59 protein-coding genes and 1 other annotated feature (2 of these 60 only partly in view) are annotated in these 57671 nt (G+C 46.7%); of the genes, 34 read left to right on the forward strand and 25 right to left on the reverse strand.

Features of this window, described 5'->3' with window-relative positions:
- On the reverse strand, positions 1 to 342 hold the start of the coding sequence (argS, locus tag U719_RS15275; RefSeq protein ID WP_023469677.1) for an arginine--tRNA ligase. The gene continues 1341 nt to the left of window position 1, outside the view; only the first 342 of its 1683 coding nucleotides appear in the window; it begins with the start codon at positions 340 to 342; its stop codon lies beyond the left edge, outside the window.
- A gap of 60 nt (positions 343 to 402) precedes the next feature.
- Positions 403 to 620, reverse strand: a binding site (T-box leader).
- 129 nt (positions 621 to 749) lie between these two features.
- Between argS and U719_RS15280 the strand changes: the two genes are divergently transcribed.
- On the forward strand, positions 750 to 2426 hold the full coding sequence (locus U719_RS15280; protein ID WP_023469678.1) for a GGDEF domain-containing protein: 1677 nt from the start codon (positions 750 to 752) through the stop codon (positions 2424 to 2426).
- Between the two features lie 36 nt (positions 2427 to 2462).
- Complete coding sequence (locus tag U719_RS15285) at positions 2463 to 3224, forward strand: alpha/beta hydrolase (protein ID WP_235147605.1); 762 nt, start codon at positions 2463 to 2465, stop codon at positions 3222 to 3224.
- A gap of 58 nt (positions 3225 to 3282) precedes the next feature.
- Here U719_RS15285 and U719_RS15290 read toward each other — a convergent pair whose 3' ends face one another.
- A complete protein-coding gene (locus tag U719_RS15290) occupies positions 3283 to 4197 on the reverse strand; it encodes a rhodanese-related sulfurtransferase (protein ID WP_023469680.1) in 915 nt (304 codons plus the stop codon).
- A gap of 238 nt (positions 4198 to 4435) precedes the next feature.
- Here U719_RS15290 and U719_RS15295 point away from each other — a divergent pair, with 238 nt between their 5' ends.
- The 4 genes from U719_RS15295 to U719_RS15310 all read left to right on the forward strand — a co-directional run bounded on the left by U719_RS15295 (position 4436) and on the right by U719_RS15310 (position 8198).
- The gene (locus U719_RS15295) at positions 4436 to 5083 is read left to right on the forward strand and encodes a TVP38/TMEM64 family protein (RefSeq protein WP_023469681.1); all 648 of its coding nucleotides are present in this window, start codon (positions 4436 to 4438) and stop codon (positions 5081 to 5083) included.
- A gap of 263 nt (positions 5084 to 5346) precedes the next feature.
- Positions 5347 to 5673: a DUF485 domain-containing protein gene (locus U719_RS15300; protein ID WP_023469682.1), complete on the forward strand. Its 327-nt coding sequence runs from the start codon at positions 5347 to 5349 to the stop codon at positions 5671 to 5673.
- Positions 5670 to 7226: a cation acetate symporter gene (locus tag U719_RS15305; RefSeq protein WP_023469683.1), complete on the forward strand. Its 1557-nt coding sequence runs from the start codon at positions 5670 to 5672 to the stop codon at positions 7224 to 7226. Before U719_RS15300 ends, U719_RS15305 begins: the two co-directional genes overlap by 4 nt.
- Before the next feature lie 114 nt (positions 7227 to 7340).
- Positions 7341 to 8198 carry a sulfite exporter TauE/SafE family protein gene (locus U719_RS15310; RefSeq protein WP_023469684.1) on the forward strand — a complete coding sequence of 286 codons (858 nt, stop codon included), beginning with the start codon at positions 7341 to 7343 and terminating at the stop codon, positions 8196 to 8198.
- Between the two features lie 55 nt (positions 8199 to 8253).
- On the opposite strand, the gene U719_RS15315 is transcribed toward U719_RS15310, so the two are convergent.
- The gene (locus U719_RS15315; protein WP_023469685.1) at positions 8254 to 9630 is read right to left on the reverse strand and encodes a sodium:alanine symporter family protein; all 1377 of its coding nucleotides are present in this window, start codon (positions 9628 to 9630) and stop codon (positions 8254 to 8256) included.
- A gap of 144 nt (positions 9631 to 9774) precedes the next feature.
- On the opposite strand from U719_RS15315, the gene U719_RS15320 reads away from it, so the two are divergent.
- The 3 genes from U719_RS15320 (at position 9775) to U719_RS15330 (ending at position 13272) form a co-directional block, all read left to right on the forward strand.
- Entirely contained in the window at positions 9775 to 10992 is a 1218-nt protein-coding gene (locus tag U719_RS15320; RefSeq protein WP_023469686.1) for a CdaR family transcriptional regulator, read from the forward strand.
- A 121-nt stretch (positions 10993 to 11113) separates the two neighbouring features.
- Positions 11114 to 12238 (forward strand): alanine dehydrogenase, encoded by a 1125-nt coding sequence (gene ald, locus U719_RS15325; protein ID WP_023469687.1) that lies wholly within the window; start codon positions 11114 to 11116, stop codon positions 12236 to 12238.
- Between the two features lie 173 nt (positions 12239 to 12411).
- The gene (locus tag U719_RS15330) at positions 12412 to 13272 is read left to right on the forward strand and encodes a M48 family metallopeptidase (protein WP_023469688.1); all 861 of its coding nucleotides are present in this window, start codon (positions 12412 to 12414) and stop codon (positions 13270 to 13272) included.
- Between the two features lie 3 nt (positions 13273 to 13275).
- On the opposite strand, the gene U719_RS15335 is transcribed toward U719_RS15330, so the two are convergent.
- On the reverse strand, positions 13276 to 13923 hold the full coding sequence (locus U719_RS15335; protein WP_023469689.1) for a diacylglycerol/polyprenol kinase family protein: 648 nt from the start codon (positions 13921 to 13923) through the stop codon (positions 13276 to 13278).
- Positions 13924 to 14039: 116 nt separating this feature from the next.
- Between U719_RS15335 and U719_RS15340 the strand changes: the two genes are divergently transcribed.
- Positions 14040 to 14663, forward strand: a complete 624-nt coding sequence (locus U719_RS15340) for a DUF1836 domain-containing protein (RefSeq protein ID WP_023469690.1) — start codon at positions 14040 to 14042, stop codon at positions 14661 to 14663.
- A 46-nt stretch (positions 14664 to 14709) separates the two neighbouring features.
- Here U719_RS15340 and U719_RS15345 read toward each other — a convergent pair whose 3' ends face one another.
- Both U719_RS15345 and U719_RS15350 read right to left on the reverse strand, forming a co-directional pair.
- Entirely contained in the window at positions 14710 to 15186 is a 477-nt protein-coding gene (locus U719_RS15345) for a hypothetical protein (protein WP_023469691.1), read from the reverse strand.
- A 171-nt stretch (positions 15187 to 15357) separates the two neighbouring features.
- Positions 15358 to 15702: a restriction endonuclease gene (locus tag U719_RS15350; protein WP_235147606.1), complete on the reverse strand. Its 345-nt coding sequence runs from the start codon at positions 15700 to 15702 to the stop codon at positions 15358 to 15360.
- Positions 15703 to 16044: 342 nt separating this feature from the next.
- On the opposite strand from U719_RS15350, the gene U719_RS15355 reads away from it, so the two are divergent.
- Positions 16045 to 18180 carry an ATP-binding protein gene (locus tag U719_RS15355; protein WP_023469694.1) on the forward strand — a complete coding sequence of 712 codons (2136 nt, stop codon included), beginning with the start codon at positions 16045 to 16047 and terminating at the stop codon, positions 18178 to 18180.
- A 14-nt stretch (positions 18181 to 18194) separates the two neighbouring features.
- Positions 18195 to 19244, forward strand: coding sequence for an SDR family oxidoreductase (locus U719_RS15360; protein WP_235147607.1), 1050 nt, complete (start codon positions 18195 to 18197; stop codon positions 19242 to 19244).
- Positions 19245 to 19295: 51 nt separating this feature from the next.
- Here the strand turns inward: U719_RS15360 and U719_RS15365 are convergent, their stop codons facing one another.
- The gene (locus U719_RS15365; RefSeq protein WP_023469696.1) at positions 19296 to 20687 is read right to left on the reverse strand and encodes a TrkH family potassium uptake protein; all 1392 of its coding nucleotides are present in this window, start codon (positions 20685 to 20687) and stop codon (positions 19296 to 19298) included.
- Between the two features lie 160 nt (positions 20688 to 20847).
- On the opposite strand from U719_RS15365, the gene U719_RS15370 reads away from it, so the two are divergent.
- From U719_RS15370 to motB, 3 genes are all read left to right on the forward strand, one after another.
- Positions 20848 to 21087, forward strand: coding sequence for a hypothetical protein (locus tag U719_RS15370; protein ID WP_023469697.1), 240 nt, complete (start codon positions 20848 to 20850; stop codon positions 21085 to 21087).
- Positions 21088 to 21185: 98 nt separating this feature from the next.
- Positions 21186 to 21971 carry a flagellar motor stator protein MotA gene (motA, locus tag U719_RS15375; protein ID WP_023469698.1) on the forward strand — a complete coding sequence of 262 codons (786 nt, stop codon included), beginning with the start codon at positions 21186 to 21188 and terminating at the stop codon, positions 21969 to 21971.
- A complete protein-coding gene (gene motB / locus U719_RS15380; protein WP_023469699.1) occupies positions 21946 to 22713 on the forward strand; it encodes a flagellar motor protein MotB in 768 nt (255 codons plus the stop codon). Before motA ends, motB begins: the two co-directional genes overlap by 26 nt.
- A 43-nt stretch (positions 22714 to 22756) precedes the next feature.
- Here the strand turns inward: motB and U719_RS15385 are convergent, their stop codons facing one another.
- From U719_RS15385 to U719_RS15410, 6 genes are all read right to left on the reverse strand, one after another.
- Positions 22757 to 23290 carry a DUF420 domain-containing protein gene (locus tag U719_RS15385; RefSeq protein WP_023469700.1) on the reverse strand — a complete coding sequence of 178 codons (534 nt, stop codon included), beginning with the start codon at positions 23288 to 23290 and terminating at the stop codon, positions 22757 to 22759.
- 3 nt (positions 23291 to 23293) lie between these two features.
- Positions 23294 to 24721, reverse strand: a complete 1428-nt coding sequence (locus tag U719_RS15390) for an NAD(P)/FAD-dependent oxidoreductase (protein WP_023469701.1) — start codon at positions 24719 to 24721, stop codon at positions 23294 to 23296.
- The gene (locus U719_RS15395; RefSeq protein ID WP_023469702.1) at positions 24718 to 25095 is read right to left on the reverse strand and encodes a DUF1499 domain-containing protein; all 378 of its coding nucleotides are present in this window, start codon (positions 25093 to 25095) and stop codon (positions 24718 to 24720) included. Before U719_RS15395 ends, U719_RS15390 begins: the two co-directional genes overlap by 4 nt.
- Positions 25096 to 25188: 93 nt before the next feature.
- Entirely contained in the window at positions 25189 to 26547 is a 1359-nt protein-coding gene (locus U719_RS15400) for a cell wall metabolism sensor histidine kinase WalK (protein ID WP_235147608.1), read from the reverse strand.
- Between the two features lie 23 nt (positions 26548 to 26570).
- A complete protein-coding gene (locus tag U719_RS15405; RefSeq protein ID WP_023469704.1) occupies positions 26571 to 27263 on the reverse strand; it encodes a response regulator transcription factor in 693 nt (230 codons plus the stop codon).
- Between the two features lie 20 nt (positions 27264 to 27283).
- Positions 27284 to 28528: a hypothetical protein gene (locus U719_RS15410; RefSeq protein WP_235147609.1), complete on the reverse strand. Its 1245-nt coding sequence runs from the start codon at positions 28526 to 28528 to the stop codon at positions 27284 to 27286.
- A gap of 139 nt (positions 28529 to 28667) precedes the next feature.
- On the opposite strand from U719_RS15410, the gene U719_RS15415 reads away from it, so the two are divergent.
- Positions 28668 to 29498: a Cof-type HAD-IIB family hydrolase gene (locus U719_RS15415; RefSeq protein WP_023469706.1), complete on the forward strand. Its 831-nt coding sequence runs from the start codon at positions 28668 to 28670 to the stop codon at positions 29496 to 29498.
- A gap of 50 nt (positions 29499 to 29548) precedes the next feature.
- Here U719_RS15415 and ung read toward each other — a convergent pair whose 3' ends face one another.
- On the reverse strand, positions 29549 to 30208 hold the full coding sequence (ung, locus tag U719_RS15420; RefSeq protein ID WP_023469707.1) for a uracil-DNA glycosylase: 660 nt from the start codon (positions 30206 to 30208) through the stop codon (positions 29549 to 29551).
- An 80-nt stretch (positions 30209 to 30288) separates the two neighbouring features.
- On the opposite strand from ung, the gene U719_RS15425 reads away from it, so the two are divergent.
- Entirely contained in the window at positions 30289 to 31014 is a 726-nt protein-coding gene (locus U719_RS15425; RefSeq protein WP_023469708.1) for a WecB/TagA/CpsF family glycosyltransferase, read from the forward strand.
- Between the two features lie 403 nt (positions 31015 to 31417).
- Here U719_RS15425 and U719_RS15430 read toward each other — a convergent pair whose 3' ends face one another.
- On the reverse strand, positions 31418 to 32050 hold the full coding sequence (locus U719_RS15430) for an NAD(P)H-dependent oxidoreductase (protein ID WP_023469709.1): 633 nt from the start codon (positions 32048 to 32050) through the stop codon (positions 31418 to 31420).
- Positions 32051 to 32195: 145 nt separating this feature from the next.
- Positions 32196 to 32654, reverse strand: coding sequence for a MarR family winged helix-turn-helix transcriptional regulator (locus U719_RS15435; RefSeq protein WP_023469710.1), 459 nt, complete (start codon positions 32652 to 32654; stop codon positions 32196 to 32198).
- A 171-nt stretch (positions 32655 to 32825) separates the two neighbouring features.
- Between U719_RS15435 and U719_RS15440 the strand changes: the two genes are divergently transcribed.
- Positions 32826 to 33086 carry a hypothetical protein gene (locus tag U719_RS15440; RefSeq protein WP_023469711.1) on the forward strand — a complete coding sequence of 87 codons (261 nt, stop codon included), beginning with the start codon at positions 32826 to 32828 and terminating at the stop codon, positions 33084 to 33086.
- Positions 33087 to 33103: 17 nt separating this feature from the next.
- Positions 33104 to 34057 carry a LacI family DNA-binding transcriptional regulator gene (locus tag U719_RS15445; RefSeq protein ID WP_023469712.1) on the forward strand — a complete coding sequence of 318 codons (954 nt, stop codon included), beginning with the start codon at positions 33104 to 33106 and terminating at the stop codon, positions 34055 to 34057.
- Between the two features lie 54 nt (positions 34058 to 34111).
- Here the strand turns inward: U719_RS15445 and U719_RS15450 are convergent, their stop codons facing one another.
- The 5 genes from U719_RS15450 to cbpA form a co-directional block, all read right to left on the reverse strand.
- A complete protein-coding gene (locus tag U719_RS15450; RefSeq protein ID WP_023469713.1) occupies positions 34112 to 34765 on the reverse strand; it encodes a C40 family peptidase in 654 nt (217 codons plus the stop codon).
- Between the two features lie 219 nt (positions 34766 to 34984).
- Positions 34985 to 38200 carry an efflux RND transporter permease subunit gene (locus U719_RS15455; protein ID WP_023469714.1) on the reverse strand — a complete coding sequence of 1072 codons (3216 nt, stop codon included), beginning with the start codon at positions 38198 to 38200 and terminating at the stop codon, positions 34985 to 34987.
- 14 nt (positions 38201 to 38214) lie between these two features.
- Positions 38215 to 38772, reverse strand: a complete 558-nt coding sequence (locus tag U719_RS15460; protein WP_023469715.1) for a TetR/AcrR family transcriptional regulator — start codon at positions 38770 to 38772, stop codon at positions 38215 to 38217.
- Between the two features lie 212 nt (positions 38773 to 38984).
- Entirely contained in the window at positions 38985 to 39755 is a 771-nt protein-coding gene (locus tag U719_RS15465) for a pyrroline-5-carboxylate reductase (protein WP_023469716.1), read from the reverse strand.
- A 60-nt stretch (positions 39756 to 39815) separates the two neighbouring features.
- Positions 39816 to 40454, reverse strand: a complete 639-nt coding sequence (gene cbpA / locus U719_RS15470) for a cyclic di-AMP binding protein CbpA (protein ID WP_023469717.1) — start codon at positions 40452 to 40454, stop codon at positions 39816 to 39818.
- 341 nt (positions 40455 to 40795) lie between these two features.
- Here cbpA and U719_RS15475 point away from each other — a divergent pair, with 341 nt between their 5' ends.
- The 9 genes from U719_RS15475 to queF all read left to right on the forward strand — a co-directional run bounded on the left by U719_RS15475 (position 40796) and on the right by queF (position 46953).
- Positions 40796 to 41413 (forward strand): DUF47 domain-containing protein, encoded by a 618-nt coding sequence (locus U719_RS15475; RefSeq protein ID WP_023469718.1) that lies wholly within the window; start codon positions 40796 to 40798, stop codon positions 41411 to 41413.
- Between the two features lie 16 nt (positions 41414 to 41429).
- Positions 41430 to 42434 (forward strand): inorganic phosphate transporter, encoded by a 1005-nt coding sequence (locus U719_RS15480; RefSeq protein ID WP_023469719.1) that lies wholly within the window; start codon positions 41430 to 41432, stop codon positions 42432 to 42434.
- A 131-nt stretch (positions 42435 to 42565) separates the two neighbouring features.
- A complete protein-coding gene (pdxK, locus tag U719_RS15485) occupies positions 42566 to 43381 on the forward strand; it encodes a pyridoxine/pyridoxal/pyridoxamine kinase (protein WP_023469720.1) in 816 nt (271 codons plus the stop codon).
- 61 nt (positions 43382 to 43442) lie between these two features.
- Complete coding sequence (locus tag U719_RS15490) at positions 43443 to 43811, forward strand: YojF family protein (protein ID WP_023469721.1); 369 nt, start codon at positions 43443 to 43445, stop codon at positions 43809 to 43811.
- Positions 43808 to 44458, forward strand: coding sequence for a bacillithiol biosynthesis deacetylase BshB2 (gene bshB2 / locus U719_RS15495; RefSeq protein WP_023469722.1), 651 nt, complete (start codon positions 43808 to 43810; stop codon positions 44456 to 44458). Before U719_RS15490 ends, bshB2 begins: the two co-directional genes overlap by 4 nt.
- Before the next feature lie 171 nt (positions 44459 to 44629).
- Positions 44630 to 45286 carry a 7-cyano-7-deazaguanine synthase QueC gene (queC, locus tag U719_RS15500; protein WP_023469723.1) on the forward strand — a complete coding sequence of 219 codons (657 nt, stop codon included), beginning with the start codon at positions 44630 to 44632 and terminating at the stop codon, positions 45284 to 45286.
- Positions 45283 to 45738: a 6-carboxytetrahydropterin synthase QueD gene (queD, locus tag U719_RS15505; RefSeq protein WP_023469724.1), complete on the forward strand. Its 456-nt coding sequence runs from the start codon at positions 45283 to 45285 to the stop codon at positions 45736 to 45738. The genes queC and queD overlap by 4 nt, the downstream gene beginning before the upstream one ends.
- The gene (queE, locus tag U719_RS15510) at positions 45735 to 46451 is read left to right on the forward strand and encodes a 7-carboxy-7-deazaguanine synthase QueE (protein ID WP_023469725.1); all 717 of its coding nucleotides are present in this window, start codon (positions 45735 to 45737) and stop codon (positions 46449 to 46451) included. Before queD ends, queE begins: the two co-directional genes overlap by 4 nt.
- A 13-nt stretch (positions 46452 to 46464) precedes the next feature.
- Positions 46465 to 46953: a preQ(1) synthase gene (gene queF / locus U719_RS15515; protein WP_023469726.1), complete on the forward strand. Its 489-nt coding sequence runs from the start codon at positions 46465 to 46467 to the stop codon at positions 46951 to 46953.
- A 55-nt stretch (positions 46954 to 47008) separates the two neighbouring features.
- On the opposite strand, the gene U719_RS15520 is transcribed toward queF, so the two are convergent.
- Positions 47009 to 47290, reverse strand: a complete 282-nt coding sequence (locus U719_RS15520; protein WP_023469727.1) for a helix-turn-helix domain-containing protein — start codon at positions 47288 to 47290, stop codon at positions 47009 to 47011.
- Between the two features lie 257 nt (positions 47291 to 47547).
- On the opposite strand from U719_RS15520, the gene U719_RS15525 reads away from it, so the two are divergent.
- The 5 genes from U719_RS15525 to U719_RS15545 all read left to right on the forward strand — a co-directional run bounded on the left by U719_RS15525 (position 47548) and on the right by U719_RS15545 (position 53579).
- Positions 47548 to 49215 (forward strand): PTS transporter subunit IIBC, encoded by a 1668-nt coding sequence (locus U719_RS15525; protein WP_023469728.1) that lies wholly within the window; start codon positions 47548 to 47550, stop codon positions 49213 to 49215.
- Positions 49216 to 49301: 86 nt separating this feature from the next.
- Entirely contained in the window at positions 49302 to 50105 is an 804-nt protein-coding gene (locus tag U719_RS15530) for an endonuclease/exonuclease/phosphatase family protein (protein WP_023469729.1), read from the forward strand.
- 169 nt (positions 50106 to 50274) lie between these two features.
- On the forward strand, positions 50275 to 51687 hold the full coding sequence (locus tag U719_RS15535; RefSeq protein WP_023469730.1) for a sucrose-specific PTS transporter subunit IIBC: 1413 nt from the start codon (positions 50275 to 50277) through the stop codon (positions 51685 to 51687).
- A 127-nt stretch (positions 51688 to 51814) separates the two neighbouring features.
- Positions 51815 to 52657, forward strand: coding sequence for a PRD domain-containing protein (locus tag U719_RS15540; protein WP_235147701.1), 843 nt, complete (start codon positions 51815 to 51817; stop codon positions 52655 to 52657).
- Entirely contained in the window at positions 52644 to 53579 is a 936-nt protein-coding gene (locus U719_RS15545; RefSeq protein WP_023469732.1) for a carbohydrate kinase, read from the forward strand. The genes U719_RS15540 and U719_RS15545 overlap by 14 nt, the downstream gene beginning before the upstream one ends.
- 107 nt (positions 53580 to 53686) lie before the next feature.
- Here the strand turns inward: U719_RS15545 and U719_RS15550 are convergent, their stop codons facing one another.
- The gene (locus U719_RS15550; protein WP_023469733.1) at positions 53687 to 54382 is read right to left on the reverse strand and encodes an alpha/beta hydrolase; all 696 of its coding nucleotides are present in this window, start codon (positions 54380 to 54382) and stop codon (positions 53687 to 53689) included.
- Positions 54383 to 54555: 173 nt separating this feature from the next.
- Between U719_RS15550 and U719_RS15555 the strand changes: the two genes are divergently transcribed.
- Complete coding sequence (locus U719_RS15555) at positions 54556 to 55812, forward strand: purine/pyrimidine permease (protein ID WP_231681714.1); 1257 nt, start codon at positions 54556 to 54558, stop codon at positions 55810 to 55812.
- 44 nt (positions 55813 to 55856) lie between these two features.
- Here the strand turns inward: U719_RS15555 and U719_RS15560 are convergent, their stop codons facing one another.
- Entirely contained in the window at positions 55857 to 57350 is a 1494-nt protein-coding gene (locus tag U719_RS15560) for a peptide MFS transporter (RefSeq protein ID WP_023469735.1), read from the reverse strand.
- 239 nt (positions 57351 to 57589) lie between these two features.
- On the reverse strand, positions 57590 to 57671 hold the 3' portion of the coding sequence (locus tag U719_RS15565) for an NAD(P)H-binding protein (RefSeq protein WP_023469736.1). 554 nt of this gene lie beyond the right edge of the window; 82 of the gene's 636 nt are visible here — the last part of the coding sequence; its start codon lies beyond the right edge, outside the window; its stop codon occupies positions 57590 to 57592.

The raw sequence follows: 57671 nt of genomic DNA on the forward strand, positions 1-57671 counted from the left end.
GATCGTTTTTCCATTCGCTTCACTTGATCCGAACGCCTCTTGCTCCGTCAGGACTTGGTTGACGATTTCTTGCGAGACGACTTCCCGGTTCAAGAAGACGTTGATGTAAGGACCAACAGCTTGAACGTTCGAGAACAACGGCGCGTCAATTTTTTCTGCGAGCTCCGAAGCAATCATGTTCGGTGCTTTACGGAATGCTTTAGCGAGCATGAAACATGGGAATGCCAGATCTCCATGATCTTCATGTTTCGGTTGCTCGATCAGTTGTTCGATTTGTTCAACCGATAAGGCACCTTCCATGACGTGATGTAATACTTCTGCATACTGCGCTTTATAACTCATCTTTATTTCCTCCTGCTTTACTGATTTTTTGGCAATAAAAAACGCCCCTTGCGCCACGCGCAAAGAGACGGAATGACCGCGGTACCACTCTTCTTGGTGTCACTCGACACCCACCTTGTTCGGGGATAACGGGGTTCCCCCGGCTACGCCTTTTCCATCAGGAATCGGGCAGCGTCTCAGAAGTGCGTTTCACGACCGGTTCGTCCTCAGGCTTCCACCATTCCCTGATTCGCTAGTTGACGAATATCAACCGTTACTCTCTTCATCATCGACTGTATTCGATATCTTTCACATTATACGCAATTCTTTCTTTTCTCTCAACCTTATTTTTTTGGTAAATGGCTCATCAAAATTTCCACAATTCGGGTATAGGAATAAAAGATACTTCTCAGGGGGAGGGATGTTTCATGCGCTACTACCAACATGTAGCCCGGACGAGCTGGATCGTCTTCGGTCTCGTCGCCTTGACATTATTAGTGATCGGCATCGTTCATCCACCAACCTTCCATCCTTCTGTCTCCATCATCAACACTCTTTATTTATTCGGACTCGTTCTCCTGTTTCAGTTCGATAATGTCCGTCGTGGTGGCATTTACTATACATTCCAAGAAGGCATCATCTTATTTTTATTCCTCAATTACGGTTTAACGTACGCCTTGATTTTAAGCCAAGTCGGTATTCTCGTCTTTCAATTCATGTCTCACCGAAAAGCGATTCGTTGGAAACGTTTCGTTTATCTCTACCCGATCAACGCCTTGTTCGATTTAGTCTACATCTCGCTTCCGGCCTTTGCGTATTATGCGCTCGGCGGACCAATCGGCTCAAACTTTACGTATACGAAAGCCTTACTCCCTTTCATCGGCTTTTTGATCACCGTCTTCCTTGTCTCTTACTTCCAATGTCTATTCGTCAATCGCTTCCTCTACTTGAAATACGACTGGCAACGTCTCGTAAAGCTTCAGTCCCTCGTCTACGGGATTAGCATGTTAAGTGCTCTACTTGGAATCTGGTTCTACGATGAAAGTCCGCTCGTCGCGGCTACAGTTTCCGTCTTGATTCTCTTTTTGTTCAAACGTCTGTTGCAAGAGCGTGGTGACTCCCTTGAAGCAAACGATAATGCTAAGCGATTTGATGATGCGAAGGAACACTTGTTGATTTCCCGCTTCGAGCGCGAGACGATCGATTCGTTGCTCCTCGATTTACCGCATCTATTGCCGTTTTCTGAAGGTTGGATCTCGATTCAACAACAGCGGAAACAAGTCATCTATAACATCCGGACGAAACAACCGATCGACGTGTTACCACTGTTTCATTCCTTGTCAGCCGACGATTTGCATACCCCAATCATCTATGGTCTTCGTTGTGACTGGGGAAACGATATTCAGATCGGATTGCCTGTCGATCGTCACTCGATGCTAGCGATTCCTTCGATTACGAGCGGAGAGGTCGATGTTTCGATCATCCTATTCCATCAAGTCGCAGACGCCTATGATGCGACAAATGCCGACGAATTATCTCGTTTGCTCCGTATCTTTTGTCGCGTCTTAGAACGCTCACGTGAAACGGTCCAACTCTATACGGAAAGTCGGACCGATGCCTTGACCGAATTACCGAATAGTCGTGCTTTTTATGAACACGGTCGGCAGGAATTTGCGGCTGACTGCTATCCGCTCTCCGTGATCCTGTTCGATATCGATCATTTCAAACGTGTCAATGATACGTACGGTCATAAAGTGGGCGATCTCGTCCTTCGTGAACTCGGTCGACGTATCCAGGCGATCCAATTGCAATATGATGATGTCTTTGCTGCTCGTTATGGTGGGGAGGAATTCGTACTTCTGTTGCGAAATGGTAGTCAAGAGGCTGCTATCCAGATTGCCGAGACAGTCCGCCATGCGGTCATGGATCGTCCCTTCCTCGTCGATGGTCACCGACTTTCCTTAACCGTCAGCCTCGGAATTGATACAGTGGAGGAAAGATATCAACGGACGTTCGAAGAATCGTTACGTCAAGCCGACCATGCACTCTATGTCGGCGGAAAACACAATGGACGCAATTGTACCGCGCATTATGCAAACCTTTGAAAGGTCGTGACTCTATTGTCGATTACGGAAATTGAAATGACGCTACCGACATCACAAACTCACCGGACGATTCGGATTCATCGTCCGCCCCATTTGGATCCTTCTGAAGCGTTACCAGTGATTTATATGCACGATGGACAAAACGTCTTCAGTGGAGAAACCGCCTCGTTCGGAAAAGGCTGGGAGATTCATCTTGCGCTACAACAGACACAGATTCCGGCAATGGTCGTCGCGATCGACAGTCCAGAAGACGGAATGGATCGTTACGATGACTACGCTCCTTGGAGTGATGAAGCTTTATTGATGCGGACTGCTTATCCTTCGTACCGGAAATCAATCGGGGGAAACGGTAAGGTCTACATGGACTGGATCATCCGCGAGTTAAAACCATACATTGATGCCAACTACGCGACACGCCCTGACGATACGACGATGATCGGCAGCTCGATGGGTGGCATCATCTCGCTTTATGGATTATTCGCATATCCGGAAGTCATCACGCGCGTCGCTGCCCTGTCGACGGCCGGATGGGCAAACTTCTCCTCACTCCTTGAATTCATCGAGCGCAGTCCGTCGCTGTCTACTGCCCATCGCTGTTATATGGATGTCGGGACAAAAGAAGTGAGTGGTCCGATGACCGAAACGGATTATTTACACACAAATGATGTCTTAGCGCGAGCGGTCGAACAGAAACTTACTCAAAGTCGCTATACGATCATCCCGGAAGCGATTCATCATGAAACCGCTTGGGCGAAACGTTTACCGGATGTTTTGCGTTTCTTGTTTCCTTCCTCGTGAATACACAAAAAGCCGGGCGATTTCTACTAAAGAAATCCTCCGGCTTTTTACGCGTGCCTTATACTAATTCTTCTTGTTGCTCTTTTTCATAACGGTTGCGCGGATGCTCCCGGCATTCATCGGAACACGAACGCATGACTTTTGGTTCGCATTCTTCACAGCAGAAGTGCTGTCGATTACATTCCGGGTTTGCACAATTAACGTAGCGTGTCTCCGGTTTTCCACAGTAGTAACATTCTGAGACGACAGAAGGATTGACGGCATTGACAGGAACTTGTACACGTTCATCAAAGACGTATAGTTCGCCTTCCCAGTCTTCTCCTTGCGTCTGTTCATCTTTTCCGTACATGACGACTCCGCCTTTAAGGTGGAAGATATCATCACTCTGTTGCCGTTTACGGAAGTACGCCGTGAATTTTTCACAACGAACGCCACCCGTACAGTATGTGAGAACCTTTTTCCCTTCAAACAAATGCTCGTTCTCGTCAAGCCACTCTGGGAATTCCCGTGAAGCATCGACATCCACTTTTACAGCATTCTTGAAGTGTCCGAGGTCGTATTCATAGTTGTTGCGTACATCGAGAATGACGACGTCATCTTGTTTCATCATTTCTTTCCACTCTGCTGGTTCAAGATACGCAGCGTGTTCTTCTGGTACGTTGAATTCATCCTCAAAACGCCATGTGACGAGTTCTTTTTTGTAACGGACGAACGTCTTTTTGAAGGCGTGCTCTTCGACTTCATCGATTTTGAATTCGATGTCAGCGAATCGTGGATCCGCCGTCAAGTCCTTCATGTATTGTTCCGTTTGTTCGACCGTTCCAGAGAGTGTGCCGTTGATTCCTTCTGGTGCGATCAAAATCCGACCTTTGATACCGAGCTCTTTACAGTAAGCAAGATGCTCTTTCGTTAGCTGTTCCGCATTTTCGATCGGAACATACTTATAAAATAATAGTACGCGATAAGGTTTCATATTCCTCATTAGCCCCCATGTCAGTTTTTTGCAGTAAAACGAACGTTGGCAAACGAAGCGTCTAGCTATTGACTAGCTGGGAACGCCTGCAAAACGCACCCATTTAAGTATAATACCAACTCCCTTTCGAATGTACAATCTACAATTCCTGAATCCCTTTCAAGGAATTTCATTCCCTTTCTCAATCAGAAAGAGGTAAAATAAAACACAGTAGTACATCTCGCAAGGAGGATTCCGAATGCTCCATACACTTCGTGACTGGATCGAGCAGATGATTTTCTTTCTCCAAGACTTACCTGGAGGAGCTGCCACCGGTTTGATTGCCCCGTTTCTTGAGTCTCTATTTCCTTTCCTGCCACTCGTCCTGATCATTTCCGCGAATGCGGCAACCTATGGTTTTGGTATGGGTGTTCTCGTATCATGGGTCGGGAGCATGCTTGGATCACTCGTTGTCTTCGCTTGTATTCGATATCTATTTCGTCGTCCGGTCACGCGTTGGCTTGAAAAACACCATGCCGCGCAACAGTGGATCGAACGTGTTCGTCACATGAGTCCCATCTCACTCGGATTCTTTTTCTCGCTTCCGTTCATGCCTGCGTTCATCATCACGTCCATTTCCGCCATGATTCAACTATCGCTGCGGACGTATTTGATTGCTGCTGGTGCCGGTCGTCTGATCGTCGTCATCATCTTCTCGCTGATCGGAAAGGAATGGTCCACGTTCCTTGAACGTCCGATGCGTCTTGTCCTTCTATTTTTGATTTTACTCGCCATCTGGGGAGTCAGTCGCGGGACGGAAGAATGGTTGAAGCGTCGTGCGCTCTCAAAACGTGCGGATCATTTACGGGAAATCGAAGATAAGATCGAACGTCCATCTGAAAAATGACTCAAGCCTGTCTATGATTCCATAGACAGGCTTTTTAAGCTGTTCTCATTTTTCAGTGACTAGGTCTTTTGAATCATTTTCCAATGTAATTAATATATAAAAATAACGTTCAAACAATGTTCAATATTGCAAACGCTTACATTAAATTGGTATGACCAATATTAATATAATAATGAGCTTTTCCTTATAAAAATTAGGATAGCTTTTCCAGAAACGACATCCTTATAATGAATTTACATTCATTCCTTAAAGGAGGCGGCCTCATGCATCAAGTGTCCGAAGTTCAAAAAAATGAAGCGACTCAATCCGCTCCAGCAATCGTCGAGAGTGCTACCTTTCAACAATTGATGCGTCAAAAGAATGGCTTCATTCTTCCAGCCATCAGTTTCTGTCTTATTTTTTATTTTACGCTTCCGATTTTGACAAGCTACTTTACGATTTTAAATCAGCCGGTATTCGGTGATATTACGGGTGCTTGGATCTTCGCTTTTGCTCAGTTCATCATGACGTGGACGTTCTGCATGATGTATAGCAAAAAAGCACGTGCCTTTGATCGACTCGTCGAACAAATCAAGGAGGAGTCGAAATGAATTATACTGCCGTTGCTTTATTTGCGGCGATCGTCGGTTTGACGCTCGTCATTACATACTTTGCTGCCCGTAAAACAAAAACAGCTAACGATTTTTATACAGCGGATGGCGGTCTCACTGGTGCGCAAAACGGGATGGCGATTGCCGGCGACTATATGTCCGCTGCCTCGTTCCTCGGAATTGCCGGGATGATTGCCTTAGCTGGATTCGACGGATTCTTCTACTCGATCGGCTTCCTCGTTGCCTATCTCGTTGTCTTGTATCTCGTTGCCGAACCACTTCGGAACCTCGGGAAATACACGATGGCGGATATGATCGCTGCTCGTTTTAACGCATCAAAAGTTCGTGGAGTTGCTGCCATGAACTCAATCGCGATCTCGATTTTCTATATGATTGCCCAACTCGTTGGTGCGGGTGCCTTGATTGAATTGTTATTAGGAATTCCTTACACGACAAGTGTCATCATCGTTGGTATCTTGATGACCGTCTACGTCGTCTTCGGTGGTATGACAGCGACCTCATGGGTCCAAATCATCAAAGCGATCCTCTTGATGGCAGGAACAGCTGTCATTTCGTTCATGGTATTCGCCAAGTTCGATTTTTCGATCTTCAAGATGTTTGCAGAAGTCAAACAAGCGACACCGCTCGGTGATTCATTCTTGAATCCCGGAAACAAGTTCAAATTACCGCTCGATACGATTTCATTGAATCTCGCACTCGTTCTCGGAACGGCTGGATTACCACATATCTTGATTCGTTTCTTTACTGTTAAGGATGCTCCGACTGCTCGTAAATCCGTCGTATATGCGACGTGGATCATCGGTGCCTTTTATATCTTGACGATCTTCCTCGGCTTTGGTGCCGCTGCTTTCGTCGGTTCTGAAGATATCATTGCTGCCAATGCTGCTGGTAACATGGCGGCACCACTTCTCGCCCAAGCGCTCGGTGGTGATTTACTCTTTGCGTTCGTCGCTGCAGTCGCCTTTGCGACGATCCTCGCCGTTGTTGCAGGACTCGTCTTATCCGCAGCATCCGCCTTTGCCCATGACTTCTACAGTCATATTCTACGTAAAGGACAAGCAACGGAAAAAGAACAGATGACGGCAGCACGACTCGCGTCCATCGCCGTCGCTTTGATTTCGATGGTACTGGCATTGTTCGCACAAACGATGAACGTCGCATTTCTCGTTTCGCTTGCCTTTGCTGTCGCGGCAAGTGCCAACTTGCCAGTCATTCTCTTGACGATTTTCTGGCGCCGTTTCAATACTGGCGGAGCTGTCACAGGTATGGTCGTCGGGTTATTCTCTTCACTGATTCTCGTCGCACTCAGTCCAAATCTTTGGGCAGTCGACGGTTCAGCCTTGTTCGTCGGGGAAGCCCTCTTCCCGCTGACGAATCCAGGAATCGTCTCTATCCCACTTGGCTTCCTCGGAGCCATCGTCGGGACATTGTTGACGAAATCGAACGAAGTTGCCGGTAACTTCGAACGTATCTTAGTCAAGGCCAATACCGGTATCGATGCTGCTGCAGAAGTCGCCGCGTCAAAAGAATAAGTTCCCCTTAACGGCTCCTTCAACCCCCTTGAAGGAGCCGTCCCCTTTTACATTCTTCTCGTTCATTGCCATACTAAGTGAAGAATAGAGAAGAAAAAGAAAGGAAGACTGTACATGGATCTCGCTTTTTATTATTTCTTAATCCTCGGATTTTTCATTGGAATCATCTCCGGCTTTTTCGGAATCGGTGGCGGTATCATCTTGACGCCTCTACTACTCATTTTAGGATATGCTCCAAGCGTTGCGATCGCGACCAGTCTCATGTTGACTCTCGGATCAACGGTTTCAGGTACGATCTCTCACTTACGCCTTAAAAATGTCGTCTGGCGCGATAGTCTTGTCGTCGGGGGCGTTGGAATCATCGGTTCGACGATCGCGACACCACTCGTCCTTCGTTTAGAGGAAGTCAACGGTGCCCATCTCGTCATCTCAATCGTTTATATCGGACTCTTACTCTACTTCGCGAATAAGTTCTTACGTCCAAAAGCAACGACCGGTGAACAGACGGGTTGGAAAAATCGATATCTTGCTCTTGCCTTCACTGGTCTGTTCGCTGGATTCATCTCTTCGCTTCTCGGTGTCAGCGGTGGATTCATCATCACACCGTTACTCGTCGGGATCGTTGGCTATGAGTTGAAACGTGCAGTCGGAACGAGTATTGCTTCTGCGTTACTGATCGTCCTATCGGGTCTCGTCAACTATACGGTCGCGAGCACGAATATCGATATCCTCGTCGGGATCATGCTGATTGTCGGCGCCTTGCTCGGAGCACCGATTGGCGCGAAGCAGTTGACGCATTTCGAAAGTCCGTTCGTCAAAAAGTACCTCGGTATCTTCTATTTGACGGTTGCGGTCAGTGTGTTACTCGAGATCATCGGCTGGAACGTCGCTTCACTCTCCGTTCTCGTTGCGCTTAGTTTGATTTTCTTACTGACACTCCTCATCTACAGCCGTCGTCGAACGAATGGATGAATCGTCTCATCAGAAAAGCGGTGATGCCCCTATCAGGCATCACCGCTTTTTTCCGTTAAGCCACTCGTTTGTGACCGGCTCGTTCATAGTCTCTCGTTTGTTCAATGACTAAGTGCGACAAGAACAACATTCCAACCAAGTTCGGAATCATCATCAGCCCGTTCGCGATATCTGCGACAAGCCACAACGGTTCTAATTGCGCGACCGCACCATAACAGGCTGCGAGCGCAAAGAAAACACGATATCCTTCGTTGAAACGTGTCGTGCCGCTCAAGTACTCCAAGCACTTCTCTCCATAGACATACCAACCGATGATCGTTGAATAACCGAAGAAGAAGACGGAGAAGGCGACAGTCCATTCTCCAAATGATCCAAGGACACTCGCAAAGGCGGTTGCTGTCAGTGCTGCCCCGGAAAGATTCGCATCATGCGTCATACCTGAATGTAGCCCGCCTGACGGATCCCAAAAGCCTGTCGTCAGAAGGACGAGTGCCGTCATCGTACAAACGATCAAGGTCACGATGAAGGTACTCGTCATCGAAATCAATCCCTGTTCGACCGGACGCTCACTTTTCGCAGATCCGGCAATCAAGGCTGCTGTCCCAAGTCCTGCTTCGTTCGTGAAAATACCACGTGCTACACCGACTTGCATCGCCATCATGATCGATACACCGGTGAAGGCTCCTGCAGGCGCAAGCGGCTGGAAGGCGTACTCAAAGATTAAACCAAAGGCTGGTAGAATCTGATCCGCCTTCAATATTAAAAGGACACAAGCGGCACCGATATAAAGTAAGCTCATGATCGGAACAAAGATCGTCGAGATCGCACTGACGCGTTCAAGTCCACCACGAATCGATACATAGACCGCAATCGCGAGCAGAATGCCGAACAATAGCAGCGGCACACGGAACGATTGCTCAAGCACCGTTGCCATCGCATTCGCTTGAACCGTGTTCCCGACACCAAACGATGCGATCAAACCAAATACTGCAAACAGGATGGCGAGTAGTTTAAATTTAGGTCCTAGTCCCTTCTCGATATAATACATCGGTCCACTGACGGCTTCGCCGCGTTCATTTCGACTTCTAAAGAGAATGGCAAGGAGGCTTTCTGCATATTTCGTCGCCATTCCAATTAAACCGATGACCCACATCCAAAAAACTGCGCCCGGTCCGCCCATCGTCAAGGCGACTGCGATCCCTGCGATGTTTCCGTTTCCGATCGTCGCCGCGAGGGACGTCATCAACATCTGAAAGCTACTGATTTCACCTTCACCTTGCCCTGATTTTTGAACAGATAATTGAAACGCTTGTTTTAAACGTCGAAACTGAAGACCACGTAATCGGATCGTAAAGTATACTCCTGTTCCTACCAACAACATCATACTCGGAATCCCCCAGACCCAAGCCGATATCAGACGTAATACTTCCATGCTATTTCATCCTCTCTCTCTTTTCCGAGGCTTACCGTAGCATGTAGTTGTGTTTTCTTACAATACAAAAGAATACTTTTTGTGATTTTACACAACAGAAGATATACTAAAACTATCGAGCGAAAGAGAAAGAAGGGAAATCCCATGTTAGAAGCTTCATATCATTCCTTAGACGACTTAGCAGAAGCGATCGGTATTGCCTTGAATGCCCCGATTACGATTGAAGATCGCAATCACCGCCTTCTTGCGTATAGTACGCATACGGCTGATACAGACCCTGCCCGTGTCGCAACGATCATTGGTCGCCGGGTACCGGAATCGGTCATCGACCAACTCTGGAAAGACGAAGTCATCCAGAGCCTTGCTACACAAGATGATCCACTCATTATTTCCGCACGCACGGATGTCGGATTGAACGATCGTGTCGCCATTGCAATCAAGCAAGATTCAGAAATTCTCGGCTATATTTGGTCGATTGCTCGAAGCACTCCTTTTACTCCATCGGAACTAGCGGATTTAAAGAAAGGAGCATTGCTTGCCCAACGTCAGTTACTGGCGATCGACATGCAGAAAAAACGGAAGGAAGAGCAAACGGAACAGTTTTTCTTCGAGTTATTACATGAAGAATTATCCGAATCGGAGATTCTGAAGATGTTCTCTAAGCTCCATGTCGCACCACCCGGTATTAGCCGTTTGACGGTCATTCGTTTTTCGGAAGCAATCACACCGCGTCTCGCCGATCGCCTGCGCTATTTATTGACGATTCAGCAGACGGTTCGTCCGTTACTTTATGCGTATGATGAGACGGATTTCATCTTGTGGATCAGCACAAACGACCGCGACGCAGAACAAGAACGTCTGCAGTTCGACGCCTTCATCCAGTCGTTTCGACAATTACTCGCGGAGCGGTTCGATTATACGGACTTCGTCGCAGCAAGTAGTGAAGTCTTCACGGGCGTCCAAGCGATTCCGGAGCGCTATGAAGAAGCTGGCATCGTCTTACGTTTAAAGGACGCCTTTCCATTTGAGCTGAAGAACGTCACTCGTTACGAACGCCTCGGCTTATTCCAGCTCTTACCGATTTTCTCGGAGCGTCTGCGACGGCGGACGGTTCGCTTGGAAGAAATCGAACGTCTGCGTGCTTACGATTTGAAACATGCCTCCTCCTTATGTGAGACGCTAGAGTGGTTTCTTCATTATGATGGGAACGTCAAACAAGTCGCTTCCCATCTCCATGTTCATCCGAATACGATCCTTTATCGGATGCGACGGATCGAGGAGGAAGCGGGCATTCGAATGGAATCTTTACCTGAACGCTCCTTACTTTATTTGTACCTAAAAGCAGACCGATATCCTTTGTGATTTTACACAAAGGATATCGGTTATTTTTGAAAACGCCGATAAAGTAGAACGCTTTCATTTCTCGTATACTGAAGAAGAAGAGAAATTGATTTGTTTATTTGCGAAAGGGGATCGCGTTCACATGATCATTGGAGTATTAAAGGAAATCAAAAACAACGAAAACCGTGTTGCATTAACACCTGCCGGGGTAGCAGCGTTACATGCACAAGGACATCGTGTCATCATTGAATCGATGGCAGGTATGGGGAGTGGCTTCACGAACGAAGAGTACGTCAAAGCCGGTGCTGAAATCATCGCGACTGCTGCTGAAGTCTGGGCAACAGCCGAACTTGCTTTGAAAGTCAAAGAGCCGATCGCTTCAGAGTACCAATACTTCCGTCCAGATTTGACATTGTTCACGTATCTTCACCTAGCGGCTGAGCCAGAATTGACACGTGCGCTTGTTGATTCGAACATCACAGCAATCGCTTATGAAACGGTTGAAAAGAACCGCACACTTCCATTGTTAACACCAATGAGTGAAGTCGCAGGACGCATGGCATCACAAATCGGTGCACAGTTCTTAGAAAAACCACACGGTGGTATGGGCATCCTGCTTGCTGGTGTTCCTGGGGTTCGTCGTGGAAAAGTCACAGTCATCGGCGGCGGTGTCGTCGGAACGAATGCTGCGAAACTCGCGGTTGGTCTCGGTGCGGATGTCACGATCATCGATGTCAGCCCAGAACGCCTTCGTCAGCTCGATGATATCTTCGGTAACTCGATCAACACATTGATCTCAAACCCGTACACGATTGCTGAAGCTGTCGCTGAAAGTGATCTCGTCATCGGTGCTGTCTTGATTCCAGGTGCAAAAGCACCGAAACTCGTCACTGCCGACATGGTCAAACGCATGAAGCCGGGCGCTGTCATCGTTGACGTTGCCATCGACCAAGGTGGTATCTTCGAAACGGTCGATCGTATCTCGACGCATGATGACCCAACATATGAAAAATTCGGTGTCGTTCATTACGCAGTCGCGAACATGCCGGGTGCCGTTCCACGCACGTCTACACTTGCATTGACGAACGCAACGCTCCCGTATGTCCTTGAACTCGCGAACAAAGGCACACACCGTGCGCTTGCTGAAAACGAGGCTCTCGAAAAAGGATTGAATGTCGCACAAGGATTCGTCACGTACGAAGCGGTCGCACGCGATCTCGGATACACGTACAAATCCGTTGAAGATGTGCTTCACTTACACGCATGATCTTGAACGTAGAAATAGTCGATGATTCCTTTTCGAGGAACCATCGACTATTTTTTATGAAAAGAAGGAATCCCAGGTGAATCTCTTCATTACTTCTTGAGGCACCACCCGGCTTGTCATATGATGAGAAACGAAGACTTATGATTTTGAACTAGTAGAGGGGATCTCATTACATGACACAAACCATAACCGCCCATTCTCATGAACTCCAGAGCCACGTCGCTGAAGTGGCGTTACTCGAAGCACTGACATCCGATACAGAAGAGAACGTACGCATTGCCGCAACCGAGCGCTTACGTGTTCTTGTCCCATCTCATCCATTGCTCAACATTGCTACAGCCCATTCCCTTTATTTCAAGAACGAACACACTCAAGCGCGCCGGCTGATCGAAGAGACACATCAGCAACTCGGCGAACATGTGCAAGGATACATACTCCTCGGTATCATCAGTGAGGATGAAGGATATATGCACGAAGCAGAACAGCTTTTCCTTTCAGCCATCACACGGTTCCCTGAAGAGCCAGCAGGACATCGTTTCCTTGCCGTCCATTACAATCATCGTCAATTTTATGGGGAATCAGCCGTTCATGCGTTTACATATTTAAAGAAGGTTGGCGCATCTGGAATCGATACGCTGATGGCCATTGATTCCATCCAACAATTAGACGGTCATTCGATCGACATGTTGGAAGCACTCTATGCATTAATTCTTGGCGTATCTCATCTCGACAAAACCACCGTCTTTCATGCGACAGCTTCTGTCAATCAAAGTATTCAATATGAGAAGTTGCATGCTACATTGCGCGAAGATAGCGACGAGACCCTCTACGCCAAGCTCGATGAATGCCTTTCCAACATGCTCGAGCACGGATTGTACGCAGCTGTTTACGACGATTCCGAAGAAAAGATCTATCGCCATGTTTTTCGGGAGATGTGTCGGGATATGACCATCCGTCATGCAGGTTGGCGTGCGTACCCGGACTATATTCGATTACGCTTTCTCTATTTCAAACAATTGTTGTTACGCGACTGAACGTTAAAAAGCAAACGCGACGAGTGCTGCGATCGTCCATGGCAAAATCAAGTTGTCGAGATCGCGATATGAGATCGCTTCGATCAAGGCTGCGATGTTCGCAAGCAAGAAACCATAACTGACAGCGAGCCAAATCGGTTGTCCGTAAAACAAGAACGTCACGGTCAACACGAGGAATGACGCCAAAAACAGGGCGATACTTCCTTCAAAGGATCGTTTCGTCTCACCACGGACGTAAAACGTCTTCCCGAAGCGTTTTCCGACGAGAGCCGCGAGACCGTCGCCCCAAGCAAGCACCATGCTTCCCGCAACAAGCGCCATCGGCTGTCGCTCGAAGAAGAACAGGACAAGTCCCGCTAGAGCGAGTGGATAATAGACCGTTCCGTAAGAAGGACGATCGACATCGTGCATCTGACCGATTCCTCTTCGTAGTGTCACTAGATTCACGACAGCAAAGAATAACAACGGTACGATCGCAACGTACCAGTGATCCAGCCAGAGCAGCGCAAGAAATACCCAGTGACCGACAGCAATATGAATCCATTTCCGAACCGTCTCGGGAGAAAAGCCGAAACGGTGTCCAATGACTTCCAGGATGACGAGAACTAGCCCGACGATTCCAATCGTGCCAAGAGCAGCTATCCATTCCATCGTCATTCCCCCCTTTCTTTCCTATTATTGTACGTTGTTTCAGTTGCCATTTGCCCTATTGAACCTTCATTTGATAACATAAGGTCAAATGACGTCCTAGAGAGGAAGTTTTGGAAATGTATGATGCTCAAGCAGTCCAAACATTATCAAGTTGTCTGCAACGCTTGAACGAAGGAAAAGGAATCGAACCCCTCGTCGCAACGGAAGGTACAGAATTGCCGAAGGTCATCAATCGCTTGAAGCAATTCGATCCATTAAAAAATGGTCTATCCATCAATGAAATCGTTCATTTGGCAAATGCCCTGATCGGCGAACATATGTCAGCGACGACGATCCAGAACTGGACGAAACGTGAAGTCCGGGACATCATCGGCGTACCGCATCGCGGAAAGAAGTACTCGATCAATCAGGCTTCGATCATCTATCTACTGGATGATTTAAAACACCTCTTCTCGTTAGAAGAAACACGAGAACTGCTGACGATCGTCTTCAAGAATCCGAATATTGATGAGGATGATTTAATCAGTCCGCTTAATTTTTATCTCGTCTACACGCAACACGCGGAGACAAGTGGTCCGATCGAATTGACGGAGAAGCGTCTCAGACGCTCGCTCGAGCGCATTAACGCTTATCGCCCTGAAACTGTCCACGTTCTCCAACTGTGTCTCTATGCCCGTCGTGTATCGCATTTAACGCACGAAGCGAAACAACGTCTCCATCATGTTCTGCAAACGACATGATGAAAAAAAGATGCCATCCATGTCATGGAAGGCATCTTTTTTTTATTTAGACGGCTGTCAGTGATTTATAGTGGACGTTGTTCGTCAGACTTTTCAAGACAGAGAGTAGTTCGTACATCGAGAGTTTGTCAGCATCCTTGACGAGACGGTACTCATCACCGTCTTGCAACAATTCAGCAACGACTTCTCCAGCTGCACTCCGTACGGAGAATTTTCCTTTTGTCAGGTCGAAGGAAATCGTGAATGTACCACGCTCATACACGTTGTACTCACATTTCTTCGAGAAGAGCGAAAACTTCTCACGCATTTGACCTACCTCTTGTCCATCATGGTTCATCACGACCCACTTCTTACACGTCGGAATGAACTTACCAAACGCTACCCCTCTACCTTCACCATTCATTACTTGAACACGACCATTCTCGTCGTGTTGAACCGCACCGATCATTTGGTGCGCTTCATCATAAATCGCGGCATGACCTTGCGAAAAAACGCAACCCTGCACATAGACAACTTTGCGCAACAGAAATTCTCCTCTCACTGCTAAAACGTGCTGGTTTTTCGTCCCCAGTTTATTTAGACATCCTGTATAGTTTAACTTTCTTTATCTGTATGATATTTCGTTAACGAAAATGATTATTGCACCGTTTCTCCAAATTGACAACCCCCTTTTGTCGACAATCATTCGACATGTTCAATGCAGGTTCATCTCCTTTGCAAATGCGAGCAATTCTTCCCGATCAATGAGGCGAACCTGATTTGGTTCCGCTAGCTGATATGCAGCTTCCGTAAAGGTCGAATTCGTAACGACCCACCCCTCGTCCATCCCATAGAATGGAACCGAGGCAGCGACCTGTTGAACCGCTTCGAGCCCTACAGCCGCACTATATCGCTTTGCCTGGATGGCAATCTTATACCCTCGTTCATCCTCTATCAACAAATCTGCTCCGAAGTCGCGTGAAGCAGGTGTCAACTCGACTCGATATCCTGCTGTTTCAAATAAATCGGCAAGCCATTCTTCAAATTCTCGTCCTTCCATTCGATCGAGTCGTTTTTCAAGCGACGGCGTTAAAATGGACAAAAGAAGAAAAAGGATACACCCTACTATACTGATGATTAAGATTAAAGGTTCCCAAGAACTCGAAAAAAAATAAGTTCCGAAAATTCCTATCATTGCAAACAAAGCTGCTAGTAACAATCGTTTTCGTTTCAATCGTTTCATCGTGCTTTTCTCCTCTACTTCGTCGTGACCTTTTTTTCACTATACTAAAATTCTTCGTCGGTTGCTTCCTTCAACAGGAAACACGCCTCATCTTGCAGAAGTAAGCTGAGGAAAGACTGTCTTAAAATCCATGGTCGAAGACCAGTCAGGAGGTAGCTCATGGCAGAACATTCATCCCCTTCATCGATACGAATCATTCACGCGACGATACGTGCTATGAAAGACCCCGTTCTTCTAGTCGATGCAAATGGAAAGATTCAATTTCATAATGACGCGTTTCAACACCAGTTCATGAACGCTCCGAATATCGAAACCATTCAGGAGCTGTTTCCCATCACGGATGATTTCTTTCCATTACAGAAGGAAGCCGTCATTTCAACGACATATCAATTAACAGTCACAGCGATTGAAGCGACGGACTATTTTCTTGTCCATGTCGCTCCCCTGAAAATCGAGGACTTATTCAATTCAACACTAGATACTGCTCTATTCATCACCGACTCGGAGTTTCGGATTCAAACTTGTAACGAGGTGGCAAGCACCTTATTTCGTTTCGAGCATGCCGAAGACATCATGGGTCTCCAAGCGACGGTTCTACATGATGCGAAGGAAATCACTACCCGCCGTCAACATCTCGAACAATTGAACTTAAAAGACTTATCGGACGCGCAACTTTTTTTATTGCATGGACGGGAAGCCGAAAATGAATGGACCTATCATCGTTTGGATGGCTCAACGTTCCATGGGCGTCTTTATATGACACGGTTACCAAACGATACGTACTTCCTGCTCATTCAGGACATCACACCGCAAAAACAAATCGAATGGCATCTGACGAAAAGCGAACGCCGCTTCCGACTCTTCTCGGAATCCGTCGTTGAAGCCGTCATCTTTCATGACCACGGAATCATCATCGATGCCAATCGCGCAGCAGAAGTCATTTTCCGGACGAAACTCGAGAAAATGAAAGGCAAGACGACGCTTGAATTGATTCATCCGGATCATCACGCGCGTGTCTTGCAACGCATCGAGGAGCATCGAGAAGAACCATACGAAGTTCTCGGTCAACGTGCCGACGGAACCTCTGTCGAAATCGAAGTCTTCCCGCGTGAAATCATCTACAACAATATCCGGATGCGTGTCGCCGTCGTTCGTGATATTACCGAACGAAAAAAGATTGAGAAAATGCTTGAGCGCGAAAAAAATGCCATCATGCGTCAGCGTGATATCACACAATCGATTCTTCAAGCATCCAATGAAGGTTTCCTACTGACAGAAGAGGATGGAAGTTTCATCTTCATGAACGTCAAAGCACGCAAATTACTCGATGTCCCAGGCATTGCACCAAGTAAGATTCAAGAACGAATCAGTCTGATTCCGAATCTCGATTTGAACACTCGATTCGAGATGCTCCGACAAGTAGAAGAATTACTCGCCGGAAAACATTCTGAACTATCGTTTCGTTTCACGTTACAGCGACCAAATGAGTCCAGTCCACTTTATTTCGAATTTTATGCGACTGCGATCAAAAAGGAGAAGAGCCGCATTTCTCGTCATGGCTTCCTATTTGTTTTCCGTGACCGGACAGAGGAAGCGAAGATGGATCAAGTAAAAGACGAACTCGTCAGTACAGTATCGCATGAGTTGCGCACGCCACTGTCCTCCATTCTTGGCTATATGGAATTACTACGATATAAAAAACAATCGGCTGATCGAATCGAACGGTATGTTGAGATCGTCCACGAAGAGACGAAACGATTGACGACGCTATTAAATGAGTTTTTAGACATTCAGCGTCTAGAAGGTGGAAAACAGGAGTATACCTTCACGTCGTTCTCGTTACGCGATCTTCTCGCATCAACCGTCGATGCCTATGGTGAGACCGTCGAAACACATCGGATTGATCTAGAACTGCCAAAGGATCCTGTTCTGATTTTTGCGGACGAGCACAAAATCAAGCAGGTGATCTTGAACTTGCTTTCGAACGCCATTAAGTATTCTCCACAGGCGAATCATATTCGAGTCATTCTTTCAGCCAATCCGGAACAAGCAACGTTCTCTGTGACGGATTATGGACTCGGTATTCCACAAAATGCTTTTGAAAAGCTCTTTACGAAATTTTACCGGGTCGATAACTCAGACATCCGGAAAATCGGCGGAACCGGCCTCGGACTTGCCATCTGTAAGGAAATCATCGAATCACACGGAGGTGCGATTTCCGTTGAATCAGAAATCAATGATGGTTCGACGTTCACCGTTGTACTCGAACGTGATCCAAGAAAGGAATGGAATTGATGCGGACCTACTTCATGACGGGTTTCCCCGGTTTTTTAGCGACCAAACTGATCGAACAACTGGCACGTGTTCCGGACCAAATCGCTTGTTTTCATTTGCTTCATTTACCGTCAGAACGAAACGCAGCTGTTAAGCGACGCCAGGATCTTCTAGAACGTACATCCTTACGATCGGAGCAACTTGTATTGCACGAAGGCGATATCACGGTCGAACAGCTTGCTTTATCATCAGAGGCGCGGATGATGTTGCAACAAGACGTCACACACATCTTTCATCTCGCGGCGCTATATGATTTAGCAACAGCATATGAACCCGCCTTTCGAATCAATGTGATCGGTACCGCGAACGTGACACAGTTTGCTCATACGTGTCGGACCTTAGAGCGTTACATCTACTTCAGTACAGCGTATGTCTCGGGTCTCCGTTCCGGAATGGTTCTAGAAGATGAGTTACAAGCAAGTGCCTTTAAAAATGCTTATGAAGAAACGAAATACTTAGCAGAGGTGCGTTTCCGTAAAGAAATCGGAACGATCCCCTATACGATCATCCGTCCTGGGATCGTCGTCGGCCATTCCGAAACGGGCGAAACACCGAAATGGGATGGGGTGTATTTCGTTTTGAACGCGATGCGTCTCCTGCAATCCTTTGCTCCTCTTCCGTATCCAGGTCGAGCAAACGCACTCGTCAATCTCGTGCCCTATGATTACGTCATTGAAGCGACCGCTTATCTCAGTCATGCACCGGTCGGAAGAAATAAGACCTATCATCTGACGGATCCATTCCCACATGGCGCACGTGCGATTTTTGAGATGTTACACGTCGCCTATTATGGCCGTTATCCGCGCGGAATCGTTCCGTTTCGACTCGTCAGTACGGCATTGACTCCAGCCGTCGCGAAACGACTCCAGATGCAACGTCAGACACTTGAATATTTCATTCATCCCGTTCAATACGACACGACACATGCCTTACGTGACTTACGGGACACTGGTATTATTTGTCCAGACCTTGCAGAAACGATGCCTCGGCTCGTCCAGTATTACCAAATACATGCGACACACTAAAAAAGTCCAATCGTTCTTCCTCAAGGGAAGTCGATTGGACTTTTTCATCGGTTACCCGATCAACATATTCTCTTTTGGATAACGAATCGTTCGATCTCGTTGCGTCGCGAACGTGAACAGAATCGTTAAGGAGCCGACACGTCCGAGTAACATCATGAACATGATCAAAAACTTACCAAAGCTATTGAGCTCAGCTGTTACGTTCAAAGAAAGACCAACTGTTCCAAATGCCGAGACCGTCTCAAAGAATAAACCAATAAAGGAAATGTTCGGCTGGGTCAACGCCAGGAACGTCGTGATCAAAGCAATGAACAGTAAACTGAAGACAGCAATCGCATATGCCTTTTGAATGGCCTGCGTCTGAACGGTCCGACGCATCAGAACCGTTTCACGCTGTCCGCGTATATACGTCCAGACATTCTTCAAGATGACCGCTGCCGTCGTGACCTTGATCCCGGAACCTGTCGATGCGGAACCTGCCCCAATGTACATCAAGACCATCATCAAACCGATCGAGAGCGGCACCATCGTCGTTAAGTCGATCGTCTGGAAACCAGCTGTTCGTGTCGTGACGACTTGGAAGAACACGATATGGAGTGCACTAAAGAACGATTCGTCTTTTAATGAACCCAAGTTCGAAACCCACTCGTAGAGCATCATTGCTAAAACACCTAGTCCATTGATGACGAGTAGTGATAGCACCATCAATTTAGAATGGAGCGAAATTTTCTTGAAGTTTCGTTTACCAGCGATATCCGCGATGACCGTAAAACCAAGACCACCAATCATCAAGAGCGCTGCAATCGTCAGAATGAATGTCGTATCTTGTTGGAAACCGATTAAATTATCGCCCCAAAGTGCGAAGCCCGCATTGTTAAAGGCGGATACGGCATGAAACAGACCGTAATAGAGTGCTTTCCCAAAGGTATACTTATATTGAATGAACAAATCGAGCGCAATCAAAAACATGCCGACGATCTCGACGAGGACCGTCGTGACGATGATGTTACGGACGAGACGAATCGTTCCGCCCGGACTATCGAGATTGAACATTTCTTGAATGATGATCCGCTGACGAATCCCGATTTTTCGTCCCGTGACGCTCAGCAAGACGAGCGCGATTGTCATGAACCCAAGCCCACCGACCTGAATTAAGAGCATCATGATGATTTGACCAAGTAAATTATAGGATTCGGCAATATTAATCGGTGACAGTCCTGTGACGGTTCCTGCCGATGTCGCAACGAATAGGCAATCGATGAATGATACATCTTGTCCCTCTTGTTGTGAAATCGGAAGCCACAATAAAAAACCACCCAGTAAAATCGTCAATGTAAAGCCCGTTGCGATGAAACGTGCCGGTTTATCGAATAGCTGATGATACATCAATTCACCTAAACGCCCGAAGCGTGCGAGTCGTGAACGTCTTTTATGCGAGAACATCTTACTCCCCCTAGATTGTTTTCAGACAGAATTGTCTTTATCATACTCCCTCGAATTAAGAAGTTCTATCGAAATATGCAATCGACTAAACGTTTTCGTATTTTTTTGGTAAACTAGATAAAAGTGGACGTGTAATCATTAAAGGAGGTTGAGGGAAACAGTGGACCCTAAGACGGCTGATCATTCGATTGAGGATGTCTGGCGAAGGCTGGAACGACAATCACAATGGATGCCTGCGCAATTGTATTATCAATTCGAGGAACTCTTATCATTACATTTGGAGCAACCGATTCTAAATGAATTGTATCAAGTGTTAAAAAAATACGACGTACTGACCGATATAGAGCGTGACGAACGAAACGAAAGCATTCAAATGCTAATCGACGAAAACGGCGCTTGATTCTCGGTTTTTGGATTTCCGAGCAGAAGAAGTGTCTTCTGCTCTTTTATTTTTCGTTCCTATACGAATTACATACAGAAAGGTGGCACACATCAATCATGGATATCGTGTCGATCATCGGGATCATTCTTGGTCTCATCACATTAGTCGGAGGTATGATCTTAAAAGGTGCGCCTCCCGTCGCTTTGCTTAACCCCGCAGCCCTCGTCATCATCTTCGTCGGGACAGCAGCTGCCATCATGATTTCCTTCCCGAAGGAACGATTGAAAGTCTTACCTGCCTTATTTAAAGTCATCTTATTCGAACAAAAGCTGATGACAAAACAAGTGTTGCTCGGACAATTTCTGACACTCTCGACGCAAGCACGTAAAGAGGGTCTGTTATCTCTCGAGTCAGCACTTGAAGAAGTCGATAATGCCTTCATGAAGCGTGGCGTCATGATGGTCATCGATGGACAACCATCCGAATATGTCGAGGACGTCATGACACGTGATCTCGAAAATATGACGGAACGCCATCATGCGAACGCGAACATTTTCACGCAAGCCGGTACCTACGCACCAACGCTTGGGGTTCTCGGTGCCGTTGTCGGTCTCGTTGCCGCCCTATCCGATTTATCGGATATCGAAAAATTAGGTCACGCCATTTCAGGTGCCTTCATCGCGACGTTATTCGGAATTTTCACCGGATATGTCCTGTGGTTCCCGTTCGCAACGAAGCTGAAGCAAAAATCAGCAAGCGAGATTCAGTTGTATGAAATGATGATTGAAGGGATTCTCTCGATTCAAAACGGTGAATCCCCGAAGAACTTAGAAGATAAGCTACTCGTGTACCTGACACCGAAGGAGCGTGCGAACTATGAAGCGGAAAAAGAAGCCGCATGACGAACATATCTCCGAAGGCTGGTTAATTCCCTACGCCGACTTATTGACCTTACTTCTGGCACTCTTTATCGTTCTGTTTGCTTCGAGTAGTGTCGATGCCGTGAAACTAAAAGCGATGTCTCAGTCGTTTAGCTCCGTCTTCAACGGTGGATCAGGGATGATTACAAATAGCTCGCTCTCTACTCAAGAAGAAGAGGAATCAAAAAAGCTAGACGCGCGGACAAAAGCACAAAGCTATGAAATTGCGGAACTCGAAAAAATCAAAGAAGAAGCCAATGAATACATTAAGAATGAAAAACTTGAAAAAGATATCAAGGTCGAAATTACGAATGAAGGTCTCGTCTTTACGATTCGCGACCGCGCACTATTCTCACCAGCTCAGGCAGAAGTAAGAGGACGCTCGCTTCAAATCGCAGAGGGGATGAGTGCACTGCTCGTCAAAGCAGGGCAACGTCAGATTCAAGTGTCTGGACATACAGACAATATTCCAATCAACACAGCACGGTATCCGTCGAACTGGGAACTGAGTGCGGACCGGGCGATCAGTTTCATGCGTGCTTTGCAACGTAATCCGAAGCTCGAACCAAAACGGTTCACCGTCAGCGGTTACGGAGAATTCCAACCGATTGCGTCCAATCAAACAGAAACCGGTCGTAGCAAAAATCGTCGTGTCGAAGTTTTAATTCGACCATTGATCGACTTAAAAGCGAATGTACTCGATGAAACAAAAGTTAAGTCCTGATCATCAAAAAGACTCCTTCGTGGTAGACACGAAGGAGTCTTTTTTAATAATACGGACGAATCATGATATAGACGATGACGCCCGTTAAGCTGACGTATAACCAAAGCGGCATCGTAAAACGTGTCCACTTTTTATGCTTCTCGAAGTTTTGATTCACAGCGTGCGCGAGTGACATCAAGACGAGTGGAACGATGACTGCAGCTAGGATGATATGCGTAATCAGGATAAAGAAATAGACAGGACGAACGAACCCTTCGCCTCCGAATTTCGTCGATTCACTGACAGCATGATACGTGACGTACGAAATTAAGAATAAAGTCGTCGTCGTCATCGCACCACCAATGAAGCGACGATGATTCACCCGATTGCCCCGACGAATGGAAATCCAAGCGCCGAGCAACAGCATGAAGGTAAAACTATTGAAGATGGCATTCAAAAAAGGAAGCAACGTCCAGTCGAATCCTGAATCAACTTGTACAGGTGGCGCAAAGAATAAAAGCGCTACGAGCAAGTTGATGACAAGCGTTAACAGGATGACGAGCGGAACGAAATTCCGTTTAGTAGCAGGTTGTTGCATGAATCATTCTCCTTGTTTCCAGTCGAAATAACGTTTCAACCATTTTGGGATCGGACCAGCGAATAAACGTTCACGCCAGTAGACATCAGCAGCACGCTGAACAGCAGCACCACGAATTGGGTACGGGTGGACAACACGCGACAATTGACCGACCTTATCTTTACGTGCCATCGCATAGACGACTTCTTGCATCCATTCACCGGCTTGTTCTCCGATTGCATGTGCTCCAATCAGTTTTCCACGCTTATCAGCGATGAGCTTGACGCGTCCTTCCGTCTGACCATTGATGACGAAACGATCGACTTCATCGAGACCGGTCTGATAGACCTTGATCTCACCATGTTTCTTGCGTGCCTCGTCTTCTGTCAATCCGAGATGGAACAATTCAGGTGTCGTGAATGTGACCCACGGAACCGCCCGATAATCCGGCTTCGTCCGTAGACCGAATAAAGCATTCGTGACGACCGTTTTTCCTTCCAGTCCTGCGACATGCGTAAATGGGAGCGAGTTGATCGTATCTCCGACCGCAAAGATGTGTCGCTGACTTGTTCGAAGTGAACTATCGACTTGGACGAATCCTTTCTCGACGTGTACGCCAGCTCGGTCGAGACGTAGTGCTTCGATGCGTGGCTTACGACCGACTGCGACAAGCACGGCATCCGTTTCGATGACACGTGATTCGCCGTTTGCTTCAACCGTCACTTCGATGCCCCCCGCCGACTTGCGGACGTGCGTGACCTTCGTATCGAGATGTAACGTCAATTCTTGTTCGAGCTGACGTTGAATGACTTCGACCATGTCGCGGTCTTCTTTTCCGAGTAACGTCTTCATACCCTCGATGACCGTGACTTCTGTTCCAAGATGCGCATATGCTTGCGATAACTCAAGACCAATCGCTCCACCACCGATGACGAGCAGTCGCTCCGGACGCTCCGTTAATTCGAAGATCGTCTCGTTCGTTAAATAATCAATCGTATCGAGTCCATCAATCGGTGGAATGATGGGTTGAGATCCCGTCGAGATCGCAAACTTCTCACCTACGACAAGCTGTCCCGCCACTTCCACTTCATGAGCACTGAGGAATGTCGCTTCTCCGATATAGACATCGACGCCAAGGTCTTCGAACCGTTTCGTTCCATCATGTGATTGAATGATGTTACGTGCTCGATCGACGCTTGCTTTCGTTTTCGAATAGACCGCGTCCCCGTTCAGCGTCACGTTGTATTTTTCAGCCGTTCGCTTCATGACATGAACATCGTGCGCGGCTTCGATCAACGCCTTTGAAGGAACGCAACCGTAGTGGAGACAATCTCCGCCAAGGTGCGTATGCCGTTCGATCAGGGCGACGTGCGCGCCGAGACTTGCTGCACCAGCAGCAATCGTCATTCCGGCTGCCCCACCACCAATGACAACTAATTGATAGGTCTTCATCGCAAGCCCTCCTCGTAACGACGTGTGATGTCTTCCATCCGTTTACGGTTGACGCCCCAGTCGGAGTATCCGACACGCGATGCCGAACGGAAATGAATCACTTGTGCGGCTTCATCGAAGTAAAATTCGACGTCATCCTTGAAGCGAAAGACTTTACTCGTGAAGATGGCATGGATGTATGCCCCTTCCTCCTTAACAACTTTGACGCGGTCGAGGCTTTGTAGGATACGTAAGAGTTGGAACTTCGAATCTGCAAGCGTTCCTTTGAACGGGAGCGGACGCATTTTCATATCCTGTAGATCGGTTTGAGTAGATACCGCGTTCGGTTTTCCAGAGAGCGGTTGAAGCGTACCATTTGAAACACCAAGTGCCATGACTGATTCCTCCGTTTCCTATCATCTGATCCATTTCGTACTATAATCCACTTAACTTTACCAGTTTCTGTTTCACTCTGCCCGTCTCAGTGTTTACGCTTTCGTGACAGGTAGCAGAATCGTCGCAATGACGCCGCCTTCCGGCTGATTATCAATGAATAGCTTACCTTCATGTGCTTCGACGAGTTCTCGACAAATCGATAGGCCGAGCCCTGTTCCACCCTTTCCTTTTTGCACTTGATAGAATTTTTCTGTGACGTGACGTAAGTGCTCTTTCGGAATCCCGGGACCTTCATCACTGAAGGAGAGGAACAATACACGCTCTGAACGAACGAGTCGAATGGTGATCGTGCCACCGACTGGAGAAAAGCGGATCGCATTATCAAGCAGGTTCAAGAAGACTTGTTTCAATCGGTTTTCGTCGTATAGACCGACGACTTGTGCCGGTAACTTCTGTACGATCTGGACATTTTTTTCTTCCAGCTTTTGACGCAGTTGCGCCGTCACGGTCTCGATGATTTCCGTCAAGTTGACTTCCTGACGGTATAAGACGAGCCGACTCGTCTCGAGTTTCGAGAAATCGAGTAACTGCTCAACGAGCGAAATCAAACGCTCCGTCTCCGAATGAATGATGCCCATCCCAAGCGACGCCTCTTCCGGCAACTGATCCTGTTCGACGAGTAACGTTTCACTCCAGCCTTTGATTGATGTCAGCGGTGTCCGTAATTCATGGGAGATACCAGAAATGAATTCATCTTTCAACGTTTCCTGCTGTTTAATCTGTTGTCCCATATAATTGATCGTCCGCGCTAGTTCTCCAAGCTCGAACGAGTATTCCTCGTTCACCTTGACGTCGTAATGCTGTTTCGCGATTTGATCCGATGCACCGATGACTTCTTGAATCGGTCGGACGATCGACGAGACGAGACGTGAGGAATAGATGAAGGCAAGTCCCCAAATTACTGTACCCAGGAGGACGATCGCTAAACAAATTTCGATCACACGTCGATCGATTCGCTCAAGCGACGTCGTATAACGAAGCGCTCCCGTCGTCTGACCGAACGACACGACAGGTTCTGTTACTTCCAGTAAATGTTCTCCCGTCGCCTCATCGTCATATCGTTTCGTGACAGTCTGCCCCGCTCTTACTTGATTGATCGCCGCTCGCGTCAACTTACGTTCCGAGATGAATCCGGTCGAAGAGTAACGCGGAATCCCTGTCGCATCCAACACTTCAATCTCAGCGTCTGGATAAGCGTAAGAATCAAGTACGTCATGGATCGTCGCTTCTGAATCGGCGTAATCATAAGCAAGGCCACTATTCGCAAATAAGACAGCACTCGCATTCGCATGACGTTTCAAGACATCCGTCGCCGTCACGTAGTAATAGTTATAGGTCACGAACGAGAGGATCCCGATGACGAGTAAGACTGTCACCGTGATAATCGTCATGAACCGCATTAATATCTGGCGCTTCATTCTTCGTTACGCCACTTGTATCCATGTCCCCACAATGTCTCGATGAACTTCGGTTCCGCTGGATTTTCTTCGATTTTTTGACGAAGACGGCGAATGTTGACATCAACCGTCTTCCGATCACCAAAGTAATTCTCACCCCATACCGCATCGAGTAATTCATCTCGCGACATAACTTGATCTTCGTTTTTAATGAAGTGGCAAAGTAAATCGTATTCAGTTGGTGTCACTTCGACGTCGACACCTTCTTTTTGGACGCGCTTCGCGCCTAAATCAATCCGAAACGGTCCAGAGACGAGTTCACGTGGCTGTTTTCTGCGACGTAATGTCTCTACCCGTCGCAGGAGCGACTGGATGCGCGCGAGTAGCTCTGCTGGACTGAATGGCTTCGCGATGTAATCGTCTGCTCCTACGCTCAGTCCCATGACTTTATCCTCTTCTCGTGTCCGTGCTGTCAACATGATGATCCCGACGACTTCATCCTTTGCCCGCGCCTGTTCACAGACGGCAAAACCGTCGACTTCCGGCATCATGATATCGAGTAACAGAATATCGAAGGTTTGTTGATCAAACTGCGCAAGCGCTTCTTTCCCATTTTCCGCCTCGATGACATCATAGCCTGCTCGTTTCAAATTAATGACGATGAAACTGCGAATCGCATGTTCATCTTCGGCTACTAGTATTTTGGTCATTCTTTTCTCCCCCTGATTCTTTATTCCACGAGTGTGACACGATTGACGAACACTTCATAATCCTTCGTCGCATCAATCACATAGACATAATCGATACCTTCTTTGATTTTTCGTTTTTGATCACTAGCAATGTATTGATTCTTCGGAATGACCTCTAATTCGAAATCAATCTGCTTCGTTTCTCGATTGATGAACCGAACACGATTTTCGCGTTTCTCGATCGTTTCACGCGTCGCCCAGTTGGCAGGGAACCGCATGACGAAATTGTATTCTTGATCGATGTACTGCTCTTCTCGCAATTCGAACCCACTCTCGAGAAATGGCGAATTATCTGACCCATTCCATGTGTAGTATGCCGTGATGCGTGGTTTCGGTTCACCCTCACGCCCTTTACTGCCTGCTGGCGTGTATTGATGACCAAACTCGATGATTCCGTCTTGATCGACATCTTTCGGGAAGGTATACATCGGTTCGATGATCTCATCGACCTGACCGAACCGAACCTGTTCCAATGTATCGTTCGCTAAACGGAATAATGCGATGTGCATTTTTGCATCTCGTGTATACGATACGATCAAGCCTTTATTCCGAGCGGCATTGATCGTATCGACTTCAAATAAATCATGTTCTGCGAATAAATCGCCATCCTGCGTTGAAAGTGTCGTCTCTTGGTGCTCTTTCGACAGGATGTCTTTATAATAGATCAAACGAGACGGACTGCCCTTTTGCAGAAGCACCATATCCCGCTCTCGATCTTGATTCAAGTCATCTACCGACAGACGATCATACCGATCGACTTTCGTGACGTCTCGTTGCTTCGATAGTAACTGTTCAATGATGTATAACGTATTTTCACCATAACTGGTAATACCGATGACCAGGTGGTTTTGTTTATGTCGTGCGTCAGTTATGACTTCGAGTCGATCGATGGCTCGACCGTCAGCTACCGTCTGTCGCGCCACGAGTCGCCATTTTTCGCCTTGTCGCTCATGGACGAGAAGATGAATCGTGAAGCGCCCGTCCTGCTCGCTGCGGTAGAAGGTAATTGCCTCATCTTTACCGTTTCGATCTAAGTCGACGAGTTCGTATAGGCGGGATACCGCTTGATTTCGTGGCGCCACGATCTCTGCCTGTTTCGGCAAATCGCGGTCAATCCGTTCTTTCAACGACTGCTCCCATGCCGGAAGGGACGGATGTTCGAGTAAAGAGGCGGGATGCGGAAACATCGTACTGCATCCTGCTAATAATAGACTTGATATGATCATGAAGAGATATTTCATAAAGTTGGAATCCTTTCCGTACGGGCTCTGTTTCCACTTTATCATACTCTCTTCGAGGAGAGTATATTGTCGAATGGGACACAAGTTGTTACGATATACAGATAATTGAAAGGGGTTTGAATGTATGACGTATAAAATGATTGTTCTCGATTTAGATGATACCTTGTTGACAAGTGACCATACGATTTCACCACGTACGAAAGAAGCTTTACTCGCTGCGCAGCGACGCGGGAAGAAGGTCGTGCTCGCTAGCGGTCGTCCGACTTTTGCCATGCTCGACCTCGCAAAAGAACTGGAACTCGCTCGCTATGGCAGTTACATCCTGAGCTTTAATGGCGCTTCAATCATTGATTGTAAAACGAACGAATCGCTCTTCCTCAGCACGCTTTCCCCGGAGACGGTCCACCGCCTCGACGATTTGAGTAAACGGGAAGGTGTCTACATCCACACGTATATCGGAGATGAAATCCTGACAGAACAACCAAACGAGTATACGACGCTTGAAGGACAACTGACAGGCATGGAAGTCATCCCTGTCGCTGATTTTAAAGCCGCGATTCAAACACCTGTCGTCAAGTGTTTGATGATGGCAGAAGAGACGCACCTCGCGCGCGTCGAACAGACGCTTCAACAGGAACTTGCGGGTGAACTTGCAGTAGCTCGCTCGAAGCCATTTTTCCTTGAATTCACGGAAGACGGTGTGACAAAAGGAACAAGCCTTGCCTTACTGTCTGAAAAACTAGGAATCGCTCAAGAAGAAGTCATTGCTTGTGGAGACGGTAACAACGATCTATCGATGATTGAATGGGCAGGTCTTGGTGTCGCGATGGCGAATGCAGCCGATACCGTCAAAGAAAAAGCACAGTATATGACCGCTTCGAACGATGAAGATGGTGTTGCTCTCGTCGTCGAAAAATTCATGATGGATGAGGAACCGGCGATCTCAAGCCGCTAAGTAACTCAAAAAGCGTGTGTTCCGCATTCAACGGGACACACGCTTTTAATTTACGACAAACACCAGTCGATCGGCTCTCTTCCCTGCTCTTTCAGCCAAGCATTCGTTTGCGAATACGGTTTACTACCGAAAAATCCACGACTTGCGGACAAGGGACTCGGATGGACAGCTTCAAGAACAAGATGACGATCCGTATCGATCAGCGTTTTTTTACTCTTCGCATGATTTCCCCAGAGGATGAATACGATTGGTTGTGTCTGCGTTCCTAATACTTCGATGACCCGATCCGTAAACGGTGCCCAACCTTTTTTAGCATGGGATCCCGCTTTCCCTTCTTCAACCGTAAGCGACGTATTGAGTAAGAAGACTCCTTGTCGTGACCATGCTTCGAGATTACCGGATGTCGGAGTCGGACAACCGATATCCGAGACGAGTTCCTTATACATGTTTCGAAGGGATGGAGGGATCGGCACTCCGTCATGCACGGAAAAGCTGAGTCCATTCGCCTGACGTGAACCATGGTAGGGATCTTGCCCTAAGATGACGCACCGGACATCTTCTGGAGCGACCGCATCGAACGCATGAAAGATCCGCTCTTTCGGAGGATAGACGGTCGTCGTTTGATAGGCTTCCTTCAAAAAAGCCCACAGTTCTTGAAAATAGGGTTTTTCCTTTTCTTCTTTTAACACGGTTTGCCAAGATGGATGCACGTGAATCCGCTCCTTTTTCAGTCTCAAGTCGCTGTTCGTCCGTCTTGATTCTGCTATGATGGATGATGAGGTGGAAAACTATGATTCAGACAAAACAAGTATTCGGACTACCATTCGTCGATGCGACACCTTCGCAATGGTATACCCATATTAAAACAATCTTACACGAACGTGGAAAAGCCTTTCTTGTCACGGCGAACCCAGAGCTCGTGTTGCGTGCATTGCGCGAACCTTCTTACGATGCCATCTTACGACGGGCGACGTTCATTACACCAGACGGAATCGGTGTGACGGCTGCCAGTAAACGGATGGGCGCACCACTCACTGCGACATTGCCAGGAATCGAGACCGCACGTGAACTATTGCGGACGGCAGACGCACTCGAGAAGCGTGTCTTTTTACTCGGTGGACGTCCGGAAGTCATGAAATCGTTGATTCGTCAGTTATCGATTCGGTTTCCGAATATCCACTTTGTAGGAACGTTTCATGGTTTTGGAAAGACAGAAGAAGCAACGCAAGCTATTACAGAAGCAGACGCTGATCTTGTTCTCGTCGCACTCGGTGCACCGAAACAAGAAGAATGGATCGCTTCCGTCTATGATCACGTCGATCATGGCATCTTCATCGGTGTCGGTGGTGCGTTCGACGTTTGGTCAGGACACAGTAAACGTGCGCCTAAATTATTTCGTCGACTGAAGCTAGAGTGGCTGTATCGCATCTCGACGCATCCTCGTGGTTTTGAGAAACTTAAAGACTTGTTGTTCTTCGTAACGCTTGTACTTCGCAAAAAATCAACGCTCTCTTGAATGCACACAAAAAGGGCTGACTTAAAAAATGACGCGTCCTTTCACGCCCTTTCCTCAGGCGAGACACAAGCCAGTTTTTCCGCTTCATTCAAGCAGAAAAACGGATCTTGTTTGTCTCTGACAGCGCAAAATCGCGCTTTTCCTGTAGGAGTGGCGTATGACGTGTCATTCTTTTTATCTCTGGAAAAAGGATAATCAGAGAATCGTTTTGTTCACTCGACATCGCTTCTTAGGGAAAACAAGCAAGAGCGACCCTGCAACGAAGTGAAGCGGCGCGATGCTTGTCCCAGGAAAACGATGCGAGATGAACAAAAAAGCGCAATCTTTCTCGTTAAGAGAAAAATTACGCTTTGTCTGCAGTCTCAAGGCTCCCGACACGGCGGGAGCCTTTTTGACGCTTATCTTATGCGTTGACAGTTGAGAATGAACGACCGAGTTCTTTCGCTTTAGCGATTGCTGCTTCTTTGATTTCTTCTGCTTTTTCTGGGTTCATTGCCATACCTTCGATGAAGAGTGCATCGTAGTCTGTTACACCAGTGAAAGCAAGCGCTTGACGGAGGTAGTCATCACCGAAGTTGAGACCAGATCCTGTGTAGACGCCACCTGTTGCTTGGATGTGGAGTGCTTTTTTGCCTTCCATCAAGCCTTTTGGACCTTCTGCAGTATAAGCGAATGTTTTACCTGCAAGAAGAACGCTGTCGATGTACATTTTGAGACGCGCTGGGAAAGAGAAGTTCCACATTGGTGTGACGAAGACATACTCATCTGCTTCCATGTATTGCTCGAGATGTTTTGTCATCGTACCGACTTTTGCAATCTCCACTTCTGTTAACTCTTCGCCTGTTGCGAATTTGCCCCATGCGCTTAGAACATCTGTATCGATTTCTTGGACTGTTTCGTTATATAGATCAAGAACTTCTACTTCAGCTGAAGGATTCGCTGCTTTGTAGCTTTCGAGGAATGCTTCACCGACTTGAAGGCTGAAAGAGTGTTCTGTAGCTTTCGGGTTAACAGTTACATAAAGTAATTTAGTCATTATTATTTCTCCCTTTTATTTAAAGTAAATTCTGTAACTAAACATACCAACCACCTTTTCGTTTGTCAATTAGTTTGACTTCCAAACGAATAAAAAAAGCTCAAGTCCGTGACCTGAGCTTTCTTGATCTTATGAGTGCTAATTCTTACACATTTTCGAGCGGCGTATAATGTTCGGCTCGTAAACCGATTCGTTTCAACTGATCAATCAACTGTTCCTTTTCAGAAACCGACAAATCGTTAAATAAGTCTGCTAAAAAGGCTTCATGTTTCGGGAATGTCTCTTCCATTAGTTCGCGTCCAGCTTCCGTTAATGTCCCAAACGTGACACGACGATCCGTCGCACATGATTTTCGCGCAATCAACCCACGCTTTTCAAGTTTATCCACGACATACGTCACACTTCCGCTCGTTAATAGAATCTTATCGCCAATTTGTTGTAGAGGCGTGTCCCCTTTGTGGTACAGCAATTCAAGAACTCCGAATTCCGATAAATTCAACTGATGTGTTTTGATGTCTGCCTTCACTTGCTCCGTCACCGCATGCATCGTCCGAGATAGAACAACGAGCATTTTTAATGCCAGCTTCGAGTCTGTCGATTCCATTTTACGTTCGCCCCTCTTTGTGTTGTATCGTCACAATCATAGACTTCTTTGTCTAACTGGTCAATTCTTGCTGAATTTTTCCAATCGATCCACTGCTCAAAAATAGTTCTTGCCGTGAAACGCGTTTCATAGCCTATCGTCTTGATATACACTAAAAAGGAGGTAATCATCATGTCGATTCATACACGGTTAACACAACTGTTTAAACGAAATGTTGCTTTTGAGTGGGCCATCGAACAATTGCATACACCAGCAGGCTATTATTTGTGTCAGCACACGTTGGTCGATCAATACCCTGATTTGTCTCCTCAAGAAAAAATAAGACTACTCTCAAAAATCAATGAATTGGCTGAGCAGACAGCTCCATTCTCGGCTCCCGTCTCTCGACAGGATTGGCGCCGACTTGAACGACGATTATCTCGTAAGATGTAATCCAGGAGGGATGCGCGATGACGAACATCCGAGACTTGGCACGTGAAGCCAACGTGTCCGTTACGACAGTCTCACGTGTACTAAATGATCATCCTTACGTTGCGAACGAGAAGCGACAAGCTGTTCGAGAAGCTATCGAAAAACTCGGATATATCCGTAATCAGACTGCTGTCCATCTATCGACGGGTATGACAAAAACGGTCGGAGTCATGCTTCCGTTCGTTGATCATCCATATCACGCTGCCATTCTTCAAGGCATCGCGCAAGCCGCCTTTGACGCGAGCTATCGGTTCTTGACGTGGCAAACGAATTATGTGGAAACGCATGAGCAACTGGCACTGGATGCGCTGGCGCAACAGGAAATCGACGCACTCATCGTCGTGTCGCACAGTCTTCCCTTATCAGCGATTTTATCGTATGAACAATATGGTCCGATCGTCTTTTGTGAACATCATGAAGATGTCGCTGCCGTCTATATCGATCACTATACGGCCTTTCAACAAGGACTTGCACATCTACGACAACAGGGACATACGAGCATCGGCATCTGTCTCGGACGACCGGACAGTACGAATAGCTTGGCGCGTAAACATGCGTATCAAGAGGTCGTACGTGACGAATTCGTCTATGAACAGACCTTGACGATTGAAGACGGTGCGACCGTCGCAAGACGCTGGATGCAACAAAAACAACGACCGACCGCTATCTTGACCGCAAGTGATCACGTGGCAGCTGGTCTCATCTTAGAACTCCGAAAACAAGGCTATCAGGTTCCTGGAGACCTGTCTGTCATTGGTTTTGATGGAAGTGAACTCGCTGAAGTCTTAGCGATGACGACGATCGCGATCCCTTATGCCACGATCGGGCGACATGCTTTTCAATTAACCGTCCGCGAAGATCTCGTTGCTCGTCCACAAATCGAAGTACCCTCGACGTTCATTGCTGGAACGACTGTTCTTCCTCATACTTGAATCCATATAAAAAAGCGACGAGTTCATCGATTTGAATTCGTCGCTTCGTTTTGTTTAAAGAGTTCCTGCCGCTACATACCGTGATCCCCAGTAGCCACCACGGAACGATTCTTTGACGACTCTTCCATAATACGAGTTCGCATTGATCATCGTACCATCATCGACAGCGATTCCAACGTGTTGAATCCCACTTCCATGTGTAAAGAAGACGAGATCACCAGCGCCTGGTGCCGTACGTTTTGTTGCTGAGTATTGAGCCGCTGCCGTACGTGGGAGTGATTTTCCTAGTGCTTGATAAACGTAGCGTGTAAATCCAGAGCAATCAAAGCTAACAGGACCTGTCGCACCAAAAACATAAGGACGTCCTTTGAGACCTTCTGCTACCGAAACGATCGTTGATCCTGTTTTACTAAGACCTTTCGTCGCTTTAGTGTTATATGCTTTCGTGTATGTAGAAGCGATATATGCTGATTTTCCTTGATGACGGATTTGATACCATTCTTTGACCTGACCTACGACGGTTACAGCTTGTCCAAGTTTCAATTGCCCGACTCGTTTACTCGATACAGCAGCTTTTGCACGAATATTTAGCACATCCACTGACACCACTACTTTTTTACTTGTTGCAGCTTGCGTTGATGCTGGGACGAGTGTCCAACTACTGATGAGTAACGTTAAGGTTAACAAAACACGAGTGACAGCTTTCATCGATTCATTCTCCTCTTATGTATGAATGTTTTTTACGTCTGAATTGTCTGATAATTTCTGTATTTATCCTATCATGTTCCAGATTTTCATCATGTTACAGTTCTTTAACGCTAATTCTTTTTCGTAATACTTTTGTAACAAAATAAAAAAACAGGCTGTAGAACGGCTTAGGATAGCCATTTCTACATACCTGTCAGTTTGAGTCATTTAATCGTTTTTTCAAGAATTAATTGACTTCTTTTTACGGAAACGTGCTAAGAATTCATAGACAATTGGCACGATGAGGAGTGTCAACAACGTCGAACTCGTCAGTCCACCGATGACCGTCACACCTAACCCTTTTGAAATCAATGCGCCACCTTCGAGTCCAAGCGCAAGTGGTGCAAGTGCACCAATCGTCGCAAGTGCCGTCATCAAGATCGGACGTAAACGTGTACCTGCTGCATCGAGTAGTGCTTCACGCGTCGATAAACCTTCCGCTTCTTTATGAATGACACGGTCGATTAAGACGATCGCATTCGTCACGACGATTCCGATCAACATCAACGCACCAATCAAGGATGACACAGAAATCGTCTCTCCTGTAATCAACAGGGCAACCAGTCCACCGATGATGGCGAATGGAAGTGAGAACAAGATGACGAGTGGTGTCAATGCTCCTCCAAACGTAATGACGAGGACAAGATAGACGATCGCTACAGCTGCTGCCATTGCTAGACCAAGTTGTGTGAACGACTCTTGGATCTGCTCCGTGACTCCGCCTTGCTCATACGAGACGCCTGTCGGACGATCAATGTTTTTGGCGGACTTTTCAATCGCTTGAGAAGCCTCGGTTGCTTTATCCGTTTTTAGTTCTGCTGTAACGGTAGCGACGAGTTTTCCATCACGTTCGTTGAGCGAATCAGGAGTCGTTCCTTTCTTCACTTCAACAAAATCGGACAGTTTGCGCACGCCAAGCGGTGTCACGACATCCGTCTCTTCCAAATCTTGAACGGAATCGTATGTCGTTTGTTCGTTTGGAACGATGACATCGAGTTCCTTCCCATCTACCTTAATAGTAGAAAGTGGTTTTTCTTCTCCTTGGACATTAGCAATGCCCTGCGCAAGTTGTGCTGTTGAAACGCCGAATTCAGCCGCTTTTTGCTGATCGACTTCGAACGTATATTGCGTATACGCTTCTTTTAAATCTGTCGTTACTTTTCGAACATACTTCGATTCACCTTCGATAGCATCGACGAATTTCGGTGTTACTGCTTCTAAATCTTCAATATTATTCGCAAAGATAGAGTACGAGACGCCTGACGAAGCTGCGCCACCACTAAAGTCTTGCTCTTTCCATTCTCCTGTCGGAATGTCAGCATTCAGCTGTTTGATGGCTGTCTGTTTAACATCTGCAAAATCTTCCGTGTCTGGATCGTATTGGACGATGAAGACCCCTTGTTTCGTATTCCCTGGATTCAATGGATTTTCTCCACCGACGGTAAATTGAAGATTATCGATATTTTTTTGTTTGTTGAAATAATCTTCTGCTTGATCAGCTGCTTTTAACGAATCATCCAGCGTTTGACCAGGTTTTGGATTGTACGTGACGTAGAGTGTCTTTTCTCCTTCTTGATTCAAGAAGTTGACACCAATCGTTGGTACGAGAGCAAAACTACCGATCAATAGCAAGACTGAAAGACCAAAGACGATGAGTTTATGGTTGAGAGACCAATTCAGCATACGACGATATCCATTCGCCAACTTTCCGCCCTCTTCTTTTTCCGGTTTTGGTGCTTTACCACGCTTAAAGAGCGAATCAGCGAACATCGGAACGACCGTAACCGCAACGATCAAGGACGCGAACAGTGCAAAGACGACTGTCAAAGCGAATGGTAAGAAGAGCTCACCAACGAATCCCGTAACGAACCCGAGTGGTAAGAAGACCGCGATCGTAACGACTGTCGACGAAGCGATTGGAATGAATACCTCTCGTGTTGCACTGATGATCAGTTCTTTTCCTTTTAACTTTTCCGTCGGATCCGTCAAACGGCGATAAATATTTTCGATGACGACGATGGAATCATCAACGACTCGACCAATCGCGACCGTCATCGCTCCGAGTGTCATGATGTTCAAGGAAATATCCATCTGCTTCAAGACAAGAATTGCCATCAGAAGGGATAACGGAATCGAAATAACAGCGATGATCGTTGATTTAATGTTTCGTAAGAACAGCAAGATGATGACGATCGCAAATAACGCACCAATCAATGCTTTACTGATCATCGTCGAAACAGATTCCTCAATTGGTTTTCCTTGATCAAGTGTCACAGATGCCTTGACCGAACCGTTTTCTTTTTCAAAGTCTTTGATCGTCTGCTTGACTGCATTGACGACATCGACTGTATTCGCATCTTGCGACTTCGTTACTTGAACCCCAATCGATCGTTCACCATTCGAACGCGAGATCGATTCCTCGATCCCTTTATCTTCAATCGTCGCGACTTGTGACAACGTGACAGTTGGTACTTGCGTTGGTGCCGTCTGTGTTGCCTGATCTGACGCCGCACCTGTCGATGGTGTCGTTTGGGATGCTGCAGGGGCTGACGATGGAGCTTGTCCTGCTTGTCCTGCTTGTCCTGCTTGTCCTGCTTGTCCTGCTTGTCCTGCTTGTCCTGCTTGTCCTGCTTCAGGAGTATTCGATGCTGGTGGTGTATAGGGAAGACGAAGATCTTTTAATTCCTTGACCGTCGTTGCTTTTCCATCTAATACGACTGCTTGTTCCTTATCCCCCAACTCGTATAAGCCAAGCGCTAAACGGGAATCATTAGCTTGAATCAATTGTTTCGCATTCTCTTCGGTTAAACCGTAACGTTCGAGTTTTTTCTCATCGAAGCGAATTTCGATCCGGCGAATCTCTTGACCCGCGACTTGAACCGTCTGCGCCCCTTCGATTCCTTCAAGCTTCGGTTGAAGTTCGTTTTCAACGAGTTTCGTCAACTCAGACAGGGAACGCTCCTTATCCGAAACGGCAAAACCGATGACCGGGAATGCATCAAAGGAAATCCGTGATACTTGTGGTTCCTGAACACCTTCCGGTAATTCGACGTTTGAAAGAGCTTCTTTTACTTTTTGCTCGGCTTCTTCCATATCCGTACTGAAGTTATAGTCGATTTGTAGGTTCGATGCATTTTGGAAGGACGTCGAGCGTACAGTATCGACTCCTGATAAATTTTCGACCTTACTTTCAAGTTCTCGACTGACTTCATCTAGAACTTGTTCTGGTGTAGCACCTGGATAAATCGTCGTCACCGACACGGTCGGTGTCGTGATGTCTGGCAATGTCTCGAGCTTCATCGATGTTCCCGCATAAATACCAGCAACCGTGATGATGATCGTCATGAGCCAGAGGGCAAACTTATTGTTCACCGAAAATTGGATGATCTTTTTCATCGTATGGTTCTCCCTCACTCTTCAATTTGTTTATCTAGTCGTCGTGCACGTTCTATTAATTGCTGAATTAATCGTTGTCGCACATTTGGAGACGGTGCACCGAACTGAAAATGCTCCGACAATTTCAAACCGTCTAATGTAAAGCGAATCGACAATACTTCAACCGGATCCATCTGTTCTGTCAGTTGGCGAAAGAACTGCTCCGCTTGTCGCTTTCGTTCCTCGACGAACGTCGCATGATCCTTTAATAAGGACAACAAGTAAAGAAGCGCATCCATGTCGAGATGGAACTCCTCTTGTTGCTGGATTTGCAACGTCACGAACGCTTCCATCGGTCCCATCGTCAACTGATGCTGTTCATATAGTTCAAATTGTCGTGCTTCTTGCGCCTCGATGACCCCCATTAATAAAGCTTCCTTCGAAGCGAAATGATACAATAGTCCACCTTTTGAGACATTTGCTTGTTTCGCTACTTCTTCAAGCGTCAATTGGGTGAATCCTTGTTGCAAAATGATCGTCGTCGTGGCTTCAAGAATCCGACGACGAGTCTCTTGCGCTTTTGCACTGGCCAATAGTCTCCCCCTTCCCTCATATTTACTGTACCGTCTGGACGGTTTCTTTTTACAGTGTACGAATTCTTATTTGAAGATGCAATCGCTTTGTGTATGTTTCACGTGAAACTTTCGTGAACGAAAAAAAAAGACTGACTCAAATGTCAGTCTCTACAAAGATAAGGACGTGAAAAGACGCGTCATTCTTTTTGAGTCAGCCTCTTTTGAATCCATTATTCGTCTGCTTCGCGTGAACTCTCTCGTAGTGCCGCTTGCATCGTATCGAATAAGTGACGCTCTCGTAGCACTTGGACGCCACGATCCGTCGGTCCACCAGGTGCCGCAACATCGGCAATCAGACGATCCGTACTTGCGTCGGAGCGCATGAGAATTTCAGCTGAACCTTTCATCGCTTGAGCAACGATTCGACGTGCATTTCCTTCTTCAAAACCAGCATCCGTCAAAACCGGCACCATACCAGCTACGACTTCATAGAAGAAAGCAGGACTACATCCAGCTGCCGCCATGAATGCAGGCATCGTCGATTCATTTGCTTCCGCAATTTCTCCGACACGTCCAAATAATGCCTCGACTACACTTCGGATCTCTTCATTCACGCGTGAGCCGAACCATAGTCCAGTCATTCCTAAACGGTGTGCGACTGGGGTATTTGGCATGGCAGCAACTGTCGGACGTTTTGCCAACTGTTCGATTTCATATGGTGTAATATGTGCAGCAATCGAAACGATCGTCTGATTCGTCCATTGTTGATTCGCTACATAGTCGAGTACACCATCGGGTTGCATGCCCAGCATGACGAGATCGTATAAGGAGACGTCCTCCTGCTCGACCGTTTGAACGCCGTGTCGCGCTGCGACTTCTGTCAAGCGTATCCCGCCACTCCGATTCGTCATCGTGATATCTTCTCGTGCAAATCCAGAAGCGACCCATCCTTGAACGAGTGCCTCACTCATCGCACCGGCTCCTACTATTAATAGTTTCATCATCTATCCTTCCTTTCCCTCAAAAAAAGACCAGTCATGAACTGGTCTTGTGCGGGTCCATTATACACGAACGGCTAAATCTTCGACAGCAACGACTCGAAGTCCCTTATCGTCAAGTTTCTTAACGATTTTTTTCTTTGTCTTCTCGTCACAATCCGTCGGTAATGTAATCAATACACGACGCATGACGCTACTCTTCGCATCGAGTGTCATCAGACTCGCGACCGTTGAATATTTGTTGACGATCTTCGAGATCTTCTCAAGTGCCCCTTTTTGTTCACTTAGGGCTACTGTCAGGACGTAACTTCCAGAATCACGGTTCCATGCTTCTTCAAGCATTCCAAGCATTTTTCCGTGTGGCAGGATACCGAAGAAATGACCGTCATCATTTAAGACCGCGATATACGGTAATTCCTTGATTGAGAAGAAGACTTCAAAGAAATTACTTCCTGTATAGATGTATTTGGATGTATTCTTAATCAGCGACATGACGTTGTCGTCTAAGCTGCCACCATTCATCCCATGCCGATAGATGTGCATCTTATAGATGTTCCCTTTAAAGTCCTGTCCTGATTGGTCAAGGACCGGGACACAGCGGTATCCGGTTTTTTCAAGTGTGTCGAGTGCTTCACGAATCGTCGCTGTCTCGGAAATCGTGACACATTGATGCTTCGGAATACATAAACTTTGTACGAGCATAATAAAATCCTCCTCTTTTACCTAATTACGCAGACTTAATCATATCATTCGATTTTCATGCGCCATATCCTCTTTTCCCACTTCTGATGCGCTTTTATTCTTACAATCACAAGACAATCTCTTGCAATCACAACGTAATCCAACTCATTTCAATCAAGTACACTTCACTTTTACCATTGTCAGACAATTTATTAAATCTACAATCACTTCCGTATTAAGATTTATTAAGATTTCGTAAAGACGCTTCATAAATGTATTCTTTTACAATACCGTCTGCTACAATCGAACTCGTGAAGTTACTTCACTATTCTATTCTTGTTCTTAATATGGAGGCAGAAGAAATGTTTAGTAAAAAACAAGATCCATTCGCAGTGAAATTATCCGAAATCGCAGGACACTTAAAAACGACTTCGCAATTCTTCGTTGACTTTAAAATCAACGGCATCGCGGATGTAAAAGAATTTGCACATAAAGTAAAAGACTTCGAAACAGCTGGGGACGATTTGATGCACCAGTTGATCATCGACTTGAACAATGCGTTCATCACGCCGATCGACCGTGAAGACTTACTCGCACTTGCTAACGCACTTGATGACGTCTTAGACGGTTTTGAAGAATGTTCAGCGATCTTCGAAATCTACAATATCGTTCAAGCAGACGAGCACATGATCAAGTTCGTCGATGAAATCAACATCGCTGTCACAGAACTCGCGATGTCAATGGATCTTCTTGTTGCACGTAAATTGCAACCGATGCGTGAACACGTCATCAAAATCAAAGAACAAGAAACGATTTGTGATAACCTACGCCGTAAATCGATCAAAGCATTGTTCGCAACAGAAACAGATCCAATTAAAATCATCCAATATAAAGAAATCTATGAATCGCTCGAATCAATCGCGGACTACTGCCAAGATGCAGCTAACGTCATTGAAACGATCATCATGAAAAACGCTTAAGTGAGGAGCTAACGAGATGGATAGCCTGTTTATCATCACCGCCATAATCGTGATTCTCGCACTTAGCTTCGACTTCATCAACGGTTTCCACGATACAGCGAACTCGATCGCGACTTCGGTGTCGACTCGTGCGTTGAAACCACGTCATGCCATCATCTTGGCTGCATCGATGAACTTCCTAGGTGCAATCACGTTCACTGGAGTCGCAAAAACGATCTCTGGTGACATCGTTGACCCGTCAACACTTGAACATGGTAGCTACGTCGTTATCGCTGCCTTGATTTCAGCCATTGCCTGGAACCTTTTGACTTGGTACTTCGGTATTCCGTCAAGTTCTTCGCATACACTGATCGGTTCGATTGCTGGTGCTGCTGTTGCCTCTGTCGGATTCGGAGGAATCGAAGCAAAAGGCTTCTTGAAAATCGTTCAAGCCTTGCTCATTTCACCAGTGCTCGCATTCACACTCGGTTTCATCGTTTATGCAATCTTTAAAGTCATCTTCAAAAAAGGAAACTTGGCGAAGACGAATCGTCGCTTCCGTCATGTTCAAATTGCAACCGCTGCTTTGCAGTCGTATACACACGGTACGAACGACGCACAAAAAGCGATGGGGATCATCACGCTTGCTTTGATCTCATCTGGTTATCAAACAGATCACGAAGTTGCGACTTGGGTTAAACTCTCATGTGCGATCGCAATGGGTCTCGGAACATCTGTAGGTGGATGGCGGATCATCAAGACCGTCGGTGGTCAAATCATGAAAATCCGTCCGGTCAACGGGGTTGCAGCTGACTTAACATCAGCAGCGATCATCTTTGGAGCGACAGCGATTCATCTTCCGGTTTCGACGACACACGTCATCTCTTCTGCCATCTTGGGTGTAGGTACATCACACCGTAAGAAAGGTGTAAAGTGGGGAACAGCACAGCGCATGCTCATTACATGGGTCATCACATTGCCAATTTCGATGGCTTTCGCTGCCTTGATTTACTATATTCTCGACTTCTTATTCATTAAATAAGTACTTGCCCCGCCTACTCAAAACAGGTGGGGTTTTGTGTACGTCAGAAGCGTCGATAGTTGTTGTTTTTCCCATAATTCGCTATGATGAAGAACAAGAAGGATTGTCTATTTCTTTAGGAGGAATGCCCCATGACAAAACGTAAAGCCTTAACGATTGCTGGTTCCGACACGAGCGGTGGAGCTGGTATTCAAGCTGATTTGAAAACATTCCAAGAACTTGGTGTCTATGGAATGAATGCTTTGACGGTCATCGTCGCCCAAGACCCTGATCACTCTTGGCACCATGCGGTTTACCCAATCGACACAGAACTCGTCCGGACACAAATCCACACGGTCCTTGGAGGTATTGGTGTTGATGCGATGAAGACGGGTATGCTCCCGACTGTCGAAATCATTGAAGCCGTTGCTGAGAAAATCAAATCATCCGGCGTTCAAAACGTCGTCATCGATCCTGTCATGGTCTGTAAAGGCGAAGACGAAGTGCTGAACCCTGATACAGCAAACGCACTTCGTGATGTCTTGACACCACTTGCGACGGTCGTCACACCGAACGTCTTCGAAGCCGGACAACTGTCGGGTCTTGGTAAAACACCAGCAACGATCGACGAGATGAAACTTGCAGCAGCGCGGATTCATGAAAAAGGTGCGCAATACGTTCTTGTCAAAGGTGGCAGCAAGATTGACCATCCACAAGCAGTTGACGTGCTTTATGACGGAAAAGAGTTTATCCTGATTGAGGACGAACGAATCGAGACACCGTACACGCACGGTGCTGGCTGCACGTACTCTGCAGCAATCACGGCCGAACTCGCAAAAGGTGCATCAGTAGAAGCTGCTGTCCGTACAGCAAAATCTTTCATCACTTCCGCGATTCGTCATTCATTCCGTTTGAATGAATACGTCGGACCAACTGATCACGCTGCACATCGTACAGTCCAGTCTTGATCCGCTTAAGAAGTCCGCGATATCCGCGGACTTCTTTCTGTATAGGAGAGGAGAAAAGTTTATGCAAGCCATTGATGTACAAGAAATACAGCGTTATATCGACGAACATGCGAATACACCGTTATATGTACACGTCGAGACGACGAACGGTGCTTACGCGACGCACCAAGATCCAACTTTCCATAGCGCAGGGATGTTTTTCCGTAATGCGGAAATCACTTACGAACGTGGTCTGATCACAGGAAACGGACCTTACCGGATCGGTTTGAAACTTGCCCACGGCTGGTTATACGGTGAAGGATTGACTGACTTCGAATTTGCTGGGGAACAATTGTTGATTGCCGGTCACGATATCGAAGGACGTCTTGCGATTGCTTTTGAACTTAGCCCGACACCATTCGCTCAAGGTGCAGAGGAGGTAGACGCATGACACACGAAGATCATTTACTCGTCGTCTTCCCTCACCCGGATGACGAAGCTTTCAGTTCTGCCGGTACGATCATCGAACACGCTGAAAACCGTGGTCCTGTCACGTACGCTTGTCTGACACTTGGTGAGATGGGACGTAACATGGGACGTCCTGTCTTTACGAACCGTGAACAGCTCGCAACGATTCGTAAACGCGAGTTGATTGATGCTGCTGCAAAAATGAAGATTTCGGATCTCCAAATGTGGGGACTTCGTGATAAGACCGTTGAATTCGAGGATGAAGCAGCACTTGCTGACCGTATTCTTGCCTTGATTCAACAGACACGACCAACTCGTTTGATTTCGTTCTATCCGGGTTACGCGGTCCATCCCGATCATGAAGCGACAGCTCGCGCCGTCGTTCGTGCCCTTCGGATGATGGATCCTGCTGATCGCCCAGAGTTTCTTGCGGTCGCTTTCGCGAACAATACGAAAGAAGAGCTCGGGGAAGGAACGTTCATTCATGATGTCAGTGCCTATACGGATCAAAAGATCAAAGCACTCGAAGCGCATGCTTCTCAAACAGGTGGTCTGATGAAAGTCATCTCGGAAGATTCGAACATTCGAGATCTACTCGTCAAAGAACGCTACTATCACTATCCACTTTAATCTTCTTGCAAGAGATGCGTACCGTCCGATCGACGATACGCATCTCTTTTTTTGTCTTCATCAGAAAACGTCGACTTTTTCAATGGCTTCTGCTAGTGTGAATAGTTGAGACTACGTCTCCGGAGTTCGTAACCTCCTCCGTTACAAAAACTAGGAATGGAAGTGTACATTATGAAAAACGAACGTGCTCTTGTCGTCTTTAGTGGCGGCCAAGACTCAACGACTTGTTTGTTTCAGGCACTGAAACAATACGAAGAAGTCGAAGTCGTGACGTTTAATTACGGACAACGTCATGCACAAGAACTCGAAGTCGCACGCGACATCGCCTCTGAGCTTGGTGTCAAACACCATGAGCTTGATCTCTCTCTTCTCAGTCAACTGACTAGTAACGCTTTGACTGACCACAGCCAAACCATCACGACGAATGAAGATGGTCTTCCTTCTACTTTTGTAGATGGACGAAATCACCTGTTTCTTTCGTTCGCAGCCGTCCTTGCGAAAGGACGCGGAATCCGTCATATCGTCACTGGCGTATGTGAAACGGACTTTTCCGGTTACCCTGACTGCCGTGATGCCTTCATCAAGTCACTCAACGTGACATTGAACCTTGCGATGGACTATCCATTCGTACTTCACACGCCACTCATGTGGCTCGACAAAAAAGAGACGTGGGCGCTTGCCGATTCGCTCGGTGCGTTTGATTTCGTTCGAAATCGCACGTTGACGTGTTACAACGGCGTCATTGGAGATGGTTGTGGCGAATGCCCAGCCTGTGAATTACGGAAAAATGGATTAGATGCATACATCAAGGAGGTTCAACACACATGACATTCAATTACGAAGCACCTGAAACGGTCGAGCGCCCGACTGGCGACTCGCTTATCTATACGAAATCCCGCGTCATGATCGTTAAAAAACTGACGTTCGACGCAGCACACCACCTATATGATTATGATGGAAAATGCCGTGCCCTTCACGGTCATACGTACCATGTCGATATGGGGATCAGTGGTTTTTTGGATCACCGCGGTATGACACTCGATTTTGGTGATCTCAAAAAAATCTTCAAAACACATCTCGAACCACTGTTGGATCACCGCTACCTGAATGAATCGTTACCATACATGAATACGACAGCTGAAAACATGGCGGCTTGGATTTTCGAGACGCTCGGACAACACCTTCCGGATGAGCGTGGACTTCGTGTCGAATTCGTCAAGCTCTATGAGACACCGACTGCTTTTGCTGAAGTCCGTCGTGAGTGGATGAACGAAGCATGAGTGCCTTAACGAAAACACCAAAAATTCCGGTTCTCGAGATTTTCGGACCAACATTTCAAGGAGAAGGACGATCGATTGGTCAAAAGACGATGTTCGTCCGGACCGGCGGTTGCGACTACTCCTGTTCGTGGTGTGACTCCGCCTTCACATGGGATGGTTCTGAAAAACCTGAACTCTTGACGGCAGAGACGATCATAGAACGTCTTGATGCACTCGGCTCTTACGGACATGTCACGATTTCTGGTGGGAACCCGTTACTTCATGCATCAATCGGCACACTGGTTGCGGCACTAAAAGAACGAAACATCACGATGTCCGTCGAGACACAAGGCTCCTACTGGCAAAATTGGTTGCTTGATATCGATGACGTCACACTTAGCCCTAAACCACCTTCAAGTGGGATGAAGATTGATTTCGATCGCTTGGATGTCTTTTTTAAACGTCTACCGGAACAACAGCGTGCCGTTAAAATCGTCATCTTTAATGAGGAAGACCTCGACTTCGCGGCGATGATTTCAGAACGATATGCGCTAAAGACGCTTTATCTATCGCTCGGTAATCCTGATCCGCACGAAGAAGGAACGATCGCTCCACGCATGCTACACGATTTAAAAACACTTTGGGAACGCGTCGCCCGTGATGAACGCTTCAATCATGCGCGCGTCCTACCACAACTACATGCCCTCGTTTTCGCGAACGATCGTGGCGTCTAAGGAGAAATGATTCATGCGACCTGAAGATTTAAACGACTTATCGTTACTCGGCCAAAAAGCCGTACCATATATTTTTGAATACCAACCTGAAGTTCTCGAAGCATTCCCGAATCGTCACCCAGAAAATGATTACTTCGTGAAATTCAACGCACCAGAGTTCACGAGTCTTTGTCCGATCACGAATCAACCGGACTTCGCGACGATTTACATCTCGTACATCCCAGACGAAAAACTCGTCGAATCAAAATCACTGAAGTTGTACTTATTCAGCTTCCGTAACCATGGTGATTTTCATGAGAACTGCATCAACGTCATCGGAAAAGATCTCGTGAAATTGATGGAACCTCGCTACCTTGAAGTATGGGGGAAATTCACGCCACGCGGTGGAATCTCGATTGATCCATACTACAATTACGGGAAGCCTGGTACAAAATACGAACAAATGGCAGAGCACCGTCTATTCAATCACGATCTCTATCCTGAAACGATCGATAATCGTTAAGACGACTAAAAGAGGAACAAGGGGAAATCCCCTTGTTCCTCTTTTTTGATGCTCATCAACTAGATGGAAGGTCGATCAAGGACGGGCTATCATGCTGACGGATGACCTCAGGTGGCCAGATATGCCGAATTAAGTGATCCGAAGGGACATGTAAGACACGGGCCAGTCGCTCAATCATTGAAAATGAGGGATGGGCAATGCTACTTTCAATACGCTGGATCATCTCAGGTGTCGTCTCAGTTAACTCTGCTAATGTATTTTGATCTAACTGATGACGTTCTCGTAATGTACGAATCCGCTGTCCGTACTGTCCGATCGGTTGAATCCCTTCTTTCATCCGCTTCAAACATCCTTTCTTCTTTTAAAACTAAACAACGTTCACTGTAGTCTTATTCCCACTTTTTTAAAATCTGAATACCTTTCCGAACTATCAATTTCTAATCAAAATAAAATTTCAAATATTTTTCTTGTAAAACACTAGCTTTTTAAAAAGTTATCGCTTACAATTCTATATGCAAACGGTTGCATTAATCGCTTACATTATTGCACTGTTCTTACACACATATTAGAGAAAAAGAGATACAAAAGGAGTGAATGATCTTGAAAAATGCTATTTCGTTCGATTTTTGGCAAAAACTCGGTAAAGCCTTGATGGTCGTCATCGCGGTTATGCCTGCTGCAGGAATCATGATTTCGGTCGGGAAACTGATCGGCATGTATGGAGGCGATATCGCGTTAATGCAAACGATTGCTCGAATCGTTGAAGATTTAGGTTGGGCCATCATTACGAACCTTCATGTCTTATTCGCCGTCGCGATTGGTGGGTCATGGGCAAAAGAACGTGCTGGTGGTGCGTTCGCAGCGTTACTCGCCTTCATTTTGATCAACCGTGTCACAGGAGCTATCTTCGGTGTCAACGCTGACATGATCGCGGACCCAAAAGCAACGGTCGATTCATTGCTTGGTTCTGAGCTCATCGTAAAAGATTATTTCACTTCAGTTTTAGGGGCACCTGCTCTCAACATGGGAGTATTCGTCGGAATCATCTCTGGTTTCCTTGGTGCCGTTCTCTTTAATAAATTTTATAACTTCAGTAAATTGCCAGATGCGCTTGCATTCTTCAACGGAAAACGTTTTGTACCATTCGTCGTCATTGGTGGATCAGTCGTTGCAGCATTCGCCTTATCACTCGTTTGGCCGTTCGTTCAAGGCTTATTGAATGACTTCGGTCGCTGGATTGCCTCTTCACGTGATTCTGCACCGATCATTGCACCGTTCGTATACGGTACACTCGAGCGTCTATTACTTCCGTTCGGTCTTCATCACATGTTGACTGTCCCGATGAACTACACGGAACTCGGTGGAACGTACAAAATCCTGACAGGTGCTGCTCAAGGATCGACGGTTGCTGGTCAAGATCCGCTTTGGTTAGCTTGGATCACTGACCTCGTTAATTTAAAACAAGCCGGTAACACACAAGGATACAATGACTTAATCAACAGTGTCGTTCCTGCTCGTTTTAAAGAAGGACAAGTCGTCACATCACTTGCTTCATTGATCGGTATCGCTGTCGCAATGTACATGTCAGTTGATGAAGATAAGAAGAAAGCATACAAACCTGTCTTCTTATCTGCTGGACTTGCAGTTTTCTTGACAGGTGTCACGGAGCCAATCGAATTCATGTTCATGTTCATCGCTCCTGTTCTTTACGTCATCTATGCTGTGCTCACGGGTGTTGCTTTCGCACTAGCAGATGTCATGCATCTTCGGATTCACGCATTCGGTGCGATCGAACTCTTGACGCGGATTCCATTGATTGCAAAAGCTGGATTAATTGGTGATTTAATTCGTTTCATCGGTGTCTGTGTGTTCTTCTTCTTCTTGAACTTCTTCACGTTCCGTTTCGTCATCAAGAAGTTCAACTATGCGACACCAGGTCGTAACGGGAACTATCTTGACGATATCAACGTATCTACAACTGAAGCTTCAGGTGAGGCTGCTGCGACATCAGCTCCTGCCGACGGTTCGCAAGCTTCACAAATCATCGATTTGCTTGGTGGACAGCAAAACATCGAGGACGTCGATGCCTGCATGACGCGTCTTCGTGTCACTGTCAAAGATCCAGCGCTTGTTGCAAAAGAAGCAGACTGGAAAGCAAACGGTGCACTTGGTCTGATCCTTAAGAACAATGGCGTGCAAGCCATCTACGGTCCAAAAGCCGATATCTTAAAATCAGATATCCAAGACCGGATCGGCGCATAAACCTGCGAGATTAGGGAACTACCTAAAGGTGAAGCTCTTTTATAAGAGTTTCACCTTTCTTATTTGAAAAATCAGGAGGACCACTCATGCGTCTACTCACACTAAACTGTCATTCGTGGCAGGAAGAACAGCCACTCGAAAAATTAAACCAGATCGTTCAACAAATTCTCGCTCAAGATTATGATGTCGTCGCACTGCAAGAAGTGAGTCAATTGATGGATACACCCATCGTCTATGATGATGTGCGCAACGATAACTTTGCCTATTTGATCCAGCAAGCGTTAAAAGAACAAGGTCAAACCTACTCCCTCGTCTGGGATTTTGCTCATATCGGCTATGATAAGTATGAAGAAGGACTCGCTCTTTTGACGAAACACCCAATCTTAAAATCGGACAGTTATTATGTCAGCCGCAGTCAAGATACATTCGATTGGAAATCGCGAAAAATCGTCCGTGCGACGATCCAAGTCGACGGTACACCGATTACGTTCAATACATGCCATCTTGGCTGGTGGGCAGATGAAGTCGAACCGTTCCAGGAACAATTCAATCATTTGATGGCCCGGATGGATCCACTCGAATGGACATTCTTCCTCGGTGATTTCAACAACGATGCTTTAGAACGAAATACAGGTTATGACTATATGATGCAACGAGGATTACACGACGTCTTTCTGCTAGCTAAGGAAACGGTCGGAATTGAGACGATCAATGGCAACATCGATGGATGGGAAGACAATCAACAAGGATTGCGGATTGATCTCGTCTTATCGAATCGGAAAATTGACGTCGAACGCGTCGGGGTCGTATTCGATGGGATTCACGGTCCCGTCGTTTCCGATCACTACGGTGTTGAGGTCGATATTCAGATTCAAAAAAATGAACATTAAGTATTGACAACGCTTTCTTTTCTCCTTTAAGATGAAATCAAATCAATAGTGCGGATTGTGACAGTACGGCTGGCAAGACCGAAATGACACCTCGTTAGGAGAGGTGTTGTTCGGTCTTGCCTTTTTTTGTCTCATTCAGCACGTTTCATGAAAAAGGAGGACTTTTCCGATGGATTATCAACAAACTGCTAAACGTGTGCTCGAACTCGTCGGTGGACGCGAGAACATCATCACTGCTGCTCATTGCGCGACGCGTTTACGTCTTGTCTTGCATGATGAATCAAAGGTCGATCAAGCAGCACTTGAAGACTTAGATGGTGTCAGCGGCGCCTTCTCAAGTTCTGGTCAATACCAAATCATCTTTGGAACCGGTACCGTCAACAAGGTATTTGCTGCGTTTGCGCCACTTGCCGGTGTAAAGGTCGATGGAGAAGAACCACTCGACGTTAAAAAGGCTGCATCGCAAAAATTAAATCCGTTCGCCCGTCTTGCCCGCTCGCTCTCGAACGTCTTCGTTCCACTCATTCCGGCAATCGTCGCAGCCGGTCTCTTGATGGGATTACTCGGTATGATCAAGGCCTTCGGTTGGGTTGACGGTGATTCACCGATCGTCCAACTACTGGATATGTTCTCGTCTTCTGCCTTCATCATCCTACCGATCCTGATCGGTTTCTCGGCAGCCCGTGAATTCGGTGCGAACCCGTACCTCGGTGCCGTCATCGGGGGGATCATGACACACCCGTCCCTCTTAAACCCTTGGACGCTCGGTAATAGTGATCCGGAAGTCATGAAGTTCCTCGGAATGAACATCGAGTTGATCGGTTATCAAGGAACGGTCTTCCCGGTTCTCTTAACCGTTTGGGTCATGGCAAAGATTGAACAACAAGTCCGGAAACGGACACCCGAAACGCTTGACTTACTCGTGACACCGTTCGTTACGGTTCTCGTCACTGGATTCCTGGCATTGATCGTCATTGGTCCGATCGGAACGTTACTCGGAAAAGGCATTTCATTCGTACTCGTCTTCTTCTATGAACAGTTCTCAGTCGTCGCCGGTCTTCTCTTCGGTGGACTGTATTCGACAATCGTCATCACAGGGATGCACCATAGTTTCCATGCGATTGAAGCAGGATTACTTGCAGATAAGAGTATCGGAAAGAACTTCCTCTTACCGATTTGGTCGATGGCGAATGTCGCTCAAGGTGGTGCCGGACTTGCCGTTTACTTCTTGACGAAGAACGTTAAACTCAAAGCACTCGCCCTACCGTCTGCGTTCTCAGCATTTCTCGGAATCACAGAACCCGTCATCTACGGTGTCAACTTACGTCTTGGAAAACCATTCATCGGTGGTGCCATTGGTGGTGCGATCGGTGGCGGTTATGTCGTCTTGACACAAGTCGCTGCGAACGCTTATGGATTAACTGGAATTCCGATGATTGCGATCGTCGCGCCACTCGGTGCGTCAAACTTGATCAACTATCTCGTCGGGTTCGCCATTGCAGTCGTCACTGCTTTCATCTCGACTGTCGTCTTGATGCGTCTCGATGCACGGAAACAAAAAGAAACGGACGTTGCTGCTTAATCCTTCATGCGACCAAACCGAGTCCTCGGGCTCGGTGGTCGCATTTGTCGGTTCGCAAAGCGCTGAAGTTCGCTTTATAATAAAAGAAAAGATCGGAAAGGAGGACGTCAGGCTGATTATTCATAAGATCCTCAATAACAATGCTGTTGTCGTCAAAGAAAATGGACAGGAACGCATCGTCATGGGACCAGGTATTGCTTTTGGAAAAAAGAAAAAAGATCCGATTCAAGCGACGAAGATCGAAAAAATGTTCATCCCTTCATTTGAAAATGCAGAACAGTTCAAAGAGATTCTGACAACGACACCACTTGAGATCATTGATTTATCGGAACGCATCATCTCACATGCAGAAGGTGAGCTCCAAACGCCGTTTCATGACTATATTCACGTCAGTCTGACGGACCACCTTGCTCATGCCGTACGATTAGCACGTGAACAACTCGTCGTGCATAATCGATTGGCAGAAGAGATTCGCCTTTTGTATGGATCAGAGTATGCGATTGGAGAATGGGCAGTTCTTGAGATCGAGCGTGCCTTACAAGTTACGCTACCGAAAGAAGAAGCTGCGAACATCGCGCTTCACTTATACAATGCACGCCAAACGCATCCGAATATGGCCACTGCTTTGCAGACGGTTACGTTACTCAATGAACTACGTGAACAGATCGAAGTCTTTTTTGGACAAACGATCGAGACCTCATCAATGACGTATTATCGTTTCTTTACGCACATGAAATTGGTCCTCGCCCGGATTGAACAAGGAGAAACCTTACACGACATGGATGATGTGATTTTATCTGCCGTCAAAACACGTTATGCTGAGGCTTATGCCTGTGCGAGTCAAATGGGCAATTGGTTGACTGTCGAACTCGATACACGTGTACCTGAATCAGAAATCGGCTATATGGCTTTACACATCGAACGGATTCGTCCGGATCTTGAAAGGAGTTCTACGTATGAAAATCTTTAGTTTAGGGGAAGCATTGATTGATTTGATTCCTCTTGATGCTGAAAACATGACGTTTCAAAAAAATCCTGGAGGTGCTCCTGCCAATGTCTCTGTCGGACTCGCTCGATTAGGCGCTGATAGTTATTTTCTTGGAGCTGTCGGTGATGATTCGATGGGACACTTCTTGAAAGATACGTTACATCATTATGGTGTTCGTACCGATCATCTCGTCCACGATTCGACGCAAAAAACAGGACTTGTGCTCGTTACAAACGGTCAGGATGGAGAGCGGTCGTTCGAGTTCATCAACGCGGAGCGCGCTGATATGCAATTCCACGAAACACATGTACCGGAGGATTTCACGTCCGTCGATTTATTACACATCGGTTCGATCTCTTTGATTACTGGAGAATCCGTCAACGCGACACGAAAAGCCATCGCACGTGCAAAAGCGCACCAAGTACCAGTCTCTTACGATCCGAACTTACGAGAGTCGTTATGGCCGAATCTTGACGAAGCGCGGACGACGATCCGGTCTGTCCTACCGGATGCACAAATCGTCAAACTTGCTGAGGAAGAATTGACGTTTCTAACTGGACAAACGAATCTTGATGACGGGGCTGCTGAATTGTTAGCTGAATATCCGATTCGTCTTCTTGCCATCACGCGAGGAAGTAAAGGATCGATTCTCTATACGGATCGTGCGATGGCTGTCATCGATGCGATTACGGTCGACGCAATCGATACGACAGGAGCTGGAGATGCCTTCATGTCCGGTTTACTCTACCAGTGTGCGTTACGCGATTTTTCGTTTGATTGGTCTGAAGATGAACTTCGCGACATCGGTCGATTCGCAGCGATTTCAGGCGGACTTGCTGCTTCCGTCAAAGGAGCGATGGCTGCTTTGCCAACGCTCGACGAAGTCGCTCATCGCTTGAGTTGAATCGATAACTCAGTAGAAATAAGGATGGTGAGATTCCGGACCCAGTGCCAGAATCTCTCCATCCTTTTCATTTGATTGATGAGTCGTTTATTCACTAAGAGAATTGATTAAGGTGTATCGATAAATCGTTTGATTTCATCTAACGACTCGTCCTGTTGTTCTTTTGGCGTTAATGGGCTGCTGTTATCCCCTTTTTGTCGACCGTACATACCAAAGTTCGCATGGTTCCCTTGCTTGATTTCATGGAATACCGCATCTTTTCGAACGTCCTGTTTACTTTTTTCGATATCAGCGACTGGTAAGACACCATCTCGTCCACCATAAATCGTCAACGAGGGCACATCAATCGAATCAATCGGATAGGACGCGAGGAAAACGATCCCCTTAATTTTCGGATGTTGTTCGACGATCGTCGAAGCTGCGCTTCCACCGAGCGAATGCCCGATCAGATACCATTTTTTGACTTGGGGATAATCCTCGATGATATCGAGTCCTTCGCTTGAGTCAAGCAACGCAATCCGAAACGGTAGCTTTGGGATGACGACGAAGTGCCCGTCTTTCGCTAGTTGCTTGCCGTAATAACTGTAGGCCGCTGCATCAACTTTTGCCCCTTGATAAAAGATGAATCCAACGTCACTCGTCTTTTTTCCAAATGTCACTTCACGTGGTGTAGCTGTCTCCACGTAAGATATCGCTTGGGGAGATGCATCATAATCGAACTGCGCCCAGATCATGAATGCAAATACGAGCAGTGCCAACAGCGCAGCAATCGTTCCAATGATTCTTATACTCCATTTTTTCATTTCATTCCCTCCCGTTACCGTTATACCCCATATTATGTGTTAAATCACATATGAAAACAAATATTAGAATTTTCAGTCATTGTAAGCATCCCTATCGCTTTTTCATGAATTGGTTTAAGATGAAACCAATATTGTTTTTTCGAAAGGAGATTTACGTTTTGCCGCGTACCCTTGTGTCTACGATTCAATGGTTTTTATTCATCATCTGTACTAACATTGCCCCGCCCCTTGCCATCGCAGCATCGTTTGAACTCTCGGGTGCCGAGACGCTTTCCTTCTTATCTCGTTGTCTATTCGTATTTGCCATCTTAAGTCTCTTTCAAGTCCTGCTCGGACACCGTCTACCGATCATGGAAGGTCCTGCTGGAATTTGGTGGGGTGTATTTGCTCTTTATTCGTCGATTGGTGTCACATTGTACGGCAGTTATTCAAACACATTACAGTCGCTTGGATTCTTACTCCTACTCAGCGGTATCATCTGTATCGTCTTGACGATGACGGGTGTCTTACGGCGCTTAGTCCCCCTTTTTACACCGCAAGTCATCGGAGTCTACATGCTGTTGCTGTCGGCACAGCTGTCCGGATCCGTCATGAAAGGATTACTCAATATCGAGGATGGACGAATTCAAGTATTACCTGCCGTCATCTCGATTCTGACGGTCTTGATCTCACTTTATTTAGAACGAAGCGATCGCTTACGCCAGTACGCTTTATTAATCACGTTACTCGTCGGTTGGAGCATGTTTGCATTGATTGGTCGTGCCGAGATGCCAAGCTTCGACGGTCCACTGTTCACTTTACCGAGCTTGTTGCCGTTCGGCGGTATTCATGTCGACTGGAGCTTATTACCGACAGCTCTCATCATCTCGTTGTTGTTAATGACAAACGTCTTAGCAAACATCAAGGTCATCGAACGGATTATCAGTGCCAAGCGTGGTGAAACCGTCAAAGGACAAGTCGGAACAGCTGGTATCACGGCTGGTATCGGGCAACTCTTCGCTGGTCTGTTCGGTACGGTCGGTCCTGTCGCCATTTCCGGAACAGCTGGTTTCATTGCCTCAACAGATAACACGGACCGCAAAGCGTTCGTCTATGCGAACATCACGTGCCTTTTCCTCAGTATCGTGACACCATTCGTCGGGTTGATCGCTAAAATCCCCGTCGCTGTCGGTTATGCGATGGTCGCACCGATTGTTGCCGGGATGGCGATCATCGGCGTCACGGAAGCAGCCCGCGACTTGAATCGTCAAACGGCGATGATCACGGTCGGTCTCCCGGTCCTCGTCGGCATCGGTGCGTTGTTACTACCAAAAGGGGCAACGGCCGATTTACCGCCACTCGTGACGACCTTGATGTCAAACGGTCTCGTCCTCGGAACATTGGTCGCCTTGCTCGCAGAAGGGTTACGCCATATTCGGACGAATGATTAATAAAAAGACGCTTTCTCGATTGAGAAAGCGTCTTTTTTCATGCATCAGCGAATACCGCGCATGTATTTTTGAAGTTTTGGTGCGAAAGCGAACAAGAGTAATCCGAAGATGACGGCAACGATACCTGTGATACCGAAGTACAAAATCTCCGTATCATTCGTGTAGTATTTAACGATTTGTGCGTTGACCGCTTGACCTGTTGCGTTCGTCAAGAACCACAGACTCATCGTTTGCGCTGAGAAGGCTGCCGGCGCCAATTTTGTTGTTGCCGATAGACCGACTGGTGACAAGAAGAGCTCACCGATGACGACGAGGAAGAAGCTCAGTGCAAGCCAGAGTGGACTAACTGACGTCTCCACACCGAACAGGATACCTGGTAGTGTCATGACGATGAACGAAAGTCCGGCGAACAGAAGACCAAACGAGAACTTTTGCATCGTCGTTGGTTGACGGTCACCGAGTTTGACCCAGAAGCTCGCAAAAACAGGTGCTAATACGATGATGAAGAGCGGATTCAACGATTGGAAGAATGCCGGTTGAATCTCAAATCCTAAGAATGAAAGGTTCGTCCGTTCACTTGCGAAGATCGAGAGGACGTATGAACCTTGTTCTTGGATTGCCCAGAAAATCGCTGCTGCGATGAACAACGGAATATACGCAATCAAACGTGAGCGCTCATCATCCGTGATCTTTGGACTACGAAGCATGACTGTGAAGTAAGCGATCGGAATCAAGATCCCGAGAATCGTGACCATTAAAGTAAAACGAGAAATTGTCAACAGTCCTGTCATCGATGCAACGACACCGAGTACCGCAACGACGACGACAACGATTGATGCGATCGTGATGAAGCGTTTTTTCTCGTCCCCTTTTAATGGGTTCAAGACATACGTACCCGCTTGACCAAGGTTTTTCTTTTTCGTCAAGACGAAGACGACAAGTCCTGCGAACATCCCGATGGCAGCGAGTGCGAAACCAGCGTGATATCCACCGCGGTCAGCCACTTCACCGACGACGAGTGGTGAGAGGAATGCCCCAGCGTTGATCCCCATGTAGAAGATACTAAAACCAGCATCGCGGCGGTTATCCGTCTTGCTGTACAAATCACCGACGATATTCGATACGTTCGGTTTCAAGAAACCAGTACCGATGACGATAAGTCCCATCGAGATGAAGAGGGCTGTAATGCCTGCTGGTAAAGCAAGGACGATATGCCCTAGCATGATCAAGATACCACCATAGAAGACGGTGCGTGACGTACCGAGTAAACGGTCAGCTACCCATCCCCCAATGATCCCTGACATGTAGACGAGCGAACCATAAACGGCCATGATTGACGCAGCTGTCGTCTTATCGATACCTAGACCACCGTTGGCAACTGAATCGTACATGTAGAAGATAAGGATGGCACGCATGCCATAGTAGGAGAAACGCTCCCAAAACTCAGTGAAGAAGAGGGTGAACAACCCTTTCGGATTCCCAAAGAATCCTTTTTGCGGAACGGTCTTGTAGACCTGATCGCGATCAAACTCTGCCATATGATCGGCTCCTTTCATCAATCCTAAATAAGTGCATAATCCATCATCTTTTCCCGCTTTCCCCAAACGATAAGCGTGACGAAACAGATAGGATACGAATACACTGTTTTGCCTGAATTGTCTCACTTCTTTTTTTATATATGAGACAGCACTTTACCATTCAACCGCAAATCATTTGACGAGTCAAATATTATTTACGTTACAAGAATAACAAAAAGAGCAGTCGACTACTCGACTGCTCAGGATTGCATCTGTTTCGATTCAATGATTGTAATTCCAGGCGGTGCATGTAACGTTTCACGGATCATCGCCGCAGCGACT

This window comes from Exiguobacterium sp. MH3 (assembly GCF_000496635.1).
Classification (GTDB): domain Bacteria; phylum Bacillota; class Bacilli; order Exiguobacteriales; family Exiguobacteriaceae; genus Exiguobacterium_A; species Exiguobacterium_A indicum.

Coding starts and splice junctions, on each gene's coding strand:
- U719_RS15280 (WP_023469678.1), top strand. CDS start 750: ATGCGCTACTACCAACATGTAGCCCGGACGAGCTGGATCGTCTTCGGT.
- U719_RS15285 (WP_235147605.1), top strand. CDS start 2,463: ATGACGCTACCGACATCACAAACTCACCGGACGATTCGGATTCATCGT.
- U719_RS15290 (WP_023469680.1), bottom strand. CDS start 4,197: ATGAAACCTTATCGCGTACTATTATTTTATAAGTATGTTCCGATCGAA.
- U719_RS15295 (WP_023469681.1), top strand. CDS start 4,436: ATGCTCCATACACTTCGTGACTGGATCGAGCAGATGATTTTCTTTCTC.
- U719_RS15300 (WP_023469682.1), top strand. CDS start 5,347: ATGCATCAAGTGTCCGAAGTTCAAAAAAATGAAGCGACTCAATCCGCT.
- U719_RS15305 (WP_023469683.1), top strand. CDS start 5,670: ATGAATTATACTGCCGTTGCTTTATTTGCGGCGATCGTCGGTTTGACG.
- U719_RS15310 (WP_023469684.1), top strand. CDS start 7,341: ATGGATCTCGCTTTTTATTATTTCTTAATCCTCGGATTTTTCATTGGA.
- U719_RS15315 (WP_023469685.1), bottom strand. CDS start 9,630: ATGGAAGTATTACGTCTGATATCGGCTTGGGTCTGGGGGATTCCGAGT.
- U719_RS15320 (WP_023469686.1), top strand. CDS start 9,775: ATGTTAGAAGCTTCATATCATTCCTTAGACGACTTAGCAGAAGCGATC.
- ald (WP_023469687.1), top strand. CDS start 11,114: ATGATCATTGGAGTATTAAAGGAAATCAAAAACAACGAAAACCGTGTT.
- U719_RS15330 (WP_023469688.1), top strand. CDS start 12,412: ATGACACAAACCATAACCGCCCATTCTCATGAACTCCAGAGCCACGTC.
- U719_RS15335 (WP_023469689.1), bottom strand. CDS start 13,923: ATGGAATGGATAGCTGCTCTTGGCACGATTGGAATCGTCGGGCTAGTT.
- U719_RS15340 (WP_023469690.1), top strand. CDS start 14,040: ATGTATGATGCTCAAGCAGTCCAAACATTATCAAGTTGTCTGCAACGC.
- U719_RS15350 (WP_235147606.1), bottom strand. CDS start 15,702: ATGGAAGGACGAGAATTTGAAGAATGGCTTGCCGATTTATTTGAAACA.
- U719_RS15355 (WP_023469694.1), top strand. CDS start 16,045: ATGGCAGAACATTCATCCCCTTCATCGATACGAATCATTCACGCGACG.
- U719_RS15360 (WP_235147607.1), top strand. CDS start 18,195: ATGACGGGTTTCCCCGGTTTTTTAGCGACCAAACTGATCGAACAACTG.
- U719_RS15365 (WP_023469696.1), bottom strand. CDS start 20,687: ATGTTCTCGCATAAAAGACGTTCACGACTCGCACGCTTCGGGCGTTTA.
- motA (WP_023469698.1), top strand. CDS start 21,186: ATGGATATCGTGTCGATCATCGGGATCATTCTTGGTCTCATCACATTA.
- motB (WP_023469699.1), top strand. CDS start 21,946: ATGAAGCGGAAAAAGAAGCCGCATGACGAACATATCTCCGAAGGCTGG.
- U719_RS15385 (WP_023469700.1), bottom strand. CDS start 23,290: ATGCAACAACCTGCTACTAAACGGAATTTCGTTCCGCTCGTCATCCTG.
- U719_RS15390 (WP_023469701.1), bottom strand. CDS start 24,721: ATGAAGACCTATCAATTAGTTGTCATTGGTGGTGGGGCAGCCGGAATG.
- U719_RS15395 (WP_023469702.1), bottom strand. CDS start 25,095: ATGGCACTTGGTGTTTCAAATGGTACGCTTCAACCGCTCTCTGGAAAA.
- U719_RS15400 (WP_235147608.1), bottom strand. CDS start 26,547: ATGACGATTATCACGGTGACAGTCTTACTCGTCATCGGGATCCTCTCG.
- U719_RS15405 (WP_023469704.1), bottom strand. CDS start 27,263: ATGACCAAAATACTAGTAGCCGAAGATGAACATGCGATTCGCAGTTTC.
- U719_RS15410 (WP_235147609.1), bottom strand. CDS start 28,528: ATGATCATATCAAGTCTATTATTAGCAGGATGCAGTACGATGTTTCCG.
- U719_RS15415 (WP_023469706.1), top strand. CDS start 28,668: ATGACGTATAAAATGATTGTTCTCGATTTAGATGATACCTTGTTGACA.
- U719_RS15425 (WP_023469708.1), top strand. CDS start 30,289: ATGATTCAGACAAAACAAGTATTCGGACTACCATTCGTCGATGCGACA.
- U719_RS15430 (WP_023469709.1), bottom strand. CDS start 32,050: ATGACTAAATTACTTTATGTAACTGTTAACCCGAAAGCTACAGAACAC.
- U719_RS15435 (WP_023469710.1), bottom strand. CDS start 32,654: ATGGAATCGACAGACTCGAAGCTGGCATTAAAAATGCTCGTTGTTCTA.
- U719_RS15440 (WP_023469711.1), top strand. CDS start 32,826: ATGTCGATTCATACACGGTTAACACAACTGTTTAAACGAAATGTTGCT.
- U719_RS15445 (WP_023469712.1), top strand. CDS start 33,104: ATGACGAACATCCGAGACTTGGCACGTGAAGCCAACGTGTCCGTTACG.
- U719_RS15450 (WP_023469713.1), bottom strand. CDS start 34,765: ATGAAAGCTGTCACTCGTGTTTTGTTAACCTTAACGTTACTCATCAGT.
- U719_RS15455 (WP_023469714.1), bottom strand. CDS start 38,200: ATGAAAAAGATCATCCAATTTTCGGTGAACAATAAGTTTGCCCTCTGG.
- U719_RS15465 (WP_023469716.1), bottom strand. CDS start 39,755: ATGAAACTATTAATAGTAGGAGCCGGTGCGATGAGTGAGGCACTCGTT.
- cbpA (WP_023469717.1), bottom strand. CDS start 40,454: ATGCTCGTACAAAGTTTATGTATTCCGAAGCATCAATGTGTCACGATT.
- U719_RS15475 (WP_023469718.1), top strand. CDS start 40,796: ATGTTTAGTAAAAAACAAGATCCATTCGCAGTGAAATTATCCGAAATC.
- U719_RS15480 (WP_023469719.1), top strand. CDS start 41,430: ATGGATAGCCTGTTTATCATCACCGCCATAATCGTGATTCTCGCACTT.
- pdxK (WP_023469720.1), top strand. CDS start 42,566: ATGACAAAACGTAAAGCCTTAACGATTGCTGGTTCCGACACGAGCGGT.
- U719_RS15490 (WP_023469721.1), top strand. CDS start 43,443: ATGCAAGCCATTGATGTACAAGAAATACAGCGTTATATCGACGAACAT.
- bshB2 (WP_023469722.1), top strand. CDS start 43,808: ATGACACACGAAGATCATTTACTCGTCGTCTTCCCTCACCCGGATGAC.
- queC (WP_023469723.1), top strand. CDS start 44,630: ATGAAAAACGAACGTGCTCTTGTCGTCTTTAGTGGCGGCCAAGACTCA.
- queD (WP_023469724.1), top strand. CDS start 45,283: ATGACATTCAATTACGAAGCACCTGAAACGGTCGAGCGCCCGACTGGC.
- queE (WP_023469725.1), top strand. CDS start 45,735: ATGAGTGCCTTAACGAAAACACCAAAAATTCCGGTTCTCGAGATTTTC.
- queF (WP_023469726.1), top strand. CDS start 46,465: ATGCGACCTGAAGATTTAAACGACTTATCGTTACTCGGCCAAAAAGCC.
- U719_RS15520 (WP_023469727.1), bottom strand. CDS start 47,290: ATGAAAGAAGGGATTCAACCGATCGGACAGTACGGACAGCGGATTCGT.
- U719_RS15525 (WP_023469728.1), top strand. CDS start 47,548: ATGATCTTGAAAAATGCTATTTCGTTCGATTTTTGGCAAAAACTCGGT.
- U719_RS15530 (WP_023469729.1), top strand. CDS start 49,302: ATGCGTCTACTCACACTAAACTGTCATTCGTGGCAGGAAGAACAGCCA.
- U719_RS15535 (WP_023469730.1), top strand. CDS start 50,275: ATGGATTATCAACAAACTGCTAAACGTGTGCTCGAACTCGTCGGTGGA.
- U719_RS15545 (WP_023469732.1), top strand. CDS start 52,644: ATGAAAATCTTTAGTTTAGGGGAAGCATTGATTGATTTGATTCCTCTT.
- U719_RS15550 (WP_023469733.1), bottom strand. CDS start 54,382: ATGAAAAAATGGAGTATAAGAATCATTGGAACGATTGCTGCGCTGTTG.
- U719_RS15560 (WP_023469735.1), bottom strand. CDS start 57,350: ATGGCAGAGTTTGATCGCGATCAGGTCTACAAGACCGTTCCGCAAAAA.